60 protein-coding genes (1 of these 60 running past the window's edge) are annotated in these 57,671 nt (G+C 37.8%); 21 read left to right on the forward strand and 39 right to left on the reverse strand.

What is annotated here, in order from left to right; translation table 11 throughout:
• The first annotated feature begins 163 nt into the window (after positions 1–163).
• The 7 genes from PGR74_RS10580 to PGR74_RS10610 all read left to right on the forward strand — a co-directional run bounded on the left by PGR74_RS10580 (position 164) and on the right by PGR74_RS10610 (position 5,287).
• Positions 164–784, forward strand: a complete 621-nt coding sequence (locus tag PGR74_RS10580; protein WP_041502455.1) for an RNA polymerase sigma factor — start codon at positions 164–166, stop codon at positions 782–784.
• Entirely contained in the window at positions 771–1,451 is a 681-nt protein-coding gene (locus tag PGR74_RS10585; RefSeq protein ID WP_041502454.1) for a hypothetical protein, read from the forward strand. The genes PGR74_RS10580 and PGR74_RS10585 overlap by 14 nt, the downstream gene beginning before the upstream one ends.
• A gap of 90 nt (positions 1,452–1,541) precedes the next feature.
• Positions 1,542–2,135, forward strand: coding sequence for an OmpH family outer membrane protein (locus tag PGR74_RS10590; protein ID WP_041504759.1), 594 nt, complete (start codon positions 1,542–1,544; stop codon positions 2,133–2,135).
• A 64-nt stretch (positions 2,136–2,199) separates the two neighbouring features.
• The gene (locus PGR74_RS10595; protein ID WP_041502512.1) at positions 2,200–2,580 is read left to right on the forward strand and encodes an SRPBCC domain-containing protein; all 381 of its coding nucleotides are present in this window, start codon (positions 2,200–2,202) and stop codon (positions 2,578–2,580) included.
• Between the two features lie 81 nt (positions 2,581–2,661).
• Complete coding sequence (locus PGR74_RS10600) at positions 2,662–3,915, forward strand: YeiH family protein (RefSeq protein WP_041504760.1); 1,254 nt, start codon at positions 2,662–2,664, stop codon at positions 3,913–3,915.
• 95 nt (positions 3,916–4,010) lie between these two features.
• A complete protein-coding gene (gene fsa / locus PGR74_RS10605; RefSeq protein WP_041502451.1) occupies positions 4,011–4,667 on the forward strand; it encodes a fructose-6-phosphate aldolase in 657 nt (218 codons plus the stop codon).
• An 11-nt stretch (positions 4,668–4,678) separates the two neighbouring features.
• Positions 4,679–5,287 carry an L-threonylcarbamoyladenylate synthase gene (locus PGR74_RS10610; protein ID WP_041502450.1) on the forward strand — a complete coding sequence of 203 codons (609 nt, stop codon included), beginning with the start codon at positions 4,679–4,681 and terminating at the stop codon, positions 5,285–5,287.
• Positions 5,288–5,358: 71 nt separating this feature from the next.
• On the opposite strand, the gene PGR74_RS10615 is transcribed toward PGR74_RS10610, so the two are convergent.
• Entirely contained in the window at positions 5,359–6,807 is a 1,449-nt protein-coding gene (locus PGR74_RS10615; protein ID WP_041504761.1) for a TrkH family potassium uptake protein, read from the reverse strand.
• 74 nt (positions 6,808–6,881) lie between these two features.
• On the opposite strand from PGR74_RS10615, the gene PGR74_RS10620 reads away from it, so the two are divergent.
• Positions 6,882–8,591 (forward strand): recombinase family protein, encoded by a 1,710-nt coding sequence (locus PGR74_RS10620; RefSeq protein WP_270517115.1) that lies wholly within the window; start codon positions 6,882–6,884, stop codon positions 8,589–8,591.
• A 65-nt stretch (positions 8,592–8,656) separates the two neighbouring features.
• Here the strand turns inward: PGR74_RS10620 and PGR74_RS10625 are convergent, their stop codons facing one another.
• From PGR74_RS10625 to PGR74_RS10740, 24 genes are all read right to left on the reverse strand, one after another.
• A complete protein-coding gene (locus PGR74_RS10625; protein WP_270430128.1) occupies positions 8,657–9,244 on the reverse strand; it encodes a tyrosine-type recombinase/integrase in 588 nt (195 codons plus the stop codon).
• A gap of 241 nt (positions 9,245–9,485) precedes the next feature.
• The gene (locus PGR74_RS10630; RefSeq protein ID WP_270430127.1) at positions 9,486–9,908 is read right to left on the reverse strand and encodes a hypothetical protein; all 423 of its coding nucleotides are present in this window, start codon (positions 9,906–9,908) and stop codon (positions 9,486–9,488) included.
• 8 nt (positions 9,909–9,916) lie between these two features.
• On the reverse strand, positions 9,917–11,722 hold the full coding sequence (locus PGR74_RS10635; protein WP_270430126.1) for an ATP-binding protein: 1,806 nt from the start codon (positions 11,720–11,722) through the stop codon (positions 9,917–9,919).
• Between the two features lie 360 nt (positions 11,723–12,082).
• Positions 12,083–12,295: a hypothetical protein gene (locus tag PGR74_RS10640; protein ID WP_270517117.1), complete on the reverse strand. Its 213-nt coding sequence runs from the start codon at positions 12,293–12,295 to the stop codon at positions 12,083–12,085.
• 21 nt (positions 12,296–12,316) lie between these two features.
• Positions 12,317–12,523 carry a hypothetical protein gene (locus PGR74_RS10645; protein WP_270429496.1) on the reverse strand — a complete coding sequence of 69 codons (207 nt, stop codon included), beginning with the start codon at positions 12,521–12,523 and terminating at the stop codon, positions 12,317–12,319.
• Entirely contained in the window at positions 12,510–12,875 is a 366-nt protein-coding gene (locus PGR74_RS10650) for a hypothetical protein (RefSeq protein WP_270429495.1), read from the reverse strand. Before PGR74_RS10650 ends, PGR74_RS10645 begins: the two co-directional genes overlap by 14 nt.
• 27 nt (positions 12,876–12,902) lie before the next feature.
• On the reverse strand, positions 12,903–13,121 hold the full coding sequence (locus PGR74_RS10655) for a hypothetical protein (RefSeq protein ID WP_270429494.1): 219 nt from the start codon (positions 13,119–13,121) through the stop codon (positions 12,903–12,905).
• A gap of 35 nt (positions 13,122–13,156) precedes the next feature.
• Complete coding sequence (locus PGR74_RS10660) at positions 13,157–13,411, reverse strand: hypothetical protein (RefSeq protein ID WP_270429493.1); 255 nt, start codon at positions 13,409–13,411, stop codon at positions 13,157–13,159.
• A 33-nt stretch (positions 13,412–13,444) separates the two neighbouring features.
• Positions 13,445–13,600, reverse strand: coding sequence for a hypothetical protein (locus tag PGR74_RS10665; protein WP_270429492.1), 156 nt, complete (start codon positions 13,598–13,600; stop codon positions 13,445–13,447).
• Positions 13,601–13,628: 28 nt separating this feature from the next.
• Entirely contained in the window at positions 13,629–13,865 is a 237-nt protein-coding gene (locus tag PGR74_RS10670; protein ID WP_270429491.1) for a hypothetical protein, read from the reverse strand.
• An 85-nt stretch (positions 13,866–13,950) separates the two neighbouring features.
• Positions 13,951–14,268 carry a hypothetical protein gene (locus tag PGR74_RS10675; protein WP_270429490.1) on the reverse strand — a complete coding sequence of 106 codons (318 nt, stop codon included), beginning with the start codon at positions 14,266–14,268 and terminating at the stop codon, positions 13,951–13,953.
• Positions 14,269–14,577: 309 nt separating this feature from the next.
• Positions 14,578–14,835, reverse strand: coding sequence for a hypothetical protein (locus tag PGR74_RS10680; protein ID WP_270429489.1), 258 nt, complete (start codon positions 14,833–14,835; stop codon positions 14,578–14,580).
• 14 nt (positions 14,836–14,849) lie between these two features.
• Complete coding sequence (locus PGR74_RS10685; RefSeq protein WP_270429487.1) at positions 14,850–15,062, reverse strand: hypothetical protein; 213 nt, start codon at positions 15,060–15,062, stop codon at positions 14,850–14,852.
• A gap of 353 nt (positions 15,063–15,415) precedes the next feature.
• Positions 15,416–15,688, reverse strand: a complete 273-nt coding sequence (locus tag PGR74_RS10690; RefSeq protein WP_270517118.1) for a hypothetical protein — start codon at positions 15,686–15,688, stop codon at positions 15,416–15,418.
• A gap of 332 nt (positions 15,689–16,020) precedes the next feature.
• Positions 16,021–16,695 (reverse strand): hypothetical protein, encoded by a 675-nt coding sequence (locus PGR74_RS10695; protein ID WP_270517119.1) that lies wholly within the window; start codon positions 16,693–16,695, stop codon positions 16,021–16,023.
• A gap of 2 nt (positions 16,696–16,697) precedes the next feature.
• Positions 16,698–18,446, reverse strand: coding sequence for a WG repeat-containing protein (locus PGR74_RS10700; protein ID WP_270517120.1), 1,749 nt, complete (start codon positions 18,444–18,446; stop codon positions 16,698–16,700).
• Positions 18,447–19,082: 636 nt separating this feature from the next.
• Positions 19,083–19,769 (reverse strand): hypothetical protein, encoded by a 687-nt coding sequence (locus tag PGR74_RS10705; RefSeq protein WP_270517122.1) that lies wholly within the window; start codon positions 19,767–19,769, stop codon positions 19,083–19,085.
• Between the two features lie 195 nt (positions 19,770–19,964).
• Positions 19,965–20,222, reverse strand: coding sequence for a hypothetical protein (locus PGR74_RS10710; RefSeq protein ID WP_270517124.1), 258 nt, complete (start codon positions 20,220–20,222; stop codon positions 19,965–19,967).
• Between the two features lie 39 nt (positions 20,223–20,261).
• Positions 20,262–21,398 carry a His-Xaa-Ser system radical SAM maturase HxsC gene (gene hxsC, locus PGR74_RS10715; RefSeq protein WP_270517125.1) on the reverse strand — a complete coding sequence of 379 codons (1,137 nt, stop codon included), beginning with the start codon at positions 21,396–21,398 and terminating at the stop codon, positions 20,262–20,264.
• Positions 21,399–21,405: 7 nt separating this feature from the next.
• Positions 21,406–22,830, reverse strand: coding sequence for a His-Xaa-Ser system radical SAM maturase HxsB (hxsB, locus tag PGR74_RS10720; RefSeq protein ID WP_270517126.1), 1,425 nt, complete (start codon positions 22,828–22,830; stop codon positions 21,406–21,408).
• Positions 22,831–22,836: 6 nt separating this feature from the next.
• Complete coding sequence (hxsD, locus tag PGR74_RS10725) at positions 22,837–23,169, reverse strand: His-Xaa-Ser system protein HxsD (protein ID WP_270517127.1); 333 nt, start codon at positions 23,167–23,169, stop codon at positions 22,837–22,839.
• Positions 23,170–23,584: 415 nt separating this feature from the next.
• Positions 23,585–24,637, reverse strand: a complete 1,053-nt coding sequence (locus PGR74_RS10730) for a DUF3871 family protein (RefSeq protein WP_270429478.1) — start codon at positions 24,635–24,637, stop codon at positions 23,585–23,587.
• A gap of 252 nt (positions 24,638–24,889) precedes the next feature.
• Positions 24,890–25,342: a JAB domain-containing protein gene (locus PGR74_RS10735; protein WP_270429477.1), complete on the reverse strand. Its 453-nt coding sequence runs from the start codon at positions 25,340–25,342 to the stop codon at positions 24,890–24,892.
• A 196-nt stretch (positions 25,343–25,538) separates the two neighbouring features.
• The gene (locus tag PGR74_RS10740) at positions 25,539–26,018 is read right to left on the reverse strand and encodes a hypothetical protein (RefSeq protein WP_018339015.1); all 480 of its coding nucleotides are present in this window, start codon (positions 26,016–26,018) and stop codon (positions 25,539–25,541) included.
• Positions 26,019–26,311: 293 nt separating this feature from the next.
• Here PGR74_RS10740 and PGR74_RS10745 point away from each other — a divergent pair, with 293 nt between their 5' ends.
• A complete protein-coding gene (locus tag PGR74_RS10745; RefSeq protein ID WP_270429475.1) occupies positions 26,312–27,460 on the forward strand; it encodes a phospholipase D family protein in 1,149 nt (382 codons plus the stop codon).
• On the opposite strand, the gene PGR74_RS10750 is transcribed toward PGR74_RS10745, so the two are convergent.
• Positions 27,457–28,395: a hypothetical protein gene (locus tag PGR74_RS10750; RefSeq protein ID WP_270429474.1), complete on the reverse strand. Its 939-nt coding sequence runs from the start codon at positions 28,393–28,395 to the stop codon at positions 27,457–27,459. The two genes, PGR74_RS10745 and PGR74_RS10750, sit on opposite strands and share 4 nt — an antisense overlap.
• A gap of 791 nt (positions 28,396–29,186) precedes the next feature.
• On the opposite strand from PGR74_RS10750, the gene PGR74_RS10755 reads away from it, so the two are divergent.
• The 4 genes from PGR74_RS10755 to PGR74_RS10770 all read left to right on the forward strand — a co-directional run bounded on the left by PGR74_RS10755 (position 29,187) and on the right by PGR74_RS10770 (position 32,155).
• Positions 29,187–30,062 carry a hypothetical protein gene (locus PGR74_RS10755; RefSeq protein WP_270517128.1) on the forward strand — a complete coding sequence of 292 codons (876 nt, stop codon included), beginning with the start codon at positions 29,187–29,189 and terminating at the stop codon, positions 30,060–30,062.
• Between the two features lie 275 nt (positions 30,063–30,337).
• Positions 30,338–31,252, forward strand: a complete 915-nt coding sequence (locus PGR74_RS10760; protein ID WP_270517129.1) for a hypothetical protein — start codon at positions 30,338–30,340, stop codon at positions 31,250–31,252.
• 77 nt (positions 31,253–31,329) lie between these two features.
• Entirely contained in the window at positions 31,330–31,668 is a 339-nt protein-coding gene (locus PGR74_RS10765) for a hypothetical protein (RefSeq protein WP_270517130.1), read from the forward strand.
• 55 nt (positions 31,669–31,723) lie between these two features.
• Positions 31,724–32,155 carry a hypothetical protein gene (locus PGR74_RS10770; RefSeq protein ID WP_270517132.1) on the forward strand — a complete coding sequence of 144 codons (432 nt, stop codon included), beginning with the start codon at positions 31,724–31,726 and terminating at the stop codon, positions 32,153–32,155.
• Positions 32,156–32,458: 303 nt separating this feature from the next.
• Here the strand turns inward: PGR74_RS10770 and trkA are convergent, their stop codons facing one another.
• The 8 genes from trkA to PGR74_RS14145 all read right to left on the reverse strand — a co-directional run bounded on the left by trkA (position 32,459) and on the right by PGR74_RS14145 (position 39,193).
• A complete protein-coding gene (gene trkA / locus PGR74_RS10775; RefSeq protein WP_041502448.1) occupies positions 32,459–33,802 on the reverse strand; it encodes a Trk system potassium transporter TrkA in 1,344 nt (447 codons plus the stop codon).
• 86 nt (positions 33,803–33,888) lie between these two features.
• Positions 33,889–35,835, reverse strand: a complete 1,947-nt coding sequence (locus PGR74_RS10780; protein ID WP_041502447.1) for a ComEC/Rec2 family competence protein — start codon at positions 35,833–35,835, stop codon at positions 33,889–33,891.
• 53 nt (positions 35,836–35,888) lie between these two features.
• Positions 35,889–36,443, reverse strand: a complete 555-nt coding sequence (gene def / locus PGR74_RS10785) for a peptide deformylase (RefSeq protein WP_041502446.1) — start codon at positions 36,441–36,443, stop codon at positions 35,889–35,891.
• A gap of 2 nt (positions 36,444–36,445) precedes the next feature.
• Positions 36,446–36,871 carry a Holliday junction resolvase RuvX gene (ruvX, locus tag PGR74_RS10790; protein WP_041502445.1) on the reverse strand — a complete coding sequence of 142 codons (426 nt, stop codon included), beginning with the start codon at positions 36,869–36,871 and terminating at the stop codon, positions 36,446–36,448.
• Positions 36,872–36,876: 5 nt separating this feature from the next.
• A complete protein-coding gene (locus PGR74_RS10795; protein WP_041502444.1) occupies positions 36,877–37,188 on the reverse strand; it encodes an FtsB family cell division protein in 312 nt (103 codons plus the stop codon).
• Entirely contained in the window at positions 37,178–38,371 is a 1,194-nt protein-coding gene (locus PGR74_RS10800) for a hypothetical protein (protein ID WP_270517133.1), read from the reverse strand. The genes PGR74_RS10795 and PGR74_RS10800 overlap by 11 nt, the downstream gene beginning before the upstream one ends.
• Positions 38,322–38,732: a hypothetical protein gene (locus PGR74_RS10805; RefSeq protein ID WP_041502442.1), complete on the reverse strand. Its 411-nt coding sequence runs from the start codon at positions 38,730–38,732 to the stop codon at positions 38,322–38,324. The genes PGR74_RS10800 and PGR74_RS10805 overlap by 50 nt, the downstream gene beginning before the upstream one ends.
• A gap of 260 nt (positions 38,733–38,992) precedes the next feature.
• Positions 38,993–39,193 (reverse strand): fibronectin type III domain-containing protein, encoded by a 201-nt coding sequence (locus PGR74_RS14145; RefSeq protein WP_181416509.1) that lies wholly within the window; start codon positions 39,191–39,193, stop codon positions 38,993–38,995.
• 948 nt (positions 39,194–40,141) lie between these two features.
• Here PGR74_RS14145 and PGR74_RS10810 point away from each other — a divergent pair.
• Together PGR74_RS10810 and PGR74_RS10815 are read left to right on the forward strand one after the other, a co-directional pair.
• Positions 40,142–41,110 carry a carbamate kinase gene (locus PGR74_RS10810; RefSeq protein WP_041502440.1) on the forward strand — a complete coding sequence of 323 codons (969 nt, stop codon included), beginning with the start codon at positions 40,142–40,144 and terminating at the stop codon, positions 41,108–41,110.
• 115 nt (positions 41,111–41,225) lie between these two features.
• Complete coding sequence (locus PGR74_RS10815) at positions 41,226–42,227, forward strand: ornithine carbamoyltransferase (RefSeq protein WP_041502439.1); 1,002 nt, start codon at positions 41,226–41,228, stop codon at positions 42,225–42,227.
• Positions 42,228–42,276: 49 nt separating this feature from the next.
• On the opposite strand, the gene PGR74_RS10820 is transcribed toward PGR74_RS10815, so the two are convergent.
• Positions 42,277–42,615, reverse strand: a complete 339-nt coding sequence (locus tag PGR74_RS10820) for an STAS domain-containing protein (RefSeq protein WP_041502438.1) — start codon at positions 42,613–42,615, stop codon at positions 42,277–42,279.
• 251 nt (positions 42,616–42,866) lie between these two features.
• On the opposite strand from PGR74_RS10820, the gene gcvT reads away from it, so the two are divergent.
• The 4 genes from gcvT (at position 42,867) to PGR74_RS10840 (ending at position 47,728) form a co-directional block, all read left to right on the forward strand.
• The gene (gene gcvT, locus PGR74_RS10825) at positions 42,867–43,964 is read left to right on the forward strand and encodes a glycine cleavage system aminomethyltransferase GcvT (RefSeq protein WP_041502511.1); all 1,098 of its coding nucleotides are present in this window, start codon (positions 42,867–42,869) and stop codon (positions 43,962–43,964) included.
• A gap of 239 nt (positions 43,965–44,203) precedes the next feature.
• Positions 44,204–45,277 (forward strand): 3-phosphoserine/phosphohydroxythreonine transaminase, encoded by a 1,074-nt coding sequence (gene serC / locus PGR74_RS10830; RefSeq protein WP_041502437.1) that lies wholly within the window; start codon positions 44,204–44,206, stop codon positions 45,275–45,277.
• Between the two features lie 144 nt (positions 45,278–45,421).
• Entirely contained in the window at positions 45,422–46,342 is a 921-nt protein-coding gene (locus tag PGR74_RS10835; protein WP_041502436.1) for a 3-phosphoglycerate dehydrogenase, read from the forward strand.
• A 135-nt stretch (positions 46,343–46,477) separates the two neighbouring features.
• A complete protein-coding gene (locus PGR74_RS10840; protein ID WP_041504763.1) occupies positions 46,478–47,728 on the forward strand; it encodes a DUF1015 domain-containing protein in 1,251 nt (416 codons plus the stop codon).
• Between the two features lie 429 nt (positions 47,729–48,157).
• On the opposite strand, the gene PGR74_RS10845 is transcribed toward PGR74_RS10840, so the two are convergent.
• From PGR74_RS10845 to PGR74_RS10860, 4 genes are read right to left on the reverse strand one after another with little or no spacing between them, the layout of a single operon-like run.
• Positions 48,158–49,492, reverse strand: coding sequence for an ABC transporter permease (locus PGR74_RS10845; protein ID WP_041502434.1), 1,335 nt, complete (start codon positions 49,490–49,492; stop codon positions 48,158–48,160).
• A gap of 12 nt (positions 49,493–49,504) precedes the next feature.
• Entirely contained in the window at positions 49,505–50,422 is a 918-nt protein-coding gene (locus tag PGR74_RS10850) for an ABC transporter ATP-binding protein (RefSeq protein WP_041504764.1), read from the reverse strand.
• Between the two features lie 43 nt (positions 50,423–50,465).
• Complete coding sequence (locus PGR74_RS10855) at positions 50,466–50,780, reverse strand: acetyl-CoA carboxylase biotin carboxyl carrier protein subunit (RefSeq protein WP_041502432.1); 315 nt, start codon at positions 50,778–50,780, stop codon at positions 50,466–50,468.
• Between the two features lie 17 nt (positions 50,781–50,797).
• On the reverse strand, positions 50,798–52,342 hold the full coding sequence (locus PGR74_RS10860) for an acyl-CoA carboxylase subunit beta (protein WP_041502431.1): 1,545 nt from the start codon (positions 52,340–52,342) through the stop codon (positions 50,798–50,800).
• A gap of 355 nt (positions 52,343–52,697) precedes the next feature.
• Here PGR74_RS10860 and PGR74_RS10865 point away from each other — a divergent pair, with 355 nt between their 5' ends.
• The gene (locus tag PGR74_RS10865) at positions 52,698–57,446 is read left to right on the forward strand and encodes a translocation/assembly module TamB domain-containing protein (protein ID WP_270517135.1); all 4,749 of its coding nucleotides are present in this window, start codon (positions 52,698–52,700) and stop codon (positions 57,444–57,446) included.
• Position 57,447: 1 nt separating this feature from the next.
• Positions 57,448–57,671, forward strand: partial view of a translocation and assembly module lipoprotein TamL gene (gene tamL / locus PGR74_RS10870; RefSeq protein WP_082027438.1) — the 5' end (the start) only. 2,158 nt of this gene lie beyond the right edge of the window; 224 of the gene's 2,382 nt are visible here — the first part of the coding sequence; the start codon lies at positions 57,448–57,450; its stop codon lies off the right edge, out of view.

The raw sequence follows: 57,671 nt of genomic DNA on the forward strand, positions 1-57,671 counted from the left end.
TAATATACTAAAAATATTAGGTGTGTTTGCGGAGAATCAGATTAAATATTTACTCTAAGCATCTAAAACAAAGAAAATTATTCCTAACTTCGTTAGTCGTAAGTACAGTGGGTTTTGCCTATCGATGGTACTGGAATGGATATTCATTTTTTAACAGAAAGAAATGGAGATAACGAATAATTTATCAGAAAAAGCGCTTTATGATTATAAAATTGTAAAGCGAGCGATTGGGGGTGACGAAAAAGCTTATGCAGAGTTGTTTAAAAGGTATAAAGATTCCGTCTATTTCATGATATTGAAGATGGTGAATAACCGTACCGATGCGGAAGATTTGATGTTCGAAGCATTTGAAAAGGCTTTTGCGAGTTTAAATTATTATTCACCTCAATTTGCTTTCAGTACGTGGTTATTTAAGATCGCATCGAATAATACCATTGATTTTATACGAAAGAAAAAAGCTTTAACCGTTTCTTTAGATAAAGATGATATCAATCCGGACGACCGGGGATATATCAATAGTGTTCCGGCGGATGTATTAAGCCCGGAAGAAGAGACAATTCGCAATCAACGCGCAGAATTCATGCGTGAAAAAGTGGCGATGTTGAAAGGACGTTATCGGAAATTGATCGAATTACGTTACTTTGACGAATTTTCTTATGAAGAGATTGCTCAGGAGTTGGCGATTCCCTTAGGAACTGTTAAAGCTCAGTTGTTTCGGGCAAGGGAGCTATTGCTGAATATTTTGCAGAATAGTGAAATTGCTCGGGAGAATGAGAGGATTTAAGTTTTTCCTGTTATTTTTTTTCTTTTATGGCATATATAGTGTTAACGGACAGGTTGAGAAGCAGGATAATCTGTTCGTTACGGGAGTAGTGTGCGATCGGGATAGTATTTTTCCGCTCCGGAACGCTCTCTGCCGATTGGATAGTACTTACCGGGGAGTAGACGAGGACGGGCGTTTCGCTTTTGAGGTAAAGATGGGGGATACGTTGGTCTTTTCTCACGTGGGGTATGTGCCCGTGAAAATAGTCGTTAGCGATACGCTTACTCAAAGAGATTATCTGTTAGGGATTTTTATGACTCGGGATACTGTATTATTGGCGGAGGTTGTGGTCATCCCCCGTTATGTATTGGAAGATTATAAGCCGGACCGCAGTATGGAGAATGCCTTATATAATGAAAAAGGGATTGTTGCCGGGGCTTTTTCTCCGGTAACGAAAATGGACCGGGAGATGAATCGGAAAATGCAGATAGAAAAATTTGCTCATACGGTAGAGAACAAGGGACATGTGGATGTTGGATTTGGAGTGGGGGTCCAATCGATAAGGACGATTCGTAAGCTTTATATGTCTCGGAAATTATATGAACGGTTTCGCCCGATTCGACAGGATGAAGTGGACCTGTTAAAGAAAATTTTTTATGTAGAAAAAAGGGAAAAACGAGCCAACTAAAAGAAGAAAGACTATCTTTGTAACTGAAACTATTTCCACCGGGAAGTCCGTTTCCAGTTAATCGATTTATTAATAACAAAGTTATATTTTATGAAAAATTTTTCGATAGGATTAAATGTGTTATTGTTAGTTGCCGTGGTCGTGTTGTATATTTTGCATTTTGCAGGAAGTAATAAAGCAGGCAATGAATCGGAAGGAGTAAAAGTTGTTAATCCTGAGGCTAAAATCGTCTATATCAATATGGATACCTTATTGAGTAATTACACTCAGTCGAGAGAATTGAATGAGGCTTTTTTGAAAAAGATAGAGAAGTATAAGACGGACATGAACGTGAAAATGAAATCCCTGGTAAAGAGACAAGACGAATATCAACGTAAGTTGGAGAATAACGGGTTCGTGACCCGGGAGAGTGCCAATCAGGAGTATTACGATATCGTACTCGAAAGTCAGAATATGGAGCGTTTGAAACAGGAAACTCAAGAGAGTATACTGCGTGAGCAGAACGAAATCAATAAAAAGTTGTATGATGTTATTATTGCTTTTTTGAAAGAATACAACAAGGAAAAAGGTTATAATTTAATTTTGAGTACAACCTTGGGTGGAACTGTTTTTTATGCAGAAGACGGATTTGATATAACGCAAGACATATTGAAACAGTTGAATGCACAATATAAGAAGAAATAAATAGGATAGATAATAAAGAGAAAAGGCTGAATAAATCAGCCTTTTCTTTTATATGAAAAAGTTTATGGATTTTAAGTATACGATTGAAATAGTTGCCGATCCGGAAGAGGTGTTTGCAGCTTTGACCAATCCTTTTCAAATCGAGCTTTGGAGCGGTTATCCGGCACAAATGAAGGCTGAGAAGGGGTTTGTTTTTTCTCTTTGGGAAGGAGATATCTGTGGTGTGAACTTAGAGATAGAGCCTTACAAGAGGGTGGTGCAGGAGTGGTTTTTCGGAGAAACAGAAAACCCTTCGGTAGTAACGATCGAATTGAAGAAGAAAAAAGAGACGACTCGCGTGGAGTTATTGCATACTCATATTCCGGACGAGGTGTATGATGAAATCGTGGAAGGCTGGAAAGAGTATTACTGGGGGGCGATAAAGGGGATGTTGGAAATGTATTGATATAAAATCAGTAAAAATGCGGATGTATTGAAAAAAAATGTATCTTATTTTTGTCGCTGAATAAATTTAAGAATTAGTCAGATGAGTAAATGTAAGATTTCCGAAGATTGGACCTCAGCAATAGTGGGGTGGTTTATTATTTTATTGATAATTTTTCAGTTGAAACCGCAGTGGCCTTCCTTTAGCTGGCCGGATGCAGATGTCTTGATTAATAAGGTATTTGCTTTAGATAACGTGGGGCATGCTCTTTTGGTTTTTGGGTTTATGTTTATTATGGCGTTGATTGCCGGAAGAATGAACGGCCGTAGTTTTAGATCCGTTATCTATAGTTTCCCTGTCGTGTTCTTTTTGACGCTTTTGGCTATGGTGGTCGGCGGGAATAAATTTTTAAAGGATTGGGGATTGGAGACGGTGATATTCAGTTTATTAATCGGCCTTTTCATCAGCAATGTTTTTTCTATTCCCAAGTGGTTGAAAGAGTCCCTTTCTTCGGAGCTTTTTGTGAAAATCGGATTGGTGTTATTAGGAACGACCGTATTGTTCGGAGACTTGCTGAAGTCCGGTTCGCTGGGGTTGATACAGTCTTGTATCGTTGTCTTCGTGGTGTGGAATTTTTGTTTCTGGTTATGCAAGAGAATGGGTATTGATAAAGAGATGGCTTTAATGTTATCCAGTGCTGTTTCCATCTGTGGCGTATCGGCAGCCGTGGCCACGGCTGGAGCAATCAAAGGGGATAAAACCAAATTGTCCTATGTCGTTTCGTTGGTTTTGGTAGTAGCGGTTCCGATGATCATACTTATGCCGGCCCTGGCTAAATTGCTCGATTTGCCGGAAGATATGGCCGGAGCATGGATCGGGGGAACTATCGATACTACCGGGGCGGTGGCCGCAACAGGCGCTATATACGGGGAAGTCGCTTTACAGACCAGTACCATTGTGAAATTTTCTCAGAACGTATTGTTGGGTATTGCCGCTTTTTTAATCAGCATATATTGGTCCTATACCAAAAAGGAGGTAGAGGGCGTAGAGGAAAAACCGACTTTAAAAGTGATATGGACCCGTTTCCCGAAGTTCGTGTTGGGTTTTGTAGCTGCTTCTTTGGTATTTTCTTTTCTGATAGACCCTTCCGTTGTGAGTGAGGCAAAACCGATTCTGAAAAATATTCAGGGTCTCTGGTTTGCCCTTGCGTTTACTTCAATCGGTTTGGAAACGGATTTCAGGAGTTTGATTACCTCCGAAAACAGACGTTCGACTTATGCTTTTCTGGGAGCCCAGGTATTTAATGTGTTTTTTACCTTATTGATAGCTTGGCTGTTATTTGGTGTATTGAGTTGAGAATGATATTTTTAATTCTTCATTTTTAATAATATTCGGATATTGTTTATATTTTTGTGTGCAGTTCATGATGTTAAACCTAAAAATGATATTATATGAAGTTTTTTATTGACACCGCAAATTTGGACCAGATTAGGGAAGCTAATGATTTGGGGGTATTGGACGGAGTGACGACAAATCCTTCGTTGATGGCCAAAGAAGGAATAAAGGGAGTAGAAAATTGCAAAAAACACTATATCGAAATATGCAATATTGTAGATGGTGATGTAAGTGCGGAAGTGATCGCTACGGATTATGAAGGAATGATAAGAGAAGGAGAGGAATTAGCTGCTTTACATCCCAATATCGTGGTGAAGGTACCTTGCATCGCGGATGGAATTAAAGCGATAAAATATTTCTCTGGAAAAGGAATTCGTACGAATTGTACTTTGGTTTTTTCACCGGGGCAAGCTTTATTGGCTGCTAAAGCTGGTGCTACTTACGTCTCTCCTTTTGTTGGTAGATTGGATGATATCAGTAGTGACGGTATTGAATTAGTGGAAAAAATTGTTGATATGTATGCTTATTACGGATACAATACTCAGGTGTTAGCCGCTTCGATTCGTCATACGCAACATATTATTCAATGTATAGAGGCCGGAGCCGATGTAGCGACCTGTCCGTTGAATGCTATCAAGGGGTTATTGAAACATCCGTTGACGGATAGTGGTTTAGCCGCATTTCTGGCTGATTACAAGAAGGTGAACTCGTAAATCAGCGGGTTATGTTTGTACGCTTATTCGAGGATAATCCCAATGAAAGGGAGATTCGAAAGATTGTGGATTTGTTACACGACGGAGGCGTGATTATTTATCCTACCGATACGATCTATGCTATCGGATGCGATATTAATAACGTGAAAGCGGTGCAACGGGTATCGGCCATCCGCGGCGTGAAAGCGGAAAAGGCGAATTTCTCGATGATATGTAAAGATTTGAGTAACATATCCATTTATGCAAAAGTGAATAATGAGGTGTTCCGGACGATGAAGCAGTATATACCGGGCCCTTACACTTTCGTGTTGCCTGCCACGAATAAATTACCGAATGTGTTGATGAATAAGCGGAAAACGATAGGGATTCGCATTCCAAATAATTTTATAGTGCAGGCCATTGTAAAAGAGTTGGACGGGCCTTTGCTGACGACTTCCGTAAAGGGAGGTCCCGATGAAGAGGTCGAATACATTACGGATCCGGAATTGATTCATGAAAAATATGAAAAATTGGTAGATCTGGTCATTGACGGAGGGTACGGTAAAAATGTTCCTTCTACCGTATTGGATTGTACGGGAGATGAAATAGCCGTGATCCGTCAGGGATTAGGGGAATTATAAGACCGCTTTTATGCTATAACGGCGCTTTCTTTTAAGATGGCGCCGTTTTTTATTGTTTGTTCCGAACGCAATTATTTTTTCCAGAAAGTTCTGCTAAATAAAACGAGTACGGTGAATACCTCCAGACGACCGACTAACATTAGGATTGCCAGGAATATTTTTGCAATACCGGGAAGGATGGAAAAGTTACCCATCGGGCCGATCTCTCCAAATCCCGGTCCCACGTTACTCAGGGAGGTAATAACGGCGCTACAGGCTGTCGCGATATCTTTCGTGAAAAAAGACATGATAACGCTGGAGATGCCGAATATGAAGATGTATAGAATGGCGAATCCCATCACTCCGCTCATGATGTTCGGATGCACGCTTTTGTTATTGTATTTCACGTTAATGATGCCGTTGGGGTGAATGATTCGCTTCATCTCGATGAACGAATTTTTAAACAACAGGCTTATGCGAACGCATTTTAGTCCACCGGAGGTGGAACCCGCCGAGGCTCCGACAAACATCAAGACGAAAATAATTATACCCAAGAGAGGAGGCCACAGAAGGTAATCGGTCGTCGCGTAGCCGGTGGTCGTTTGTATGGTAACGACTTGGAACAGGGCATCGCGAATGCTTTTCTCTAAATCGGAATATCCGTTAAAATAGAGCCCTAAAGCGATGATCGTACTGGATACGACGACAATAAGAAAATAGAGTTTGAATTCTTCATCCCGGAAAGGATTGCGTATCTTTTTTAAGATTACGGAGTACATGAGTCCGAAATTGGTTCCTGCCAAAAACATGAAGATAATAAATACATATTGAATATAGGCTGAGTCCCAGTAAGCGATGCTATTTTGTTTCGTTGAATACCCTCCGGTCGCCATGGTGGTGAATGAATGACAGATGGAATCGAAAAGATCCATCCCGCCTAAAAGAAGGAAAACCGTTTGCAGAAGGGTCAAGGACAAGTATAGAGTCCACATGCGCTGGGCCGTTGAGGTGAAGGTGGCCGTGAATTTATCGTGGGTCGGGCCTGTTACTTCCGCCACGAACATATCCCGTCCTTCAATTCCGAAACCGGGTAAGATGGCCAGCAGCAATACGATGATACCGATACCTCCCATCCATTGGGTCAGGGAGCGCCAGAATAAAGTCGCGTGCGGTAGGGCTTCGACATTGTTAATAATGGAAGAGCCCGTCGTGGTGAATCCGGACATCGTTTCGAAGACGGCATCGACAATAGAGGGGATGGTATTGCCAAACAAGTAAGGTAGACAACCGAATACGGTAAAAATGACCCAGGTAGAGGTTACGATAAAATATCCGTCTTTCTTTGCTAAAACCCGGTCCTTTACTTTTACCGTAAATGCCATAAGCGATCCGGCTGTCAAGGTGATTACGGCGGAGTAGATGAATGCCAGTAAATCGTTTTCCCCGTAAATTAAAGCGACAACGATACAAAGCACGAGAAAGGCACTTTCTACTAATAAAAGTTTTCCTATGATGTTTACGATAAATCGGAAGTTGATCATTTCTGGAAATGAATAAGTTTGTAACTTTTTCTATTTTACTTATATTTGAAGGCAAATATAAGAAATAAATTCGAATGAGTAACGCAGCAATCTATTTAAGAGTTTCTACTGATTTACAGGATTATACTAGGCAGAAACGAGAACTTTTAGCATTTGCGAAAGCAATGGGGTATGATAATCCTCTTGTTTTTGAAGAGAAAGCCTCTGCGGTTGAAGATATGTCTACAAGAGAGCAACTTTCTTTAATGAGAAAATTGACAAAAGACGATGTTGAAAAAATATTTATTTGGGATGTATCTCGATTAAGTCGAAACAGTAAAAATTTCATAGACCTAATTCATGAGTTTACTAATAAAGGCATATGTTTACATTTTAAAGAAAGAAATATAGTAACCTTGGATAGAAATGGAGAGTTGGATGGAATGACTAAATTATTCCTGTACATTCTTGGTATGTTTGCAGAAATGGATGCAGAGAATAGAAAAGCAATGATGAAGTCAGGTAAAAAGAACGCTCTCGCTAGTGGTAAAAGTTATACCCCTCAGGCACCATTTGGTTATTATATAAGAGATAAATACTTGTATATAGAGGAAGAATTAGAAGCTCCTTTAGTACGTGACGCTTTTAGACTTTATAAAGAAGGGAAAAGTTTTAGGTATATAGCTGATTACTTTAATACAATAAAGTTTAAACCTAAGGAAGGTGGTTGGAGAAAGTTAGATAAAGTTTGGGAGGTTGCAGATATATGGCGATTGGTATCTAATACTGTTTACTATGGAGAGGGGCGTCGTTATGAATGTACTAAGGCAGCGGTAAGGGATTCAAACGGGAGAATAATAGAGCCTGCCCAATATGTTGAGCAAGTATATGCAGCCCCTGCTATTGTTGATAAAACTTTGTGGTTAGAAGTAAATGATTTGCGCCCTAAAAGACCTAAAGATACAGATAAGACGAAAGCAGAGGATACAATATTAAGTGGTTTATTGAAATGTGGATATTGTGGTTGTTCTTATTATCGTAAACAAGATGTTGGTAGTATTAGAATAACGTATGCAGATGGTACACAAAATAGAAAGAAAACAGGTTGCAAAAACAAACCAATAGAAACAAAAATTGCAGATTCCCTTGTATGGAAGTCCGTGAAATCAATATACGATCAGGAACAAAGTAGAGTAAAGTTTGAGGAAGAGAAAATTAGTAATTTACAAAAAATAGAGGATAATAAAAATCTAATCAATGGTTTATATAAAACATTGGATGTCTTGGAGCGAGATATGAAAAGGGCTAATAATGGATATATTAAAGGGATTCTTGATGACGAAACATATTTGGATGCCAAGCATGATATAAACAAAGAAGTGGAACGTATAAATAAGAATATATCAGACATTACAAATGAAAATATCTTGTTATCTAATAAAATAGATGCCAGTGATAATTACGAAAAATATATATCAACGATAGATGATTCTGATTACTTTCAAAAGAAAAGTATATGTGCAGAATTGATAGATAAAGTATTTATTTATCTGATAGAGAAACCTTATCAATTACTTACAATTAGGTATAAAATGGGTTTGGAGCTTAATATATTGATGAATATAAAAGAGATGATTTATTTGATGTTTGGTAATGATGTGATTCGTTATAATAAAGATAATAGAACATTTATAATCAAAACTATTCCCTCTGGCAAGGCTTTTTCCTTTGAAACCGTAGATAAAGAAATCACCGTTCAGGATTTGATTGCATCTATGTCAGAGCAAGTATTACCTATAATATAAAGGTTCTTGTATTATTGATAAAATTAAAGCCTATCCCCTCTAAATTGAAGGAATAGGCTTTTTTACTAGAATGACAAAGATTCATAAGTCTGGGCTACTTCTTCCTGCCTTAATCCAATGTATCGCCTTGTGATAGCCAATGAGGAATGGTTAAACATATCCATGAGCATAACTAAAGCCCTTTCCGCATTCTCTGGATTCTGGTTGTAAACCTGCCTTCCAAAAGTCTTGCGTAGACTATGACAGGAGAAGTTTTTGACGTTTACCCTGTACTTAGCCTTTACCTGCTTTAGAATCCTGTTTAGCTGTTGGGTGGAGTAAACGGTTTTCTTCTGGCTTAGAAAGACAGGAGAATTGAGGCAAACGGGGTTAATGTGGTTGTAACAATCCGTGATAAACTTCTTTAGTTGTGGAGAAATGGGAATAGTCCTTTTCTTCTCCGTTTTGTGTTCCGTGATGGTGATTTCATCCTTATCCAGAATCAACAACCAAGTGAGTTGCTTCATGTCATACACACGTAATCCCCAGAAAGAACCTAGCGTGATAAACAAAGCGATTTTATAATTCCCGTCCTGTATTAGTTTTCTAGTTAGATTAAGCATATCAGCCCAATCCAGACGGTCTGCCGTGGTGTTAGAATACTTCAAACTCATAATGTTCAAATTTGTAAGATTAAATATATAAGTGAATATTTTATGGAACCAGAAAATAGCCCCAAATTGTAAGTGATTGATACAGAGAGAAACGTTCACTAATTGTAGAAGTGAACATTCCACAAATAAAAAGGGCTTGCTTCTGGTGAAGTAAACCCTGTATACAGAGAATGTAATTTAAACTGTATTAGCAAAATTAATTATTTGCTTCTTTGCTGACACAGTTTAAATTATATTCTCATTAATTTTTGATATATGCAATCCAAATATTTATTGCTGTAAGTATCAATGATATTACTGAAATTACAATGGCAATCCAACTTTTCTTGGCGTTCTTGAGAGTCTGTATTTTCAAATCCTCTTCTATTTTCTTGTTTGAATGTTTTCTTGTGTAACCTCCATTTTGGATATACTTTATTCCCAAATCTGTTATTTCTGGCAAATATAAATCTTCTTTCCTTTTAAATTCAATTAGTCCATCTGATAATAATCTTCTTTGTAGAAATTCGGTTTCCCAATCTTCATGCCCTCCTTTTTTAAATAATGTTTTGCAAATGAAGTCCATTGTTAATCTTTTGTCATCTTCTCCATTATTTCCAATCTTGGTAGAGATACGAGATAATAAACCATATAAGATTTTATCTAATTTTTCATCATGCGTCATAATCACTCTTATTCATATAGCTCACTTATTTTTTCAAACCAGCCTTTTATTTCTTCAAAAGCATCTAGTTGTACCAGCATTTCTTTTGTTAATCGTTTTGCTAAACATCCATTTACAATAGACTTAACTTCTCCTTGTTTTAATCCTGTTTTGGAAGCAAAGAATGTAGGTAGATCTTCGTTATCCCAATCTGAAATGGAATTACAATCTACTGTTTTGAAATATTCATTATAGATTTCTTTTGGAATGTAGTTCTCAAGTTCTCTTTTTTTTGTTAATACGGCAAAAGATTTATCTGGACGGCTATTAATCTTCTCTGCTTGTTCTTTGTATTGTTCAGTGTTCCTTCCTGAGCTTGAATCTCTATCATAGATATGGAACTCTATGACATTTGAATCTTTTAGATAATATCTTTCTACCCAATTTTTTAGATTACCTCCTATCATGGGAATAATGCTTATCTGTTTTTCTTCTAAATCAATAATAGACTTTAATTCTGGAATATTTTGATTAATATTCTTCAAGAATCTAATATCATACTCTCCTTCTACGCATATAACGAGTTTTGTTAAGTATGGCATTATTCCTAACGTTTCACGTATATCAGTCAATTTATTATTTTCTTCAGAAACGATATTAGGCTTCCCCAATGAATCTTTTTTGATGAGAATAAGGCTCTCATTTTCTGCTATTTTTGCAATCTCTGGGCTGTGAGTGGTAATAATCACTTGTCGATTTTCGTCATTAGCGAGTTTAATTAGCGAATCTATTAATATTTTCTGATATTCTGGATGCTGAGAGGTTTCAGGCTCTTCAAGAGCATATATGACCCCTTTTGAACTTCCAGCTCTTTCTTCTGCCTCTGCTCTAAAATAGTTTAGTAATATTAATCTTCTAACGCCACTTCCTCTTTTGTTCATTGGAATTCCTTCATCACCAGTAAATGAGAAGCTAAAAAGAGTATCCCAATTTTTGTTTTTAACGTTAGGATAGAGCGTTTTGGCTATTTCGGGATTCATTTCAGACAGTTTTTCTATTGTTCGCTTTCCTTTTTCAATGGCTCTCCGTTCTATTTCCTCAACTACGGATTTTAATTGAACTTCAACCTCTGCAATAGCTTGTTTGGTTATAACTTTTAAGGGATCTTGAACTTCTTTATCTGAATCTTTATTTTGTCTATCTGATTGAAATATGGCAAAATAAGGAAATTCAGAACTTATGCTATCATATATTCTTTTTATATCTTCTTTGTCTATTGGAATAAGAGTTAATTGTTTTTCTTTATTTTGAATAGAGTTATATATCGCTTTTCTGAAATCTGATAGAACTCTTTTATCTGGAACGTCTGCATCAAGCCCCTTTGCTGTACATATTTTCTTTAAATCTGTTATTTTCAATGCAACAAGAGGTTCTTCTGAAAATTCTTTTAAATAATTGGCAACGATATAACTCGTTAAACTTTTTGCTGTTAATGACTTCGTGCAATCCCATATTTTTCTTATTTCGAGTAAACCATCTTCATTCAATAAGTATTCCGCTTCCAATGATGTTTTTCTTTCTGGGTCTATAAGATATTCTTTACTCTTATCAATTTGAAATGCTACACCAATAACAATTTGCGGAGCTGCCCCAACCCTTAAATCTTCTATTTCAATTTTCACTGTTTCATTATTGAAAAAAATTTCAAGAGCCTCTAATATCGTTGATTTACCAACATCATTTTTTCCAATAATAACATTTAGATTATTGTTAAATGGAATTGTTATTTTTTCGTATCCACGAAAGTTCTCAAGATATAGTTTCTTTAGAATCATAATATTATTCTTTTGATTGGTGTTTCTGTATGGGAAAATGATATAGCAAAAGTAACTCTATTTCTGGAAGTTTCAAACGATTATGGACTTTCTTAATTTGGAAGGTCTGTTTAGATGCTGAATTTTGTCATTTGCTTTCGATTAGCAGGGCTTTTGTCTTCAAAACGAAAAGTGTCATTCTGGTAGGAAGAATGTCGTAGAAGGTATGGAGTGGGGCAAAAACAGAGAGATGTCAAAATTTAGAAAATGAATCAAATTCATAAAACGAGCCATCTTTGGGCTTTACTTTACTTCTTCATACTTACTTATAGCCAATTCATATATATATATCATAACTTGCCTCCATTTTTAAGTGATAAACTATTCATCAAGTTTAATAGTTTCTACTATTTCAAGTGTATCCCATTCATGTACATCTATATGGTCTTTATATACAGCATAGCTATAACTCTCATTATGCCCAGTTCTATATGGTTCTCCTTCCTCTGGCTTTTTACCAAACACTGGACGATATTCCATATAACCATACTTACTAAATATCCTTTTTAATTCTTCTCTTAATTTCTCCTCCATGTTTCAATGATGTTTTATTCATTAATACTTCCACTCTATAACTTCATATTCATCTTCTTGTAAACCATATTGTTTAGCAAATTCATGGAGATTATCTTCATTTTTAAAATATATCTGTTTCAACTCTTCATTTTTCTCTCCACTTAGTAAACCAATTTGAAGATAATATTTTAAATAAGCATATTTCTCATCTGATTCATATTCTATTCCATTATCATATACTTTCATGGCTGTTTTCATTATCTGACCAAATAGTTTCTACTAACTCATTCGTACTTATCTTATATACTTCAATTCTGTCTGAATATCCATATATACGATAATTTTCATTTATTGCTATATAATTATGACTTCCTTCTTGTCCATAATGAATATGATATTCTAATTTACCATACTTCTCTTCTATCCCGCCTACAGCTTCATCCCATACTTCAACTAAATTACCTTCCTTGTCACGTATTTCTGTATGTCCATCTGCATATCTACACATAGTAATACAATCATTAATCATTACAAATATAGGGTCACCTTCTTCTGGTGGTGGTCCTAATTTAGGTCTTGTAAATTCACCATAATCCATATAACTTACCTCTGTTTTTAAGTGACATTATACATACCAGAAAGCAATCTCATATTCATCTTCTTTTAAACCATTCTCTTTAGCAAAAGCAATAGCTTCTTCTTTGGTTTTAAACATTGGACATTCTAAAGGATCAGCTACTTCTATTTTCTCTATTTCTCCTACTTCTAATTTAGGTTTGTTTAGTAATCGTATTCCGTATGGTCTATATTCAAATTTATGACCTTCTCTCTCATATATAGACATAATTATTCATTTTTATTTTACCAGATTATTTCTACCTAATATAACCATTCTCCAATTTTATACTCATCTTCTTTCAATCCATGTTGTTTAGCGTAGTTACGTGCCTCTTCTTTTGTTTTGAATACTTCACTTTCAATAGAATATTTAATTGTATTCTTTGTACCTCTCATTATCTTACCTCCAACTACAACTTCTACTGGCACGGTTCCTCTATCTACATTAAGTAAGTAGATTGTATAAGGCTTTCTATCCGTTTTATCCTTTATCGTTCCATCATTAAAATAAGCCATAATTATTTTATTTATTTAGCCAAATAGTTTCTACTATATCCGTGTAAAGTTATCCCACACTTTTTCATCTGGAAGTTCTGATTCATCTATAGATTCGTCTATGTCTTCATAACCTTCTAATATATGTGGATCATATCCTAATTGTGAAATGTCTATAGGGAAAGATTCATCTTCTGGTATTTTACTCATAGTTACTTATCATTTAAATTATTAATACCTACTTCCTTATAATATGCTGAACTTTCCACTCACCTATGCAATATTCATTCTCCTTTAGCCCATGGTCTTTAGCATATTTATGTGCATCTTCCTCTGTTCTGAAATATAAACCATCATATTCAGGATTACTAATATCTTCTCCAAATTCATCAATAAGAGCTATAGTCTTGGTGAATCCTTCCCATCCCCAATATGGTTCTTCTCTAATTACTCCATTATCATATACCTTGCTCATTTTTATTACTATTATTTAATATTGTTGCTCCTGTAGCAATAGGAACAAATACATATCTGCCTGTCATTGCATCCCTATACTTATTTCAATCATAATCTCTTTTGTCGTATAACAACACAGGTGTTTTAGTATTATATTCTCTACTAATCCATGCTCTATGGTTTGAATCATGATCAAGTCCTTTTAACTCACCTTCTGTAACCTCTCCAATAACTTCTACCAATTCATACTTTTTATATGCTTTAATTTCAAATATTGCGTATCCATTGGGAAAGCTATACATCAAGTAAAATCTATTTCCACAAAATCTTAATCCATTAGGAAACTCTTCTATAGCATACTGGTTGATTGTACCTCCATATTCCAGCATTATTCTATCAAGTTCTTCATCAGTTATTTCCATATTAATATATTGAATATAAAGCAATAATTCCAACAGCAGAAAGTACTATCCAAATTCCCATAGAAAGAAATAATTCTCTATACATTTTAGTTTTTAAATAGTATAATGTAAATCCTAACCAGATAATTGTTTGTATTAACAACTCACAATATATGGTATATAGAGTTCTTCTATACCATACAAATGTCATTAGTTTTGAATGAAGAATACCATCACGTCCAATTAATGTAGTTAATACTATAACACATAATAGAATTACTTCAATTCTTGTAAATCTCTTTAGCACTTTCTTATTCGTATTACATACCTTCATAGTTTATCTCCGTTCTCTTCGATACTCTCGTTATCTAACCAAATAGTTTCTACTAATTCTCCTGCTTTTTCTTCTGTAAATCTAGTGGCTATCTCAATACGATCGCTATAATCAGCTCTTATGTATTTGTCATTACAAGCCATATAAATTGGTCCATCCTCTGTTGGCATAAATATATGGATAGGACTCATAACTCCATATTTTACTAATCTGTCCCATTGTTCATTTGTTAATTCCATATAATTTCCCTCCATTCTTTAATGACAAACTATTCATCAATTCTGATAGTTTCTACTATTTCAAGTGTATCCCATTCATGTACATCTATATGGTCTTTATATACAGCATAGCTATAACTCTCATTATGCCCAGTTCTATATGGTTCTCCTTCCTCTGGCTTTTTACCAAACACTGGACGATATTCCATATAACCATACTTACTAAATATCTTTTCTAATTCTTCTCTTAATTTCTCCTCCATGTTTCAATGATGATTTATTCATCTATTAATTCCTAAATGATATAGTAAAGAGTACCAAAAACTTGTATTTATGTTCCATAATGCCAACGGACTTAACCATACTAATAGTAAGAATCCCACATTTAACCATTTCTTTTTATAAAGTTGATAGAATAAAGGTGGGATGATGTATGTAAATGGTAGAATGAAAGGTATATAATATATTGTAGGGACATTATGTCCGTAATGGTGCGTGAAGAAATTTCGTCCTCCAATTAGTACAATTATTAACCAGAATCCCCACCATGTAAATAAACTCATCAAGATGGGTATTCTTGAATCTTCCATATATTTGATTAAATATTTCTTCATAGTCATTTTACAAAAACATTAGCGATTAAAGGGAATGGGAACAAACAGAAATATAATAAAGCATCTATCCAACGTCTTTTACAAATATGATAACATCCTGCAATGGTTGTTATTATACCTAATAAACCCCAATATACAAGGAAAGGGATTCCTGTAAGTATATATGCCTGTCCAAATATCCTAAGAACCACATAAACAACATAGCTGATAGCCCAAAATGTATAGACAAACTTCCAGTTTAAAATGGCTTGTATTAGTTTTTCTCTTCTCATCATATAAATTTATCCAATAGTAAACCAACAATCATGGTAATCGCTAAAGGGCTCAACCAAAGCAATAATATTAATCCTATATCTTTCTTGTTCTTCTTTCTAACGCATAAAACAAGTGTCGCTAATAGAAATAATATCATTATTATGAAGAGTAGTAGAAAACAATATAAATTTAGATCATAAAGGGATATATGCCATTTATTCAGATAAGTTTGTAGACTATAACTTTCCCATTTACGACATACGATTAGTCCTGCAATGAATGTAAAGATACAATTACATAAAAGTAATATCAGGACATACACACGTAAATCTTTCCAATATTTCATATATCATCATCTTAAAAAGTGTCCGTGCATCAATAATTCTTTTACCAACCTTCCCAATTTAAAGGTGAGCATGGGAAACAGGAATAAACAGAAATATAGAAGTCCATTAATCCACTGTTTTTTATATATGAGATATACCCCTAACAAGGTTGTAATTAGTCCTAAAGTCCACCAGTATATTTGGCATATCGCTAATATATCCATATTTATAAATGTAATGAACAAGACGAGAAAGACTATAAAACTGATAGCCCAGAATAAATAGATTGCCCGCCAGTTCAAATAATAATGAATAATCTTGCTTGTTATTGGTTCATACTTGACACAAAAAAGACAGTAGAATGTCATATAATATAAAACGGTAAGAGTGAAATCAACTCCACTGTTTTCTATTACTATTAAAGGTTGAATAAATATCCCGTATATAACTAACGGAATGGTTATAAACAAGAAATAGGCTATAACTCCTTTTGCTTTTTCCTTATCCCAGAAGTAATACAGGCAAAATAGATAATAGCATCCAGTAAAGAAAAGCATGAGCATCCCGTTTATAATTCCTAGTGTAGCGTTACTACCACCACTATACAGGAAACAGGCAATAGAGTTTACCATTGCAGGAACAAGGAAGCCCCAGTAAGAGGCTTCTTTTGATAGCATTATTGATTCTAATTTTTCTTTCATGATTACCTATTCATTAACGTATCTTTAATCTCAATATTTGGCATTGGTAATTGTAGCCATGAATCAATAACAGTACTCCTAAAATTATTCTGGTATTCGCTCATGTAATTTGTCACGTCAAGATAGAATTGCCGCATATGTTCCATTTGAAGTAGAAGCAAATCCCTTGTTTCATTGTTTAGTAACCGTTTAAGTTTTAGCATGTAACCTCCTTTGTTGATATTGTTTAATATATTAAACCTGTACTCGATTAGTTGCTCCCATTTGTGCCTTTCATTATTGATATGGCGAATTGCTATGGGGCTCAAACCTTGTACTTGTACAAGATCATTGTAACAAGCGATAATGGAATCATTCCAACTGAAAAATTCAACTTGTTTATTTATTGTTGTTACATCAAAGTTAGTTTCTTCATTAAAAAGTAGGAGATAAGAATAAACCAAGCGTAAGATTTTTTGCAAGTTTAATTCTTCAATAGTATTGTAGTATGTTTCTGAGTTTTGTAATTTATGAATGGTTGAGAAGGTATGTTTATGAAATTTCCACCACTCGTTATACAATTTGTTCTCTATTTGAAAATCAACACTTAAAAAATTATTAGAATCTTGTGAAAATTGATCTCTCCAATGATTGCTTGTATTCATGTATGAATCTCCCCAATGGTCATAGTACAAGTAATCACTTATAATTTGAAATTTGGATAAGGTATCTTGTTCATTTATTATAATTTCTCTTATCGTATTTACATTTTGTTTCAAAGAAAACATGATTGTATCTATTAGTGTTGTGTCCTCCCCATATCGAAGTTGCTCCAGTTTATGCCATTCAAATGGAAGCTTTGTTCTAGTAGGTAGAAGCAGTAAAGAATCCTTACCATTTTTGGTAAACACGCAAGAATCCTCGGTTCTATTCCAGTAATATATTTTAGAACAATCACTTAACAAGATTGATAAAATTGAATCACAGAACAAACCATGTTGCATATCCTTCTCTAGCCAGTAGTAATTGTTCATGCCCTCAGGATCAGGCGAGATTTCATCATATTCAAATGGTAAAATCTCTCTTCCACTAGTATCAATAATCCCGTAAAAAGAATCCCTACATACCGCTACACCATAATTGTTAAATGAAGATGCGGATTGAAATACCTTGGGAGTAACAAGTTTCCCTAAAGTATCAATGTAGACATATGAAGTTCCCTTGTAATCGCATTGGTTCGTATCAGGAATAATTGTTATATCATTACCCGATATGCTAACATCCCAATTATTATCAATCTCCACAACAGCTCTATCATGCCTAAAACGAATAGGACGTTTAGAATATATCCTAGACACAACCTGTTTATCACGATCTAACAATAACCAACCTAATTTGTCTTTTTTAGTGCGAGGTTCAAGATGCTTCCCTATATTCATTTTGTAGTCCACCAAGTCATAAGAAATAGATGTTCCACGTATAAACATGGGAATACAAAACGCAGCAAGTAACATTCCCACATCCTTCCACTTTTTTTTGTACAAGCAATATATGAAGGGTAAAATTATCCATATACCTAGACATGGATAATATAATCCTCCATTTATATATAATTGCCCCAACTCAAAATCTCCAAATTTAATGACAGGTTTGAAATTAAGCCAGTAACACCCGTCTGGACGAATCCAAGAATCAAGTAAAAAGAAAATCGTAAATACCCAGATGATTGGTATTCTAATATCGTTCAGATAAGCAAAGCGTAACCGTTTCATAATTTGTAAATTAAAGAAATTATCTCTTTAAAACAGATTGGAATAAAAAACATCACAGCATTTAACCACTGCTTTTTTCGTAACCAATAGCATCCAGATATAGCAAAGACGCAACAACCAATAATCTTTATAATGAATAATACTTCTATTATAGAGAAGAATAAATTCCCGTTATTTCGTAGTGTTCCTATTACAAGTAGATAGATGAACCATATTATATACATGGTCTTCCAGTCCAAACAAACCTGTATTAATCTTTCTTTATCAATTAGTTTCTTTATCATTTCTCTTGCAAGTACTAAAAATGGGACAAAAATGATTGATAAACGCAGCATCATCCCAAATGTTGATTCGTTAATTCTTGGGAAGATTGCAGGGATTAATATTGATAACACGTACAAGCATCCTAAATAATATAGCTGTTTATTACCTTTGGGGATGAACTCGTAAGCGATACAATAACAGGAATGGATAAATACTAACACCATAAAAGAGTTGATATTACTTACATATCCTACTCTATTTTTAATCGTCCATAAATGATGATCCCAGTAAATAGCCAATTCAAATAGCAAGTAACCTATTGTAATGATTATCAACGTCAGTATAAACGCTATTCCTATGCCTTTAAATATTTTAATCATATTCACTATTTTTTGAGTCGAATGTTTCATTATTAGATAATTGTTCATGTAGGAGATGTAATGGTATCGCCACGTGCAAGTAAAGTGAATCATCTTTTGCCGTGTAACCATCAATGAAAAGCGTATTTCTCTGTAATAACATTTCTTGATTGTAAGGTTTCAAACGACTGAGGAAACAACCTCGTTCCAAGGGCATAGGGCTTGAACTGTATATATCCTTAACACTATCTATTTCCCAGTTAGCCAGTGTCAGGTAAATACTATCCACTTCTTCTGGAACCCAAATCTTCATTACCGCAATACTATCTGTTTCATCACTACCCATGTATTGAATATTTACTTGTTCCACCACTTTACTTTCATCTGTAATGAAAGTTGTTTTGAAGAATGTATTATTATCATGTTTGTACCATATTGATTCGGCTTGATCCAGTTTCGTGGCTAGATAATCTTTATCTTTACTTGATAATAAACTATCTTTAAGAATATCATATAAAATAAAAGATTCTGCAATCCTGTGTTGTGCATTTTTATAGACTTCAATATCCTTACTATCATATCCTGCAATGATACTGTCTATCACTTGTTCTTGGTGGCGTAAACGTGGATTTACTGGTTTGTTTGAACAAGATTCCAAATAGGACACCATTAAGGCTAGTAAAAGTAGTATGTATTTCATATTAATACCGTTCAAATCAATTTATTAATACAGGTGAGTTTTTATACTGATGAGCATATAATACCCATGCAATATTACGATCTCTTCATTTGTAATTAATCTTTCTACTTATTCTCGAAGTCTTTAATATTACTAAATTGGGAGCTAAAGAGATGCTCTATATTTTTAGAGCATCTTCTTAACATTAACCTTAAGTTACCAACTCGAATAGTGAGAACTATGTGAGCTATGAGAACTATGTGAGCTATGAGAACTATGAGAACGATGTGAACTATGAGAGTAATGATCAGCTAACAAATTAAATTGTGCAGATGATTGCTCTAAAATCAATCCTTGTTCTTGTTGTTGGATTTGATTATTGTTTGTTTTGGCAATAATCTTTTCCCCAACAGAAGTGCAATAGCTCGCTCCTGCTAAAATTGCAGAAATCGCAAAAAATAAAAGTTTCTTCATAAAACCTCCTTTTTTTGTTTAACAATTTATTAATTAACACTATATATCACAAGATATATCCTCAATTTTTTGAATATATTTACTATGATACGTCTTGTTTGCCGCAAAAAATCCAGCACATTTACCTTTCAATGAACACCCGTCACATTCTGGTAGATAAATATCTTTCCAATTTGAAATTGATTGTAATGCAAAACGACGTATATCTTCTGGCAATATACACAATTGTGCATTATAGATATACGGGTTCATTTTTCTATTTGCTAGTAATAAAACAGCTTCTCGTAATTGATCATTATAATCATATGGGTCTATCCACAATTCATTAAAGTTCTCCTTTGCCAAGCCTGTTGTTTCCATTTGCATAAATGCCACCTGCGATACAAAAGGAAAATTGTGATAGATAAAATCCGCAAATTGGGGCAATCGTTTATATGTTTGTTTATGAATTACAATTCTAAGTCCTATCCGCTGGCGAAAGAGAGCGAGATTGTATAAACCGTCTATTGTCTTGTAAAATGTTTTGGCTCCTACTATATGGTTGTGTTCTTCCGCTATATCTGAGAATAACGGTATATCTATTTGCAAATCTTGGTGTCTGCATTTAGCTAACTTTATGACATATTCCTTATCTGCGAATTTTACGCCATTAGACAAAATACTGATAGCTGTTCCAGGTAATTTTTTCTTGATATGGGTTATTAATGTAAAAAGGTTATCACCGATAAGTGTAGGTTCTCCTCCCGTAATACCTATCTCCTGTGTGTTCTTGTCAAACAAGGAAATAAGTTTGAGGTTAAAAGGAGTTTTGTCTTTCTCTTGCAAGATGGGAGGTTGGGGACACATGATACAACGATGATTGCAACGTTCTGTTGCCATCAATGCATTGTGATGAGAATTTATCTCGTACACAAAGATGATTTCTCCTTTTTTGTTAATAACAACTATATCTCCCTCTTTAAAGTCGACAATACTATCTACCGTGCAATAAGGCTTTTCTTTACTTACAAAAGTTACATTTTCAGTAATAGTTGCCAAATAGCCGAAAGCAGGTTTGCCTGCATCTTTGCAAACCAGTATCTCATTGGAACGACCAAACAATTTTTTCTTACCAAAAGTTATACGTCCAACTACGTCATCTTTGATGTTATATGAAGTTCCTTGAATCTGTTTCATAACGCAATCAATTTAACCAAGACCAAAATATTCTGTTTATCTCGGGATCATGTTTTTGTAACAATTCAAACAAATAGTGTATAATGGCTTTTGTCTTTTTACACATTTCGTTTGTAGGTCTAAAACCAACCATATCACCTTGTTCTGACATGTTTCGGACAGGATCTGCACCACAATAAGGTTGAAATACACATTCAGAACACATTGGCAAGCATTCCGTGCAAGCTGACGAAATAATATGATGAAGCAACTCTCCATTGAACATTTCTTGATAGCTGTTTTCGTTTACATTACCTAACTTGAAATAATAATTCTTGAAACGTGCCATCATACGTGCTTCATCTGAAACATACACATTGCCGTCATAATCGTAAATTGCTCCTGCAATTCCTACTCCTGCGGGAGATTGTAAATCTACGAATCCAGTGGCAAAAGGTGTTAGTATGCGTTTCAAAAGGAGTGCGGCAAAGCCCTCCACGAAAAATATTCCTTGTTTATTCAATTCTATGATATAATCAAGTCCTTCTTTATAATTTATGATAAAATCTTCCACAGGATAAGCTATCTTATCCTTGTATTGTTTGGCAAATCCATAAGGATTAAGAGAACGTAAAAATATATTATTGAATCCCAATCTAATATATTCGTCAATAATATCCTTGAAACGTCCTAAACTATGCTTTGAGGTTGTCATTAGTGCTGAAACGCAATCACTGTCACCCCATATACGCCGTATCATAGCAAGGTTCTTTTCAAAAATGGCATGGTGATTTAAATCCTTATTTTGTAGTGGACGGTTCATGTCATGTAAATCTTTAGGACCATCAAGAGAAGTAGAAATCATACATTTGTGCTTTTTTAAATATTTCACCATATCCTCGTTAAGCAATGTAAGGTTAGTGCAAATAACAAAATCCAAATTCCTTTTCTTGAACAAATTTTGCCACTCAGCTTCTTCAATGATATATTTTACCATATTGAAGTCTGTTGATGGGTCTCCTCCTTGAAACTCGATCTTGATAAAAGGTGATGGAGATTGGAATATAGTTTTTACCACATTCTTTGCCGTTCTTTTTGTCATATCGGCAGAATGGTCATCCAAGTTTTTACGAGCAACTTGGCAATAGATACAACTAGAATTACATCGTAAAGTTGGTACAATCATATGTAGAGAAGTAAAATCTCTAAGAATACTTTTTTTGGTTCGAAATTTTGTGGCAAGCATTGGGATTACATCTTCAACATTATCTGTTGTAGCAATTTGTTTAGATGCAATATCATAAAATAAGTCACAATGTTCGTCTAATTCTCCACTTACAAAATAATGAAAGTCTTTATTTTGCAAGAAAATGTATTCTCCAACTTCATTGCTAAGTAGATATTCATTTTCATTAAAGCGTTCAAAGCGAAATGGTAATAATTGATAAGCCATAATTCATTATTTTGAAGTTATAGGTTTAAAAGCTTCATTTACAATCATATCACGTATATGACCGAATTGAGCATTTGTATTGAATCTAACTTGTTGGTCTATAAGTTCATTACAAAATTGTTTTGGTATATCTTCTGTTATCAAGTTATGGTCTTTTGACTCAAAAATGATATTTATAAGATTTGAATTATTGGTGTCTGTCTGTTGATGAATATAAAAAAGATGAGAGAATTTGTAAATCACGACCGTTATAACCTCGGTTTTATACAAGTTTACATCTACTACCACTTGGAATTTATCTTGTTCAAATTTTGTAACTGGAAATTTTATATTTGCCATACTGAATTATTTACTACCCTCAATCCCCAGAAAGGCATTATTTAAAAAAAAGAAGCGTGGGAATTGTCAGTTTATTCACTTTGAGGGTCTGGACTCCCTTTCATACAAATAAACAGCTACCCCACGCTAAACCAGTATATATAATTGGATTGTATATATGGCAAGCATGAGCGTTTGTACTGTTTATCCCTGTATGATTGAAATTGTCCAGATTCCAAAGTGAGGATAAAACTAAACGCTTCTATTATCTAACATGTTACCAAACAGGTTTTACCCTGCCCAGTGTCATACAAAGGTAGATAATTTTTAGCATCCTACAAACGCCACTACGGGGTAGCCGTGTAACAAATTTATGAATTAATCATCGCCCGCAGCCAGACAACGGGTATTCTATTGTAATTTAGAATTAGATTAATTACTCTATAAACCATTTATAGGTGTTATCACCATGCAAAGCTCTATCTATCCCTTCTGTTAATTGCGTGGCGTTTAATGACCTATCGAGGAAATTATCTATGTAAGAAGATTTATTCGCACCTGTAAGCATGTTATAGAATTTCCATAAATTTATTTCATTCTCTCCATGCTCCCTCTTGAAATTGTCATCGTTGTAATAAGCTTTAGCCACCATGTTAATCTGGCTATCCGTCAACTCCATGCATGGTAAACGTTTCTTCTCTCTGGCAGGTAAACATTGATACAACCTGCTTTTACCCAAGAATTGCGCGAATTGATGTTCAGTGAGGTAAGAACCCGTGAAGCTCTTCATCAACCTTAAATGCTTTTCCGCATCATACTGTTGGAATAGCTTCATCACCCCTCTAAAGAGATCATGGTAACTCATCGCTCTTAAATCAGTTTGGAATCCATCAGTAAATGTACACAGGTTACAGCATACCTTGTTCTGGAATCCAATAGCAACACTAAACCTCTCTGATGTCTTTTTTGAATAGAGGTTTTCCCTGTTATACGCCCTAACGCCAGTAACACATAGATTGACCCTGTTACCGTTTATAGATTCATAGATAGTTGGAATCTCGAAAGCGAACGCCATTCTTTCATAATAGATAGTCTTGTCACTTTCTAGCAGTTCTGCCACTGGTTTATGTATGGCTTCTGGAATCCTACCTTTTATAACATGGCTAACCATTATATCAGGTTCATCTATGCTTTCCCCTCTAAACAATTCACTAGCCACCTTGTGTACTGTTTCAATAAATGCTGGATGGGATATAGTCATCTCGTTATCCTTGCTGAACACTGGCACGATACAATCATTCTTTAAATGTTGCATATCTATGGGCGAAGTGTTAGCCTCTATAAAATGTTTCCTCCTTTCCTTCTTGGTAGGTTCATTTACCACTTCATAAGGAGTGTAGGTGGGTTCTTCTTGCTTGACGTTATTACTGCCAAATAAAACTGGCAACAACCCTTCATTTTGACTTGGAATTAATATTGCTGTACTCATAATCTAGTCTATTTAACGGTGGTGGAAATATTTGAAATTTCAGTTTATATATACAATTCATAAATTCTCCACCAACCTTGATTTATAATGTTCATTATCACGTTCACTTGATTTATTCATTCTCTAGCGTTATGCCAGTAAAAAAAATAGAACTGGAAATACATTTATAGTTTAATAGTCAATGGTGGTGAGAATTATTGTCCTTATTGGCTATATATACCAATCCAGACAAAAATTCACCAACCTAAATTTTCATATCCTACCGTTAGCTGAATAACTGTAATAACCCTCTTCATAGTAAAGAACGTGATCTAGCAAGTCTACATCTATGTATGAAAGTGCTATTTTTATTTGCTGTACCAGTTCATCATCTTGTTTAGTTGGTTCAATATCACCAGAAGGCTGGTTTACACAAACTATTAAGCTTTTACAATTAGAGAGTGCTGCCAGTTGTACTATAAACCTAATATCCGTGATGTTGTAAGATAACGCTCCTTCATTGATTGTGGATATACCCAGTACTTGATTCCTCCCATTTAACAGGATAACTCTAGTTGAGATATGGTGTTCAATGGTATCTTTAAACGGGGAAACCAGTAACTCGTGGACATCTTTAGCGGTTACTATTTTATACCTTTTAGAAGGTTTGGTATTATTCCTGTACACCAGTTCCACCACTGGCACTTTTATCAATTCTTCATTCATGTCTTTATTTTATTTGATTTTTAATTTGAACACGTTAATGGTAATGAAATTTAGAGAGTTGTAAGTTTATCAGGTTTGGCAATGGAGAGGAAAGATTTTTGTTTATACTACTTGCTTAGAAAGTCAATGTTCTCTTCACTTTGGTACAACAATATCTTTCCCCTTCCCACTGCGCTCCCTGTCCCTGTATCTTTAACTACTCTTCCAAGTAGGCGAATTTTTTAATCTGCATCTTTGTTTTGGTTCCAGCGTAAACGGCAGGAGTTTCAACCTGACCGCATAGCACTATGGTTTTGCCTTTAAGCGCTAGGATAAGCTGGTCTAGCATCATGTTCTTGGCGAAAGAGTAAATGAAACGTAACTTGTCACCATGTTTCTGTTCTATGGCAGGATCACAGGGAATATCATCTGGCGTGATGTCCCCTTTCTGGCTTGCACGGACTAGTTGAGTGTATTTGATCTCTTTCACCTCTTCCTCTCCCAAGGCGCAAACCAGTTGTAATTGTTGAGGGTTTTCCCCTTTAAAGTCAATAACGGTCATTTCATCACCCACCTTAACGGGAGTGGGTAATACCGCCACCTGATTTTTAAACTTTTCAATCAACTCTGGATTGAGTTCAAGGGAATTGTTAGGTTGGGCAACCTCCAAATTTTGGTAGTAAGTTTTCAAGTTCATAATTGATAAGATTTTGATTAATTAATTTGATTTTCTTCACTCTTGGGGTGGGGGTATAAATGTTTACACTACCCTAGCGTGGAATACTCTTTATATATAATGCCAACCTGAAATTGAAGGGGAGGGGGTGTTTTATAGAGGATGAGCTATGTGTTATTTGGATATTCTTATGGAAACTTTTGCAGGTATAAGAGAGGTCTTTAATATTTGAAAAGAAAAAAATATGGGGATTACTTTACTTTAATGAATACATTGTCTATTTTTACAAAAGTTACAATTTAAAGATTGTTATTATGATTTTGCATGAAAAACAAATTGGAAAAGCTTTATTATCTGCGATGAATTCTGCCAAAAAAAGGATATGGATAGCAGTTCCGTTTATCGGTACATTAAACGGAATAGAACGTATCATTGGTAATACGTGGCAAGTTAATCCAAATATAGATTTTAAAATATTAACTGACATAGACTTTGGGTTTATAAAACTAGATACTTATAATGCTTTTAAATTGGCAACAGACAATATCCGTTCACTAAAAGGTTTACATGCAAAAATTTATATTGTAGACGATTATGTAATAATTTCTTCTGCAAACCTGACGCAAACTGCTTTTTCTAAAAGATATGAAATAGCTTATGCGTTTAACGGTAATGAAGAGGTTTGTGCTATATTTGAAAAATGGTGGAATTTGGGGCGAAATATTCCAGAAAATTGGCTTCCTTCAAATGAAAGTGATGACTATGAAGAGCAAACTAGTAAATCGCTTCACAAATTATTTGATTTACCTTACCAAGCAATTAAAATTAAAGAATTCAAATTATTACCAGAGATACTGAATGCGTATAATCATTTCTCTAAATTGTACCAAAACAACGTTAAGAGAGTATGTCCCAAATTGACATTGCTACAAGAGATTGATGTATTTTTTAATTATTTATATCATGAGCATGACAAAAGACCGACAAAAAATATTCTTGAAGTCATTAGTAATAACAACAAAGATAAAATTCAATTATTAAAGAAATATCATCCAAGCTTTGTAAAATATTTATCAAAAAGTGACCATGCAAACAAGCGTTTAGCAGATATTAAGTTTATACATAATTGCCTAAATCAAAAAAGCATTAACCACATTTTATTAGAAGATGTTGAAAACGTAATTCGTTGCTTTAATTGTATGAATAGCCGTCCCTCGCATATACATGGTTTTATTCGAGAAAATTCCCTTGAAATGATCAAAATTGAATGGGAACATCTACTTTTTGATGAAGATACACCACTCGTGGATAGAATGCAAAGATGCAAGAATAATTTAAGACATTTTGGAAAGTCTTCAATTCAAGAATTTTTATCCTTGTACAATCCAGAACAATTCCCTATGATAAACACAAATTCTAATAGTGGAATGCGTTTTTTTGGTTATAACATCCCCGTATATTAAATATATAATAGTTTAATTTCCTTTATTTCTTCTTGGCTAGAGGCTCTCTCTTTATAGCATTTAGTATTTATCAGGGAAGTAAGAAAGTATTCTAAACTATGTATCTGGGGTGGCAGGTTGGGACACAATTTAGGCAGGTTATATTTCAATGAATAATAGTTGTAATGCTTCTTGGCGTTTCTATCTCCATTTCTAACTGCCGTTTCCAGTACCTCTTCTGGTTGATCGTACCTGTGAATACATAACACTTCCATTAGCTTGAAATCGTATGGAGGTGGGATAACATTCTTCTCTATACAATAGTTATATATAATATCATATTTCTCTCTAGCTAACTTGTCAAAAGTTCTCAGTCCAAAATTACTTTTAGCATGTGGGGTATCCAGTATAATATTACTATCCGTGATAAGGAAGAAATTATTAACTTCCACCAGTTTATGATGCTTTATTGCCAAATCTATATATTTCTTTACGGTTTTGGGAGATAAATTTAATCGCCTTGATATTTCTGTCTTGTTATAGTAAGTAATATTGGTATTATTGATACATAAACATTTAAGTAGTACTAGGAAGGCTTTCAATTCATCAGGAATATCTTCCAGTAATAAATCTTTCTTGAACCTGATCCAGTTACTCTTTGGAATGTCTACATGATACGTAACAGGTGTGGTTAACTGTCCTTCATTGTTCCTGTAATTATACTCTTTACGCAGGAAGCCTAAATCTTCAAATTTGGCAGTGTACTTGGAAATGGTATCCACATCTTTAATGCCAGTAACCTCACGAAGTGTTTCCCTCAGTACATGGGATTCTCCTGTTTCATAATCTGATTTAAAAAGTAACCATGTAAATGTATAAGTTTCATCTAGGTTCAGTTTACCTGCAATATCTCTAGTTATGATTCTATAATCCTTCTTTTCTTCTTCATTTGCCATTATTAATTCCAGTTTGAAACAACCATCTAAAAATGATCTATGGATTCACTGGTTCTGCTTTTATTTAGTGGGATAGGCTGGCAAGCCTGTAACACCAATACTAGTTATTAGTTAAATAGTTAATAGTATGTACCCTGTCAATTCCCCAAAAGCATACCCCGTCAAATCCCTAACTTTTAAATATTAATCTTTATGGAGGGATAATCTCTCTATTTCAGGTTGGAATCTCTGGTTACATGAAATACAGTTATATCATGTAGCTTTATAGATTAATCTTTAGAAGGTGGTAGTATCTGGATTCTAGTATTCTCATCTGGGACGTAGTATATTTTCCTTACTTTATCTACCTGTTTTTTGATCTTTTTCAGTCCTTTAGACTTTATCCAGAATCCTATGGATACCTTATTATCAGGGATGCCAGATTGTACGGCGAATAGCCTTAATCGCTCGTAAGTGTACATGATTTAATAGTTTGATTGATTAGTACGGTGTATCTAGTTTAGTGCCACTTGAAGACCAAAAATTACTCCTTACAGGTTGACGTGCAAGGAGTAACAGGAATCTTTTATATAATTGTTTCAAATGGTATGCCTTGATTATTAAGATGGTATAAAGATACTAACTATCTGGCATACCGACAAATAGATTGTAATCATTCTTTAAAAATCGAGTTGAGATATGTATAAAGTGAGAATTTTAAGGTTATAACTTAATCAGGTATTAAATTTCGTATGATAGGTTATATTTTTCCAGAAATAGTTACTAGCTTTAAAGGTCTAAATAGTAAGTGTATGGCAGCGTTTGAACCTATAGAACGATTTGAAGATATAGATTTTGAACTCACTAACGAGAAAGAGAACGAGTTACTGGAATATGTTATAATGGTTGCGAATCATTTTTTCCCAGATTATGATATAGAATATGATACTGAATGTAAAAGCCCGTTACCTTCATTATACACACGAGAGTTTAAAGGCTATTACAATCAAAAAGACGGTTTAGTTTATCCCGTTACTGTTAAGGAATATGTTGATAATGAAAGTATTCAAAGATGGATAGCAAAATACAGTATAGATACAGAAAAATTCTGGTATCTTTTGTTATTCGTTTACAATCATTGTTATTACACTTATAAAGTTGGCTATCCTTTGGATAAGAGTAGTGCAAGAGAGGAATTTGAAAAGGCAATGAACTACTTGAAGGAAAACTTCTGCTATCCCAGTAAAAAAATACGGCTTGAAGATTATAAAGCTAGAAAACACAGGGATGTTTCTATCACGATTAAAAAGGAAGGAAAAGAAGCCATCACGATAAGCCATGAAGACGCAATATCAAAACTTATAAACTGGGATGCTATTATAGAAGGGGGGAATCACGTGGTGGCTACCAGTAAAGAACCTGTTGATAGTGGGAACCGTATTTTTGCTTATTACTTTGACAAATATATAAATTGGTTTCTTGGTAGGGATGAGTATAATCATGGTAGAGGAGATGTGAAGAATAAAATATATTTTATTGAAGACCTTTTGCTCCTCATGAAGGTGATTACAGAAGAAGAAATAAACCCTCCAACGAGATACAAGTACTATGACAGGTTTGAATGGTTGAGAGATCTCAGGAGTAAAACGAAGGGTGTAACCAGAACAATAAGTTCTAAATTTATCTAGGAATCATCTTTTCTTGTTTATTAATTGGTACATGAAGAATCCGTATTTTCATGTAAAGGGATATTTACGGGTATCCGTGTGGTTCTCATTTTGCTATTATAGATATATTAGTATTTGGTTGCACAAGTTAAATGTAAGGTTTTGCCGACACGACATTACATCATAACAAATTATAAATCAGATATTTACATCTTGTATCTTCATTTATTTCCCATACTTTTGTCTCTGTAAAAAAATAATAAACCATCCCGCAAGGGACACAAAATTAAAAGAAAATGGAGAATCATTTACAAATTAAAGCCCAGATTATAACTCTGGCAATGCTGAGAGCAGAAGGTGTACGGGTTGCTTTTATTAAAGGTAACCGTCAGGTACAAGAGAGAAACGTGAATGCCAAATGGGCATCACTGAGGGACTACGGGCAATGTACCCCTGCCGTTATTGTAGACGGTGAAGAGGTGAAAGCTACTAATTTGGAAATCGTGGATGCAGAAACGGGGAAACCTGTCGCACCAGAAGACTACTACAAATATGTAGTTATACTGGACGGGCAGCACAGGTACACCGCCTACACCAGAAATGAAAAGAGTAAGGGCGAGAACATGGGTGAATTTTACTTCATGTACCCCCTGAATGAAAGGGTATCTCCACAAGAGTTCTTGGCAGAGGCTAACTGCCAAATGAAACCGTGGGATGCAGCCTCGTACAGTAAAGGATTGATATTACTGAATCCTGACAAAAAGCTTCCCGTCGTGGAAATGATGAATGAATTAATGGATTTAGGAGTAGACTTATCGACAGCTAGACGGTATGCCTACTTGAAAAATGAATCTAAAGTTGATTCTTCAATGTTGGCAAGAGGGATTAAAGGTGATGTTGACCCGTTACTGAAAAAGGAAGATAATTTAGAAAAAGGGCGTAAGCTTTGGAAGGCTTCTTTAAACAAGTTCAGTATATCTCTGTTGAAACACCGTTACTTCGTGGATTTCTTTATTGGAAAATATGAATGTGCTGAAAATAGAGAGGGATTGTGTGACCGCTTTGTTGAATTTATTGAAAGTATGAGCAAGAAGGACGTGGAAGCGATAGAGAAAGCCAAAGGTAAAAAGGGAGTGATAAGTAAAGAGGAGTTGGTGGTGATGAAGTTGAATGAACTGTATAACGTCAAATACGGTGAAGAGAATAACTAAATTGAAAAAAGGTTCTGGTTTTGGTCTGCAAAGGCTAAAGCCAGAAACCTTGTAATATTAATCATAAATTTCTTATCATGAGAAAGGACAGGTTTAAAAACTCCCCTAAATATAGCGTGGGAGAGATTGCAGGCTATATCACTGCAAGGTGTACTAATGCTGAGATGTTGGCTATAGCGTTTGAAGTAAATCACAGGATGCAGAAACGGGTTGAAAGTATAAGTGAGCAATGTTATTATACAACTAACGAGGGAACTCCTGACGAAGATTATGAATTGGACGAAGAAAAGTACAATTCAGAACTCGCTAAATTACAACTGGAAGCCAAAGAGATTCTGGTTAATGAACTGGAATGGGGAATTAGTAAAAACGGTTGGAATCCAGATTTATTTGAAGAATTAAGAATTGAAAGATAGAACAATTAATAGTAGATAGAATTATGACGTTATTTATAATATTAAAATTACTAATATGGAAAAAGTAGAAAAAATGGCTTTAGAAAACCCAATTTTAGACAGAGGTGATGAAAACTCTGACACCACAGAGTCAATGGAAATAAATCGATTGTTTTGCAAAAAAATACACAATGGTTACACTTCTAACTGCATATCAATATACCAATTTAAAGAATCTAATAAGTCAAGTGATATAATATACAATAAATGTGGGTGTGTCAAGTTAGGCGATGGAGAAGTTCTACCCGATGATTTTATGGAGCAATTCAATGAATCCATAGCCCCGTTTGTGAAAAAAGAACTGGAATTAAAACATCCAGATATTAATTTCAAATATGTTCGCACTCTAATCTATCCAGAGAATGAAATAGAATGTGGAGATGTTTTTCCCACGGGAAGATATGATGTTGCTATCATGGCATATGTTACACGAAAGAATCGTAAATAAAATTAAAGGGTAAAATAGTTTTAAGCCAGTTGCTCGTTGCGGGTAGCTGGCTTTTTTGATTATTTTCTCTCCAAATCCTACCGACGCTAAAAATGCCTGTTTTTGATATTTAAGTTGTTGTATATTAGTGTATATTGGCGTAGAATGTATGATGCTGTTGCATAATTTAGTATGTATTTACATTTATTATGATGCAAGGATTAAATAGTTTGTTGTATGTAAGATAATTTATTATTTTTAGTTGTAAATTTGATGTGTAATGTGCTTGTAATTAAAGTGTTAAAATAAAAGTTACAAACTTTCTTATTTTTGAAAGAGCTTAATTACTTTTTTTACGGCATTGGGCAAAGCGAAAATAACCACGTTGTCTCCGGCTGCAATTTGCACGTCTCCTTTGGCGATAATGGCTTCGCCATCCCGGATGACCCCTCCGACTGTGGCGTTGAGGGGAAAGTTTATATCTGCCAATGTTTTTTTGGTAATCTTGGAGCCTGCTTCTGCTGTCAATTCGAAAACCTCCGCCTCGGAAAACGTCAGGAACTTCAGGTGTTTTACATCTACATTCATGGTATAGCGATAGATGTGTGAAGCGGCGATTAATTTCGTATTGACTAATGTTCCGATACCTATATTTTCGGCGAGATCGATATAATCGATATTTTCTACCTCCGCCACGCTTTTTTTCACTCCTAATTTCTTGGCTAATAGGCAAGACAATATATTTGTTTCGGAGGAGTGCGTAACGCTGATGAATGCATCCGTATTCTTTATTCCCTCTTCCCGGAGGAGTGCGAGATCTCTTCCGTCACCATTGATAACCAAAGTCGATTTTAATTTGTCGGCCAAGAGGATACATTTTTCCCGGTCTTTCTCGATAATTTTTACATTGTAATTTTTTTCCAGCAAGGAGGCTGCTTTCACTCCGATGCGGGAACCTCCCACGATAACGACATTTTTAATTTCGTATTGTGATTTTCCGCAGAGGGCAAAGATATTGGGTACATAAAACGGCTTTGTCACAATAAAGACCAAATCCCCGTACATGAATGAATCTAATCCTCTGGGAATAATGGTCCTGTCTGCCCTTTTGATAGCGACGACCCGAAAGTTCTGTGCTCCATAGCGTTCTGCCATTTTGATCAGGGTCAGGTTCAAAACCGGGGCATTTTCCCATAGCTTAATACCCAGCAGCTGAAGCCTCCCGTCGGAAAATTCATGTAATTGTCTTGACCCGCTTTGCTTTAAAGAGGCGACAATCTCTTCTGCCGCCAAACGTTCTGGATAGATCAAAGAGTCGATCCCGATCATTTTCAAATACTCTTTGTTCTCATTTTCTAAGTATTCGCTGTTATTTACTCTGGCGATCGTTTGTTTTGCCCCTAATTTTTTGGCCAATATGGCTGAGTTGATATTCTGGTCTTCTAAATGATTTACCGCAATGAAGAGATCGCATTTGTTTACACCGGCATCTTTTAAGGCTCCGATAGAGGTACACGACCCCACGATAGACAACACGTCCAGTTGGTTTTCGAGTAATTCGAGTTTTTCCTGATCGCTGTCTATCAACATGATGTTATGCTCTTGCTTGCTGAGCATATTCGCGAGATGTGTTCCGACTTCTCCTGCTCCCGCTATAACGATATTCATTTTAGTTAGGTGTTATTTAAGCCAGCAAAATAAAGAATTATAATTTTAATACCATAATTTTGCCGAATGAAATTGCAATAAAAGAGCTATTTTAGTTTGAGTTGTAGCGATCCGTTTTCATTAGTGGTCTGCAAGGGAAGTCCTTTTTCTTTTGCCCATATCCTCCAGGCTTCAATGCTACGACTGCGATTGGAGCCGTCGAGGATGATTTTTTTCAATTGGCTTTCGGAAAGACAGGAGAGCTGGTGCGGAAAAATATTGCCGGTGATAACGAGGTAGTCGGTAGGAGGAATGTTCCGGGTTGAAGAGTCGGCAATATATAATGAAAAGGAGGGAGAGATAAGCCGATTATGCAAACGTTGTATCTCGTCCGCAATGAAGCTGTGATGAGGAGGGATGGCTTTCAGACGGTTCGCTTCGATATAGGGAAGATGCCGTGAATGGGGATAGGTATTCTTTAAAAAGGTATAATATCCCTTGTAATTCAAAAGAATCATAGAGCTGTTATAGCGGTGATAGATAACGACCTCTTGATTGCTTTGTTTTTCGTATCGGGAGATACCGTTGAAGAGGAGCAAAGAGAGAGAGACGAGGTATATGATATGTCGGATGTATGATTTGCGATTGGTTGTGTAGGCCCGAAAAGACAAGAGGAGGAGGTAAATTAAAACGAGTTGTACGGGGGTAGGGTAAAGATTATCCTGCACGAGAGAAAAGCGGTCAAAAATATGTAGTAGGAATAAAAGAGATCGTTCTATACCTACGATAAAAGGAGAGACAAGCAAGCCGATACATCCCGGCAATGCAAGTATTAAAATACCCCCGTATAATAGAGCCGTGGCCAAGGGAATGGCCGCGATATTAATGATAACGCTGTTTAACGTCAAAGAATGAAAATAGTAAGCTGTCAGGGGGAGGACGGCGATCTGTGCCGCTAAACTGAGAAAAAAAAGCGAACATATTTTTTGAATAACGACGGGCCGGCGGTTGGATTTTACCCGAAAAACGGGATAAAGCAGTACGATTCCCGTGTATGCCGCGTAGGACATCTGGAAGCTTACGGAATAAAGTAGCGCCGGTTTTATCAACAGGGTGAAAAAAGCGGAGGCCCCGACGGCATTTAAAGGGGTATGGTCTTTATGTAATAATTTACTTATGACAATAAAGCTTAAGATCGAGGCAGCCCTGCATGCCGACGGAGAGAGTCCCGATACGAAAGCGAACAGCCATAATAAAGGAATAAGCAGCCATTCTCCCTTTTTTAGATGAAGTACAGATAAAACAGACGTTAATAACAGATAGATGGCTCCCATATGCAGACCGGAGATCGCTAATAAATGGACTGTTCCGGTGGATTGAAATACTTTTCGATAATCCGGGGGGATATTGTATTTGTAGCCGAGACAAAGTGCTTGTAAGAGAGAGCGTGTCGTCGTATCTTTTACCGTGTGATTTAATTTTTCAAGTAACGCTTTCCGGATTTTTTGCGAAAGTCCCCAAAAAGAAGATCGGTGTTTGACGGGAGTCAGCGGAGAGAGTGCGATCCCTTGTAGATGAATTCCCTGTTGTCGGAGATAATCGTTGTAATCGAATTCATAAATGTTGGAACGGGAGGAGAGGGGAAATAACCTGGCCTGGAAATAGAAACAATCCCCGATTTCCGGGCAGAGAGAATCCTTAACCTGTAAACGTATGCATAACGCTTTGTTTTTTATGATGTAGTGATCGGGGGAGAATTGACCGGTGTATTCTCCTGTTATGGCATAGTTTTTCCCGTTCAGGGGAATAGGAACTTCAGGGGAATAATTTCTATACGCGGCGAGGAAAAAGAGGAACAGGACAAGGGATAGATTTTGAAATAGAAAATTTCGGGATAGTAGGAAAGTGTATGCAATCGACGCGAGCGAGAGAAGTATACCTACCGTGTATCCTTGGAGCGTGAAGGCCGTTATATGGCTGCTCCATAAAATCCCGCCTGTTACCGGAAAGGATAGCAGTATAAAAGGATATTTATGTTTGAATAAGGCAAACATACGCGATTCGTTTATAATGAATAAACTACGGCGTATGTTTTTGGACGGCCGGATTATTTCGGCAATACGACCCTGTAGTCTATTTTAAATTTACCGGCGCTAATATTGTTTAACTTGCTCTTTAATAGTCTTTTTTTCAATACGGAAAGATGATCCGTGAATACTATCCCGTCCAAATGATCGTATTCGTGTTGTATGATACGGGCACGCATCCCCTCGAATTCTTCCACGTGATCTTCCCAATTTTCGTCTTTATAGGCAATTTTTATCTTGTCTTTTCTGAGAACATCTTCGTGGATCCCGGGGATACTGAGACATCCTTCGTTTTGTAATACATTCTCTCCTGTCCGTTCTATGATGTGCGCGTTGATAAAGGTCTTTTTAAAATCTTTACACCGGGGATCGTATTCTTCAAACGGAGTTCCGTCTATCACGAAGATACGGATGTTTTTTCCAATTTGGGGTGCGGCGAGTCCTACGCCATCCGATTCGTACATGGTTTGCCACATATCTTCCAATAATTTGGGTAGTCCTTCGTAATCGGGTGTGATATCTTCCGATATTTTTCGAAGGATCGGATGTCCGTAGATATAAATAGGTAAAAGCATAGTTAAATGTTTAAATTCCGTTGTTTTTCCATATAAGACTGTAGGATGATAGTTGCGCTGATCGTGTCGACGATCGCTTTATTCTGCCTTTGTTTTTTTTTAGCTCCTCCTTCCAACAGGGCCTTATGAGCTAATACGGAGGTAAAACGTTCATCGTACATTTCCACGGGAATGGTCGGAAATTTTCGTTTTAGTGCCGTGAGGAAAGGTTTAATATAAACCATACTCTCGGAATCCGTGTTATTCAATTGCTTCGGGTAGCCCACGACAAACAGATCAACCGTTTCTTTAGAAGTATAAACTTCCAAAAATTGTAAAATTTCATGTGATCCGACCGTTGCGATACCGTTGGCAATAATACGACAAGGATCTGTTGCGGCAACTCCCACCCGTTTTTTCCCGTAATCGATAGCAACAATTCTTCCCAATACGTTTACTTTTTTATCACAATGAAAATATCTTCATTTTCATTTTTCATTAAATACTGCTCTCTCGCGAATTTTTCGAGATTATCCCGGTTACTCAATAACTCCTCTTTTTTCCGGTTGTCTTCTTCAATCTTTTTCTTGTAATACCGCTTTTCGTTTTCCAGTTTGAGAATTTTGGATTGTAATTGGATCTTGTCGATAAAACTGTATTTATCGAATAAAACGATCCAAATAACAAATACCAGAGTAACAAACGTGTACTTGTTTGCGAATCGTTGAAAAAAGTACCGGATAGGTTGTTTTTTTTCACCTTGCATATGACAAAGATACGAAGAATTCGCGGAAAATATGCAAAACCTGGACGAAAATAGCTAAGTAATTGGTTGAAAATCTCAAAAGCGTGCAGGCGTGGACACAGAGAAGAACACGCTTATGAACTACCGTTCTACCTATGTGCATGGTCGAGACGGTCATCTCGCCCGGTTTTTTAACACGAAGGGTATAGGCTGTGAAATTAACCTCTTTGGATGCCTGCATTTCGACCGGTGGAACCGCTGTCGGGTACCACATCACTTCCGGTACAAGCAACGTGAATTTATCTGAAACGAAAGCCGAGCGTTTACCGTAATTTTCATGGAAGGAGGTGTAGACGACGGGTGCGAAGAAATCCTCGTCGGGGATATTTACCTGATAAATATCCTCGTCGATACTTCCCCCGTATTCGATCTCCAGTTCGATCTTCTCGCCGGGAGCCAGGGAATGTTCGATGACGACAATCTGGCGATCCCTGTGAAAGGGAAGGTTTTGCCCGTCGGATTCAATCTTGTCGATCTCGAGTCCCGGGTTTAAAAAGAGTAAGAGCCGGTCCATTTTTACTTTTTTCTGGTTTTGGACCTTCATCCGGCTTGTTGCCGAAAACTGACTCCCTTTGGGTTGATACGTGATGTCGTGGGTGAGCATGCGTGAGGTGGGGTATTTATTGTATTCGAGAAACGCTTCGCGATAGGCGATTCTATTCTTCAAGCGGGTTTGAAACTTCTCGACGTAAATGTACCCCAGGCACGAGGAAAATACCAGAAGCAGGGAGGCGGAAACTATAAAATAAGGCTTTTGTCCGGGGACTCCGGGTAATCTCTTCGCGAGTGGAACGGCAAAACAAAGAAAACTGGTTCCTAACAATAAAAAAGCGATGCGCTGGAGCAGGTAATCCTCGAGATGCATAAAGCCGGCTATCGTGGAAAAAGAGTCTGGCAACCAATTGCTGCGGAAATCCAGTATCCCGTGAAGGGGTGTTGTCAGGTAAGCGTACGCCAAGTAGAGAAAAACGGTCAGGATAAGCCAATTTAAAAAAGGGCGTTTGACCAACCTGTTGACAAGCAAGGATAACCCGGTGATGAAAACGAGCGAGGGCAGTATGCGCGTGAGAAGGTAAAATAGATTTATCAAGGGGTTAACCGGTGAATCCGGCACGAATATATTGATAAACACGCAAGCAATCATGAAAATGACATCTACTGCAAGGAACGGAAGAAGAACACCTGAAAATTCCCATAAATAGGATTGCCCGTTGCCGACAGGTCGCGTGGAAAGCACTTCCCGGGTATCCGCTTTTTTTTTGCTTTCTCCGGGTGTCGCAAACGATGAAAGTAATGATTAACGATTGAAACAGGTTCAAAAAGTAAATCCCGCGTAAGGGAATGGATGACGCGAATGCGATATTCGACCCTAGAACGCGATTCGTATCCGGCGGGATCAATACACCTATCGTGTATCCCAGTATCCCGAGAATAAAGAAGTAAAACAACCAGTTTCTTCTTACCAGTTTGCTCACGTAAAAGGTTGCGGTTTTTAGGGCCGTCATGTTATTTCAATCATTGTTCGTTTAACTCCCGGGCAATTCATATCATGATTTCCCGGGAGTTTTCATTTTTAGTATGTTGCGTATGGATCCATAAATGTGATAGGATCGCTAACTAATGATGGCTTACTCGGTCCTGCTGCATTAAAAGCATACACTCGAAATTCCACCTGAGTTCCTTCAACCATATTTGTGGCGGTATATGTAATAGCAGTAATAGGCGGATCAGCTTCGAATCTTTTCCACCTACTCTCCGACGTTACCTATCTATACTCCACCTGATAGTGTGTCACTGGTGCCCCCCCGTCATATCGGGGTGGTGTCCATGTTATAGTACATCCATGTCTGTTTATATCAGTAATAACGGGCCGTCCCGGAGGACCAAGAGCATCAATATGTAGGTTTGCACTCGTAAATACAAGTGTCGTGATCAAGCCCAAACTGACAAACAAGAATAGTTTCAAAATGTTCTTTTTAATAGTTTTCTTAATTTTGATGTTTATAGTGTAATTAAGTTTTAAAAAAAATAATATGATCTAATATTGAAAATAATTATCATTATTCTTTTAATAAAATTTATTCATGAAGAGAAATTTTAGCTTTTATTGCTATTGATCCGTATTTCTTTTTTCAATAGCTGCGGTGCTGATAAGAGTTCAATTATCCCTATCTCAAATAGGGATGAGGTTTTCCTGTTACCGAAAAATTGGAGTTTAAGCCTTTTAATTAGTAGGACATTCTTGTAAAGGGGGCGGTATTCCGCAAGAGGGGAACGTGGTTTTGAGGCCAGCTGTAACTTGCGAGTATAACAAGAATATTTTTGCGTCGTATAAAACTGATTTAAATGTTTAAACAAAGACGAGATTGCAAATTTGCAGGGTTTGACTAAGAATATATCCCCTGATGGAATGCCAGTATTTCACTTTTGGGAAGATTAAAAGAATGTGTCCGAAAAACTTGGACAGCCCTTTGTATTTTTGGTTTGCGCGACTATCGGCGAAAAGTCAGAAGGGGATTGAAAATTCTCTTAAATGGAGTAGAATGTAGTTCAGGTATTTGAGTCGTTTAATGGTGTAAATCAAAGTGTATCTAATGCTTTGTTGTAGCCTTCTTTCTCGATAAACTCTTGTAAGCTTATTGTAGTCAAACAAATATCTGCCAACGACATCCGATATGCAAAAAAGAGAAAGTTAAACGAAAGTTCTGGTGGAAATTTTTTACGGGAAAAGATCGATTTTGCGCTGCATATTTATAAAAACGAAGGGAATATTTATACATATAACTTATAATCAGTGATTTATGTAAATATAAAAATGGAATTTACCTATTTTTCATATGACTTATTTCGTTAGCTTTGTGGACGAAAATGAAACATTGAAAAGAGTTAGAAAAATAATTATAAAAGTTGTTGTATGGAAAAGAAACTGGCTGTGGTTGCCTTGGGAGGTAACGCTTTGCTGAGAGGAAATCAAAAAGGAACAATCGAGGAGCAAAATGCGAATACGGTTGATACTTTGGAAAATTTGGTCTTTTTATTGAAAGACGGATATAATCTGATCATTTCTCACGGGAATGGTCCGCAGGTGGGAAATGTTTTGATGGATAATGCTGCCGGTGTGGAGAAATTCGGAAATGCGGCAATGCCTTTAGATGTTTGTGTCGCTTATACTCAGGGACAAATCGGGTATATGATTGAACGGAATCTGCGTAATATTCTGAAAAAGCATGGAATTAAACGGAATGTAATCTCTATGGTTTCTCAGGTAATCGTGGATAAGAATGATCCCGCCATGAGCAATCCGACGAAACGTGTCGGAAAGATATACATGAAAGAGGAGGCCGACCGCTTGGCAAAAGAGAAGGGATGGGTATTTAAGGAGGAGATAAAAGTGGAAGGAGGTTGGAGACGGGTTGTCCCTTCTCCCGAGCCTATTGATTTTATGAATGCCGAGTTGGTAGAACGCTTGGCCCGGGAAGGCAATATCGTTATTACCACGGGGGGGGGAGGAATTCCCGTGTATCTGGACGAACAAGGAGAAATTAAACCGCTGGAAGGTGTAATCGATAAGGATTTAGCTTCTTCCATGGTGGGTAGTCGGGTGAAAGCGGACGAATTTTATATATTGACGGACGTACCTTATATCTATAAGGATTATAAAAAACCGACTCAAAAGGTGTTGGAGTTTTTGGATTATGCCGATACGGTAAAATATTTGGAGGATGGTACGTTTGCGGAAGGGAGTATGGCACCTAAAATCAGGGCCTGTCTGCGCTTTGTAAAGAATGGGGGGCAAAAAGCCGTGATTACGGAGGCCACGAAGTTGGAAGATAAAAAATACGGTTCGAAAATCACCATGGAGTACGAGGACGACAGAAGATGATTTTTCACTTTCTATTCTCGCTTCTATATTGTAAATTTGACGGAATTTTATAACGGAAAGAATATTGTCCTTTTCAATATGAAATAGGGAATCATAAATTTAAAATTATATTAGTATGGCTTTTAATTTAAGAAACAGGAATTTTTTGAAGTTATTGGACTTCACTCCGAAAGAGATTAAATACATGTTGGATTTGGCTGCTGATTTGAAAAAAGCGAAGTATGCCGGAACAGAACAACCTCGTTTGAAAGGGAAAAATATCGCTTTGATATTCGAGAAAACATCTACTCGTACGCGTTGTGCTTTTGAGGTAGCCGCTTATGATCAAGGAGCTCACGTGACTTATCTCGGTCCTTCCGGATCTCAGATCGGCGTGAAGGAGTCGATGAAGGATACGGCTCGTGTTCTGGGACGCATGTACGACGGAATAGAGTATCGCGGATTTGCTCAGAAAACAGTTGAAGAGTTGGCCGAGTATGCTGGTGTACCCGTGTGGAACGGATTGACGAACGAGTTTCATCCGACCCAAATCCTGGCTGACTTCCTGACAATGATGGAGCATTCGGACAAACCGTTGAATCAGGTTACTTTTGCTTATCTCGGGGATGCTCGTTTTAACATGGGCAATTCGTTGATGGTCGGTGGTGCTAAGATGGGAATGGACGTACGTATTGTTGCACCGAAGGGATTGCAGCCCGATGCGGAATTAGTAGCCACATGTCAGGAGATCGCCAAGGAAACCGGAGCCAAAGTTACGATTACGGATAATGTTGAAGCTGGAGTGAAGGGGTGCGATTTCTTGTACACGGACGTATGGGTGTCTATGGGCGAGCCTGCAGAGGTTTGGGCGGAGAGAATCAAACTTTTGACCCCGTATCAGGTGAATAAGAAAGTGATGGAGATGACAGGAAACAAGAATTGTAAATTTATGCATTGTTTACCGGCATATCACAATCTGGAAACTCAGGTAGGGCGTGACGTGAACAAACAATTCGGGATGGATGGAATCGAAGTGACCGAAGAGGTATTCGAATCTGAAAATTCAATCGTATTCGATGAAGCCGAAAACCGTATGCATACGATCAAAGCTGTTATGGTTGCTACTTTAGGTGACTAATGCAAGATACAATAACAAGAAAAGCGGGTTTCAACCCGCTTTTTTTTATTTACATCGATTGTAAACAAGTTTCTCTGGTTCCGGTAATATCGAAGATTACTTGCAAGTGCAGTAATTTGAAAATCTCTAATACCTCTGGGGTAAGATTGCATAATTTCAAAGTAGATCCGATACTTTTAGCAGTCTTGAATAGAGCAATGATACAACCGATACCACTACTATCGATAAAATCAATTCCATGGAGATCGAAAACCATTTTACACTCCTTGTTGTTTAAAAGTGGTCTGAGTTGTTGTTTTACTTCGTCGGCGATGGATAATGTAAATCGGGTTACATCCACAAACTCGACAAGAGTAATTCCGTTTTGTTCTGTTACATTGAGAATCATTGTTAATTGGTTTATTAAGGATTAATATTTATCGTAGTTTATGTTTTTTCATTCGAAAAGGTATTGTTTTTTCCCTTTATCCGGGTACTATGTTACAAAAGTAATCATTTTTTATTGGAATAAAAAGCAGAATAATTCCGAAAGATAATATTTTTACAGAAAGGATGGCAAGGATAAATAAAAATTTTAACTTTGCGGAACGTTTGACACAACGTGCGGAAAATAATATAAATATAAAAATAACAGATAAAATGAAAACTACCGTTTTTACACATTTTCATGAAGCGCTTGGAGCGAGAATGGCTCCGTTTGCCGGTTATAACATGCCGATAGAATATACTGGCATCAAGGAAGAACACAATACGGTTCGGGAAAAGATCGGGGTATTTGATGTTTCCCATATGGGCGAATTTTGGGTGAAGGGCCCCAAGGCTTTTGAATTGGTTCAGAAATTAACGTCCAATGATGTAGCCGCGCTAACGGACGGAAAAGTTCAATATAGTTGCTTCCCCAACGAGACGGGTGGAATAGTGGATGATCTTTTGGTATATCGTTTCAGCACGGAAAAGTATTTGTTGGTGGTAAATGCCGCCAATATCGACAAGGATTGGGAGTGGTGCACAAAGTGGGCCAAAGAGTTGGGAATGAATGTCGATACGGATTTGGAAAATGCATCGGATAATATTTGTCAGTTAGCAGTTCAGGGACCTTTGGCATTGAAAGCGATGCAAAAATTGACTACGGCAAATGTTGAGGATATGGAGTATTATACGTTCCAGGAAATTCCTTTTGCAGGAGTGGACAAAGTGATATTTTCCACCACGGGTTATACCGGGGCGGGAGGATGTGAAATTTATGCTTATAATAAAGATGCCGATAAGATTTGGAACGCTGTATTCGAAGCCGGGGCCGAATTCGGAATAAAGCCGGCAGGATTGGGAGCCCGGGATACTTTACGTTTAGAGGCGGGCTTCTGTTTATACGGACATGAAATTGACGATACTCATTCTCCGATAGAAGCAGGCTTGGGTTGGATTACCAAATTTGTTCCGGGAAATGATTTTATCAACCGGGCTTATCACGAGAAGTTGAAAGCGGATAAACCTTCCCGTTATATGAAACCGTTCGAATTATTGGATAAAGGTATCGCTCGTCAGGGATATGTGATCGAAGATGCCGAAGGAAACGAGATCGGAGTCGTTTGTTCCGGGACTGTTTCCCCTTGGACTGGAAAATCTATCGGAACCGGATACGTGAAGAGCGGTTTCCATAAATTGGATACTGAGATTTATATTCGGGTAAGAAATAAAGCTCTTAAGGCAAAGATTGTAAAGACGCCGTTCTTTTAATCGGATGCACGGAGTCGTATAATCAGAGAGGCATCCGGAGACGGATGCTTCCTCTTTTTTTTAAATACAAAGTAGGTCTGTAAAGGACTTTGGTAAGGAGGCAAGTTGTTTGATTTTCAGTTAATAAGAAAAACGAATAAAAAAACGGTAAAAAGGTTTTTTATACAGACTTATTTCGCATATTTGTAGTGTTTTTATAAATAAGATTTTCGTATTAAATCTATTAAATAATTTTAGTGATGAGAAAACATATTTTTAATGCCGGTCCTTGTAAATTACCGGATTCTACATTGGAAAATGTATCAAAGGCTGTTCTTGAGTTCGGAAACACGGGGCAATCTATTATGGAGGTATCTCACCGTTCTGCAGATTTTCAAGCTGTTTACGATGAAGCCGTTGCCTTGTTCAAAGAGGTGTTGAACATTCCGGAAGGTTATTCTGTACTTTTCTTGGGAGGTGGAGCCAGCATGCAGTTTTGTATGATTCCGTACAACTTTTTAAACAAAAAAGCTGCTTACGTGAATACCGGAACTTGGTCTACGGCTGCCATTAAGGAGGCTAAAATGTGGGGTGAGGTGGAAATCGTGGCTTCTTCTGAAGCTGACGGATTTACTTACTATCCGAAATTTACTATCCCTTCTGACGTGGATTATATGCACATTACCTCAAACAATACCATTCGCGGTACTGAAATTTTTGAAGATCCGACTTCTCCGGTACCTTTGATTGCCGACATGTCTTCTGATATCTGCAGTCGTCCGGTTGATGTGGCTAAATATGCAATGATCTATGGCGGTTGCCAAAAGAATCTCGGACCTGCCGGTGTTACTTTCGTGATCATTAAGAATGACTTTTTGAATAACGTGGTAAAAGACAGAATGATTCCGACGATGTTGAGATATCAGACTCATGTAGACAAAGAATCGATGTACAATACACCTCCTTGTATCAACATCTTTGGCGTAAAAGAGACGTTGAAATGGGTTAAAGCGATGGGTGGAGTGAAAGCCATGGAGAAGTTGGCTATCGAAAGAGCCGATATGGTTTACGCTGAATTGGAGAGAAGTAAAGTTTTCCGTCCGGTCGTTAAAGAAGGTTCTCGCTCCAGAATGAACATTCCGTTCTTGTTGAGAGAAGGATACGAGTCTTTGGAGAAAGAATTCCTTGATTTCGCAAAATCCAAGAATTTGGTAGGTCTTAAAGGTCACCGTTCAGTAGGTGGTTTCCGTGCTTCTACTTATAACGCATGTACGATTGAAGATGTAAAAGCTTTGGTCGCCGCTATGCAAGAATTTGAAGCAAAACACATTTAACGATTATAGGTTTACGATTTCAGATCTACATTCGGTTTGCTTGGGGCGGGCCGACTGTGATCCGGAATCGTAAATCTTTTTTTTATTATTTAAAACATACGATGTATTCCGATTCAGGAGACTCGTGATTTAAAATTTATCGAGATGGCAAAGAAAGTTTTAGTCGCAACAGAAAAACCGTTTGCTGCTGTTGCAGTGAAAGGAATTAAAGAGATTGTTGAAGCTCAGGGATATGAGTTCGTCCTATTAGAAAAATATACTTCACAGGCCGAGTTGCTTGCAGCTGTTGCTGATGTGGATGCTATGATTATCCGTTCTGATAAAGCAACCAAGGAAGTGATCGATGCTGCCAAGAATTTGAAAGTAATCGTTCGTGCGGGAGCCGGATACGACAATATCGATTTGGCCGCTTGTACTGCACGTGGCATTGTTGCCATGAATACCCCGGGACAAAATTCAAATGCCGTTGCCGAATTAGCTTTCGGTATGATGATTTACATGGCCCGTAATTTCTATAACGGAAAATCGGGTTCCGAGTTGAAAGACAAGACGATCGGTATTCATGCTTATGGAAATGTAGGGCAGAATGTTGGACGTATCGCCCGGGGATTCGGTATGGAAGTATACGCTTTTGACCCTTTCATGACGGACGAGCAGATCAAAGCTGCTGGTGCTACTCCGTTGCACTCTGCTGAGGAGATGTATAAAAAATGTCAATACATCTCGTTGCATATCCCGGCAACGGAACAAACTAAAAAATCGATCAATTACAATTTGTTGAAAGACATGCCGAAGGGAGCCGTTCTGGTAAATACAGCCCGTCAGGAAGTAATCGACGAAGAAGGGTTGGCTAAATTGATGGAAGAGAGAAACGATTTCCACTATATTACCGATATTGCTCCGGTATGTGATTGTTTCAGTAAATTCGAAGGTCGCTTCTTTGCCACTCCTAAAAAAATGGGAGCTCAGACAGAAGAGGCTAACGTGAATGCAGGTTTGGCTGCAGCGCATCAAATTGTTAATTTCTTCGAGAAAGGCGATCAAAAATTTAAAGTAAACAAATAAATTGTAAATTTTGGGTTTACGATGAAGAGGATTCGGGAAATAGGTGATTCGAAGGTTGAATATAGAGTTTAGATAATCGCCCAATTACTAATTTTTCGTATAGTTAAGTCGTAAACTGCTAAATCAAAATGAAATATGGCTATAGTAAAACCATTTAAAGGATTACGTCCACCAACCCAAGAGGTTTGCGAAGAGTTGGCGTGTCTGCCTTATGATGTGATGAATTCGGAGGAAGCCGCTCAGATGGCTGCCGGAAAGCCTCGTTCTTTATTGCATGTTACCCGTGCGGAGATCGATTGTGCTCCGGGTACGGATATTCATTCGGAAACCGTTTATAACAAGAGTGTAGAGAACTTTAAAATGTTTCAGGACAAAGGTTGGTTAATACAGGATGCCGAACCTAAGTTTTATATTTACGCTCAGACGATGGAGGGAAGAACTCAATACGGTATCGTGGGTTGTGCCGCTTGCGAAGACTACATGAACGGAATCATTAAGAAACATGAATTGACTCGTCCGGATAAGGAAGAGGATCGTATGATCTTAACCCGTTACGTGAAGGCCAATCTGGAACCCGTATTTTTTGCCTATAAGGCTGTTCCTGAGATTGACGCTATCGTGGATGATATCGTGAAAAACCGGAAAGCCGATTATGATTTTGTGGCCGAAGACGGTTTCGGACATCATTTTTGGGCTATCAACTGTCCGGAAACCAATAAACGTTTGGAAGAGTTGTTCGCGACAAAAGTTCCTTATACTTATGTAGCCGACGGACACCACAGAACAGCTGCTGCTGCCCGTATCGGAGCCGAGTTCAAATCTAAGAATCCGGACCATAACGGAACAGAGGAGTACAATTTCTTCATGGCCGTGCATTTCCCGGATACTCAGTTGAAAATTATCGATTACAACCGGGTTGTGAGGGATTTGAACGGGTTGACGGAGGAGGAGTTATTGGCTAAATTAGCCGATCATTTTACCGTGGAGTGTATGGGAACTGAAATATACCATCCGGCTAAATTGCATGAATTCAGCATGTATTTGGGTGGCAAGTGGTATAAACTGACAGCTAAAGCGGGAAGCTACGATGATAATGATCCTATCGGAGTATTGGATGTGACGATCCTGTCCAATCATGTGTTGGCGGATATTCTTGATATCCAGGATTTGCGTCGTTCTACTCGTATAGATTTTGTCGGTGGAATCCGCGGTTTGGGTGAGTTAAAACGTCGTGTCGATAACGGTGAAATGAAAGTGGCTTTTGCCCTTTATCCCGTTTCTATGGAGCAATTGATTAACATTGCAGATACGGGTAATATTATGCCGCCGAAGACTACTTGGTTTGAACCGAAGCTTCGTTCCGGAATGGTAATTCATAAAATCTGATTATAGCGGCCTTCGGGCCGCTTTTTTTATGTCTTGAAGCTTTATTAATTTAGACAATTTTGTACCTTTGTTTTGCCAAAGTATATTTATCGGGTAAATACCGCAGTAGATGGTGTCCGTCTTATTATATAAGAGCAGGGAATTCCTCGCACGTGTATTTATCCGTGTATACTTTGGCAAAGTGAGGAACCCTGCTCTTTTTTTGTACGAGCAAAAGTAACAGAAACAGATAGGATATACAAAATAAGAACTGGTTTTAGTTCGAAAAAAGATCGCTTAGAGTATACGTGATATGTAGCATAGGGTTACCGGGAGGCAGGAAAGACTACATTTCTCTATAGGAATTTAAAGATGCGGTTGAGAGATAAGTGTTCATGTTGGTGACAGAGGTGGTGTTGTTGACCGGGTAGTGACCCTACCCGGTTTCGTTTAATATTTTAACCATTTGTACAATTCTTTCCAGGTGACCTTTTTGCCGTACATTAGAATTCCGATGCGGTAGATCTTGCCGGATAACCAGGTGAAGAACAGGAAGGCGGCCACCAACAAGAGCATGGAGGTTATAATTTCCCACGTGGGAACTCCGAAAGGAATTCGGACAAGCATGACAACGGGAGAGGTAAACGGAATCAACGAACCCCAGAATGCGATCGACGAGTCCGGATTTTTCATGGCAGCGATACCAATATAGAAAGCAACGACTAAGATAATGGACAGAGGCGTCATAAATTGTTGAGAGTCCGTTTCGTTATCGACGGCGGCGCCTATGGCTGCAAACAGAGAAGCGTATAATAGGTATCCTCCCATGAAATAGAAAAGAAAGGCTCCGATGAATTTGAGGATAAATGACGGGTCTATCGTCTTCACGAGGCTTTGAATAACGGCAAGTTGCTGCGGGTTGAAGGTTGAGTCTTGGGCCATTATTCCTAAATCGGTCGCATTCTTCAGAGCTTCTATATCTATATTAGGCATGAAAACGATCTGTACGATAATGATTACGAGCAAGCATATTACGATCCAGATCAGGAACTGCAAAAGACCGACAGCGGCAACCCCGATGATCTTACCCAGGAGAAATTGGAAAGGTTTTACGGAAGAGACGAGCACTTCTATAATCCGGTTCGTTTTTTCTTCAATAACACCTTTTAAAACTTGGGAGGCATACATGAAAATAAAGAAGTAGATGATTATGCCCGGAACAAGTCCTATGATCGAGGCAATTTCGGAGGAACTTTCTTTGGCGTCACCTTTTTCCGATACGACCATCGTGCGAACCAATACCGGTGTTCGCGTGTTTTGTAATTTTTCTTCTAAATCGGGAATTTGGCTTTCCGCGATGACTCGAGAACGTTTGATATTTTCAATTTTCTGACGCAATTGGGCCGAAAACTCGTTCTTTAGCTCCATGGGGACCTGTGAGAAAGAGTAAATAGAAAATTCGCCGTCACGCATGACCTCTTTCGGAATGATTGTGATGGCGTAAAAATTGTTTTGTTTCAAATATCGGGCGAAATCACTTTCCGGAATATCCTGGTCCAAATAGGTGAAACTGGTATTGTTAATCTGCTCGAACGGTTGTTCGATAGAAGAGTGGTTGATGACGGCGACGTCTCGTTTTTGCTGGTCGTTTCTTAATAACATCCACATTAAGAAGGCGTAAAATAAAGCAAAAAGAATCGGAACGAAGATGGTGACGATCAGGAATGTTTTTTTACGAACTCTTGTCGTGAACTCCCGGTTGATAATAATTAAAATCTTGTTCATAATAGTTTGATCTTATTGCTCTTTTACCAATTTAATAAAAATATCATTCATTCCGGGAATGATTTTTTGGAATGAAATGACTTCTGTTTCGGGTAATACTCTGTTTAATAAGATATTCGAAGTACAAGGCCGGGTTTGTTGCAGGACGATTTCCTGGATGTCTCCTTCTACCCGTTGAGATATGATTTCAAATTCGTTTCCGAGGATTTGTTCCGGAAAAAATGAAGGATTGTACCTACAGGTTAATTTATAGGTGTTGTTCGCGTATTTTTCCCGGATTCGGTTAATGGGCCCCTCTATAATCTTCCGGGATTTGTTAATCAAAGCGATATGGCTGCAAATTTCTTCGACAGACGCCATATTATGAGTAGAGAAAATGATGGTTGTCCCTTTACGTCGTAACTCCAGGATTTCTTTTTTCAATAGCTCTACATTGATGGGGTCAAATCCGCTGAAAGGTTCGTCGAAGATTAACAATTCCGGTTCGTGGAGGACTGTGGTGATGAATTGAACCTTCTGTGCCATGCCTTTTGATAATTCTTCCACTTTTTTATCCCACCAATTTCCGATTTCAAATTTTTCAAACCACATTTTTAATCGGTCTATCGCTTCTTTTTTGCTTATTCCCTTAAGGCGAGCAAGGTATACGGCTTGTTCCCCGACTTTCATTTTTTTGTACAATCCCCGTTCTTCCGGCAAATAACCGATATGGTTGACGTCTGACCGTTGTAGGGGATTACCTTTGAATAACAATTCTCCGGAATCAGGAGCGGTGATTTGGTTGATGATTCGGATTAAAGAGGTTTTTCCTGCTCCATTGGGACCTAACAGACCGTAAATTGAACCTTCCGGAATGTCAATGGAAACATGGTCTAAAGCTACGTGTTGGGTATAAGTTTTAATGATGTCTATCGCTTTAAAGAAACTCATGATGTAAGGTTGGTTTAAAGCCGCCCCGAAGGGCGGCTTTTCGTTATTCTATCTCGAACATTGACGTGTTTTTAGGAAGTTTGTCTCCTTTTTTCACATGGATTTTTTTCACATGTCCGGAAATCGGAGCAAGCACTTTATTGTGCATCTTCATGGCTTCCAGCAGGCATAACAAATCACCTGCTTCGACCTCTTGCCCCTCTTGAACGTAGATATCAATAATAGATCCCGGAATGTAAGTTGTAACATTTCCCGGATTTGGCTTTTCCCATTTCTGGCGATTCGTGAATTTTGTCGTCAGATGGGTCTTGTATTTTAACCCGTCGATTTCCAGGCTATCGTATTTACAATTACTCATCGTGGTATGTTTTAAAATTAAAATGGAGGAATCCCGTGTTTTTTAGCAGGAGTCATTACCGATTTATTGCTGGATACCTCGATGGAGTGTTTTAATATTTTCCTGGTTTCTTCCGGTTCGATAACAGAGTCTATGTATCCTTTAGATGCGGCAACATAAGGATTTGCAAATTTTTCCCGGTATTCGGCTACCTTGATTTTGCGCATCTCTTCCGGATTCTCGGCCGACATGATCTCTTTTCTAAAAATAATGTTGGCAGCACCTTCAGGACCCATTACCGCAATTTCTGCCGTTGGCCAAGCGAACATGAAGTCTGCTTTCAAATGGCGCGAGTTCATGGCAATGTAACCTCCACCATAGGCTTTTCTCAAGATAACGGTTACTTTGGGTACGGTAGCTTCGCTATAGGCATATAAAACTTTTGCCCCATGACGAATAACTCCCATGTGTTCTTGTTCGGTCCCCGGTAAATATCCCGGCATATCTTCGAAAGTTACCAATGGAATATTGAAAGCGTCGCAGAAACGGATAAATCTTCCGGCTTTATCAGAGGAATCGCAGTCCAGTACACCTGCCAATACACAAGGCTGGTTGGCGACGAAACCGATTGTTTCTCCGTCGATACGACCGAAACCTACAACGATATTCTGTGCAAATTCTTGTTGAACTTCCAAGAAATCCGAGTCATCGGCAACAGCCCTGATGACGTCTCTCACGTCATAAGGTTGAGTCGGATCTGATGGAACTATTTTTTCGATTTTATATTCCGGTTTTGGAGGTTTAGGAGGGAATGGCTTTGCTTTCGCCTGATTACTCCACGGAATGAAGGTTAATAGCTTTTTGATTTGCTCAAAACATTCGTGCTCGGTTGATGCGAAGAAATGGGCGTTTCCACTGACCTGGCTATGTACTTTTGCACCGCCTAACTCTTCCATGGAAATCTCTTCTCCCAAAACTGTTTTCACGACTTCGGGTCCAGTAATAAACATTTTAGAGATATTATCTACCACGAAAACGAAGTCTGTCAAAGCTGGAGAATAAACAGCTCCTCCTGCACAAGGACCTAAAATAACAGATAGTTGGGGGATTACTCCGGATGCTTGGGTATTACGGAAAAAAATTTCTCCGTATCCGGCTAAAGAGTCGACTCCTTCTTGAATACGCGCTCCACCGGAATCATTGATACCGATTAAAGGCATACGCATTTTTAAGGCATGGTCCATGATTTTGGTGATTTTGCGGGCGTGCATAAGTCCTAAGGAACCTCCTGCTACCGTAAAATCTTGTGCATAAATACATACAGGTTCACCATAAATGGTACCGGTACCGATGATTACACCGTCCCCGTGAAGAACCTTTTTATCCATGTCAAAATCTTTTGCCTGATGCTCTACGAACATGTCGTATTCGTGGAAAGAATCTTTGTCGAGAATGGCTTCAATTCGTTCGCGAGCTGTCAGTTTTCCCATGGCAACTTGCTTCTTAATCGCCTCTTCGCCACCTCCTTGAAGAACAATCTCTTTTCTCTTTCTTAAATCAAGAACATTTCTTTTAAGTGACATATTTTACATTTTGGTTAATAAATAATGTGTCATTCTTTTTTAGAAAAAACACATCTACCAGCTTGCAAGATTACGAAAAAAAAACGAGGAAAAAAACTGCTTGAATCGAGATTTGATATAATGATTTGATACTTAAATGCTTATTCGCTGTTTTTTGAGAAGAGCAAATGAACGGGTTTTCGTAACTTGTATTTCGGGTTATTCGTTGAAGTAAATCTAAGGATTATTCTTTCTGAACCGAGAACAGGGAGGGTTCTTGCGGGAGTGGCGGCCGAAGAGAGATTTAAGGTGTTGCAGGTAGGGATTTAAAAAGAAATAGTTGTAGTTTTGTTGAGATTTTTGACTGTAAAAGAAAATGAAAGTCTTACGTAAGGTTCTGAAATATATATTGAGAGGCGTATTGTTTTTATGGGGAGTCATCGTACTACTCGTGCTGCTTTTGTATATCCCTGCAGTTCAGGATTATGTAAAGACAAAAGTCGAAAGTTATGCGGCGGTAAATCTCGGAGTGAATTTATCGGTGAAAAGAGTATTGTTGAAGTTTCCCCTGGATCTTTACGTGGAGAAGGTTTATGTCGAGCAGGTAAAGGGAGATACATTACTGGCTGCTGGCCAGATTCAGGTCAATGTTTCTTTGCTAAAGTTGTTGAAAAAAGAGGTCGAGGTTCGTCGATTGCTACTGGAAAAGGTGGTCGTCCGTTTATCCGACAGCTTGTCGGGAATGAAATTAGACGTCGTTTTGGGACAATTGCGTTTGCAGTCGGGTAGAGCCGATTTAAGTCGGCAGGATGCGGAGATAAATTCATTGTCGTTAACGGATGGAAAGGTTGAATTTCGGGCGGGTGAAAGGCTGGCAGATATTGCCGATACGGCTACTACTCCTTTGGCATGGCGATTCTTATTGGATAAAATCTCTTTGGAGAACGTAAATTACGAGATGATGGGATTACCCATGGGAAAGCTTCGGTCAGGAGTGGGAAGTGGGACGTTGGATGCCGGTCTGGTCGATATGGGACGTCAGTCTGTTGCGATCAGGCGATTGGAATTAAAAGGGGCTTATTGTGAACTTCGGACCACTGAACAGGAAGAGAAAACGGGCAATGCGGTTTCTGTCGTCCGGGAGAACGCGGCGGATACAGCGGCTTGGGAAGTAAAAATGGATGAGCTGGATCTGAAGGACGGACGTTTTAAGATGGGGCCTGAGCACGAAAATAGCATGGCATTCCCGGAGGTGATCGATATCAATTCTTTAGCCGTTGCGATGGATAGCATTTATAATCGCGGGACGGAGATAGCCACTGTGATTAAGAGTATCCGGTTGAAAGAAAAGAACGGATTGGATATTCGTAATCTGTCGGGACGCGTGAAAATGGGAGAGCAGGTAATGATAATATCCGATTTGGCCGTAGAAACGCCGTATAGTCATTTTTCTTTACAGGCAAAAGTGGGAAGCGGCTTGTCAGGAGTGAACTCTTCTACTCCGATGGAAGTATTGGCGCGGGGGAGTGTTTCCGGTCGAGATATTGCCTTGTTTGTTCCGGATAGTAATAATCAATTGAAGAATGAATTATACGGTAAATCCATAGATTGGGGCGTAAAGGCGGAGGGAACACGAGAACGGGTCAATTTGGAATATTTGCGGGTACATTCGGATGCTTATTTTTCTGTTGACGGGAACGGAACGGTTGCTTTTTGGAATGATCCGGAACGGTTGACAGGTACATTTGATTTTATCGCGGAAATTGAAGATAGCAGTTTTTTATCTCCTTTTTTGATGAGTGATTCCACCTCCGGGTTTCGACTCCCCAGTCCGATTGAAATGGATGGAGGGGTGGTGGCATCCCATGGGGATATTAGTTTTAAATTGGGAGTAACTCCCGGTAAGGGGGCGGTCGAATTGAACGGTAATTATGGATTGAAAACGGATTCGTACCGGCTTGATGTGAATATCGAACAGGTGGATCTTGCTGAATTCTTTCCTGGAGATTCCTTGGGGATGGTCTCGATGAATTTTTCCGCATCCGGACGAGGATGGGATTGGGAAAGGGCGGTAGCTACTTCAGCCATGGAATTGCAATCGTTGGTTTATCGGGGATATTTGTATGAGAATATTACTCTGAACGCTTCTCTTGAGGCCGGAAAATTAGAAGGCAAACTGCAAAGTCCGGTTGAAGATATGTCTTTGGATTTGAATTTCGGGTTAGATTCTGATCGCGGGGATTATCGTGCCGTTTTAGACGGAGAAGTTCACCGGGTCGATTTGCGGGAATTGCATTTTATGCCGGACGAGTTGGCTTTTGCATCGAGCGTCCATTTGGATGCGTCATTAAAAACGGATGGAGAGTCTTCCCTGCAGCTGCAACTCTCTGAGATCAAATTAAACCAAAAGGGGCGAAAATTGAATCTGGGCAAATTCGATCTGTCCGCTTCCAGTGGAGTAGGCCATACGGATGTGAACATGGAAACGGGTGATTTGAGGTTTTCTTTTAAAAGCTGCGAGGGAAGAGAAGAACTGATCCGTCAATTTACGGCTACGGGCGAGCGAATGGTTCAACAGATAAAAGAGTACGCCTTGGATATGGACTCCATTCGGGGAAGTTTGCCGGATTTCCGATTGTACCTTACTGCCGGAACCGACAATCTGTTGAATCAGTATTTAAAAATGAACGGTATCCTCATTAAAAGTTTAGATGTAGATATGAGGGTTCCTCAGGGAAAAGAGTTGGATATCACAACAGAGGTACGGGGAATCGTTATGGAGAAAATGAGGGCGGACAGCTTATTGGTGCGAGTATGGCAGGAAGGAGCTGTATTGAAATACGGGCTGACTCTTTACAACTCGAAGGATATACAAGCCAATTTTTCCCGGATTTCTTTAAGCGGAGGAGCCGTTTTTGATCAATTGTATGCTCGATTGAAAGGAAATACCTTGTCAGGAAAGACGGCGGTTAACGTGGGAATGAATTTTACGTTGCGCGATAGTGTATTTACCTTTAATATTGCTTCCGATTCTTTGATTTTCGGTTACCTTCCCTGGCAAGTAAACCAGGATAATTATCTTCGTTTATCTCCGGAAAAGAGATTGTCGGCTGATTTGCAATTGACAAGCGGGCAAAAGAGATTTAAGCTGTTGTCCTTTCAGGAACCAGAGAGGTCGGGAGAAACCTTGAGTGTTGATATTCAGGGTATCGAGGTGGGATTGATTTCGGAGATGCTCCCTTTTATTCCGAATATGGCGGGAATCTTTTCTGCCGGCTTGGAGTTGAAAAACCAGGGACGTGTATTGGATGTGACCGGGAATATCCGGCTTGATCAATTTTTTTATGAACACCGGAGGGTCGGCAACCTGGAGTTGGATGCAGGATATCGCTTGACGCGGGAGCAGCTTCATGAAATGGATTTTGCCTTGCATTTGGATGGAGAGAAAACCGTTTTGGCCAAAGGAAAGGTATTGACGGGGAATCAGGATAAGAACATGTCTATAGATATAGATATTCCCAAGTTCCCTTTGCGTGTGGTAAACGCTTTTATTCCTTCCGGTCTTGTCGATCTGCAAGGAGATCTGCGTGGGACGATAGCTTTTCGGGGAGATCCGGAGCATCCCCTGATTAACGGAGGAATATTATTTCAGCAAGGCCGCGTAACAGTTCTACCTGTCGGCACATTATTTCAAATCGATTCGAATCGAATCTCAATTGCAGATAATCGTTTGTCGTTTAATGGTTTCGGTCTGATAGCACCCAATCGCCAACGGATGGAATTGCAGGGAGATGTAAATTTTGCTTCGTTTTCGGATATTCGAATGAATACGACTGTAAACGCTAAAAATTTTCAAGTGATCGAGGTAAACCCGAATGATACAACCATGGTTTACGGTAAAGCTTTTATTGATCTGGACGTTCAGGTTAAAGGAGCTTTGAATGCTTTATTTATAAGGGGTAATGTAGGCCTGTTGGATAATAGCGTAATAAACTATGTTTTGAAATCATCGCCTTTGGAAGTAAATGATAAAAGCTCTAATATCGTGCGTTTTGTTTCTTTCAGGGATACGACCTTGGCGGAATTGGATGATCGTATCGGAACAATACAAAATAGTAGTTTGGATATTTTATTGCTATTGAATATTTCTCCTTTAGTTAATCTGAACGTTTTGCTTTCTGATAACGGACAGAATCGGGTCGTTATTAATGGCGGCGGAGAACTGACTTATTCTTTGAGCCCTTTGAATGAAAGTCGTTTGGTGGGTAAGTACGTTTTGACGGGCGGCTCTGTGAATTATAGTGTCCCCGTAATTGGAGAAAAGGTTTTCACGATTCAGGATGGAAATTTTGTAGAGTGGACCGGGGATATGGCTAATCCGATGTTGAATATCACGGCGGCGGAAAATATCTCGGCTAATGTTTCCGATGATAATCAAAATTCAAGGATGGTAAATTTCAAAGCATTGATACGGATTACCAATACCTTGCAGCATCCGGATATAACGTTTGATTTGTCGGCAACCGGAGATATGACCATACAAAACCAGTTGGCTGCCATGACTCCGGAAGAGCGGTCTAAAGAAGCCATGAATCTGATGATATACGGTTCTTATAACGGTCCGGGGACGGTGGCAAAATCGAATGCGTCCAATAATGCGTTGAACGGATTGATTGAAAAGGAGCTGAACCAATGGTCTCGCAGATACCTGAAAGGGATGGATTTAAGTTTTGGTATAAACACTTATAATCAGACAACAGAGTCGGGGGAAACACAGAAAACGGATTATTCGTATCAGTTTTCTAAACGACTGTTTAACAATAAGGTGCGAGTAAAAGTCGGGGGGCGCATTTCCACGGACAATGATCCGGCGGAGGGAGGTGGTGGCCTTGAAGAGAATTTGATAGACGATATTTCCGTGGAATATTTGTTTGGAAAGAATCCGAATTTTTTCTTAAAAATATTCAGGCATACCGGATATGAAAGCGTATTGGAAGGAGAGGTGACTCAAACCGGTATTGGTGTCGTTTTAAGAAAGAAATTTCAGAAATTCTTAGATTTGTTCCGGAAAAAGAGTGTAAGAGAACTTAGAAACGGAACTTTAAAAACAGAAAAAGAAAAGTAGCATGAGGGAAGAAATTTATTGGCCTGCCGCGAAAGGGAATAAACATAGGTATTACGGAGTAAATCTATTCCGGGAGGTGTTATTCTTTGGTATTTGTGCAGGGGTTCTGTTTTTAGGAGGATGTTCTACTACGAAGAAGCTGACGGAAGGGCAGGTATTGTATACCGGGGTAAAAAAGATGAAAATCGAAACCGAAAAGGGTGTCCGATTGGAAGGTCCGAAAAG

This window comes from Sanguibacteroides sp. AM78-02pH3A, from assembly GCF_027666085.1.
In the GTDB taxonomy this organism is placed as follows: domain Bacteria; phylum Bacteroidota; class Bacteroidia; order Bacteroidales; family Marinifilaceae; genus Gabonibacter; species Gabonibacter massiliensis.

Coding starts and splice junctions, on each gene's coding strand:
- PGR74_RS10795 (WP_041502444.1), bottom strand. CDS start 37,188: ATGCAAGGTGAAAAAAAACAACCTATCCGGTACTTTTTTCAACGATTC.
- PGR74_RS10810 (WP_041502440.1), top strand. CDS start 40,142: ATGGAAAAGAAACTGGCTGTGGTTGCCTTGGGAGGTAACGCTTTGCTG.
- PGR74_RS10845 (WP_041502434.1), bottom strand. CDS start 49,492: ATGAACAAGATTTTAATTATTATCAACCGGGAGTTCACGACAAGAGTT.
- PGR74_RS10615 (WP_041504761.1), bottom strand. CDS start 6,807: ATGATCAACTTCCGATTTATCGTAAACATCATAGGAAAACTTTTATTA.
- PGR74_RS10750 (WP_270429474.1), bottom strand. CDS start 28,395: ATGGCAAATGAAGAAGAAAAGAAGGATTATAGAATCATAACTAGAGAT.
- PGR74_RS10815 (WP_041502439.1), top strand. CDS start 41,226: ATGGCTTTTAATTTAAGAAACAGGAATTTTTTGAAGTTATTGGACTTC.
- PGR74_RS10710 (WP_270517124.1), bottom strand. CDS start 20,222: ATGAAGAAACTTTTATTTTTTGCGATTTCTGCAATTTTAGCAGGAGCG.
- PGR74_RS10620 (WP_270517115.1), top strand. CDS start 6,882: ATGAGTAACGCAGCAATCTATTTAAGAGTTTCTACTGATTTACAGGAT.
- PGR74_RS10820 (WP_041502438.1), bottom strand. CDS start 42,615: ATGATTCTCAATGTAACAGAACAAAACGGAATTACTCTTGTCGAGTTT.
- def (WP_041502446.1), bottom strand. CDS start 36,443: ATGCTTTTACCTATTTATATCTACGGACATCCGATCCTTCGAAAAATA.
- PGR74_RS10755 (WP_270517128.1), top strand. CDS start 29,187: ATGGCAGCGTTTGAACCTATAGAACGATTTGAAGATATAGATTTTGAA.
- PGR74_RS10840 (WP_041504763.1), top strand. CDS start 46,478: ATGGCTATAGTAAAACCATTTAAAGGATTACGTCCACCAACCCAAGAG.
- PGR74_RS10835 (WP_041502436.1), top strand. CDS start 45,422: ATGGCAAAGAAAGTTTTAGTCGCAACAGAAAAACCGTTTGCTGCTGTT.
- PGR74_RS10850 (WP_041504764.1), bottom strand. CDS start 50,422: ATGAGTTTCTTTAAAGCGATAGACATCATTAAAACTTATACCCAACAC.
- PGR74_RS10765 (WP_270517130.1), top strand. CDS start 31,330: ATGAGAAAGGACAGGTTTAAAAACTCCCCTAAATATAGCGTGGGAGAG.
- PGR74_RS10700 (WP_270517120.1), bottom strand. CDS start 18,446: ATGAAACGGTTACGCTTTGCTTATCTGAACGATATTAGAATACCAATC.
- PGR74_RS10770 (WP_270517132.1), top strand. CDS start 31,724: ATGGAAAAAGTAGAAAAAATGGCTTTAGAAAACCCAATTTTAGACAGA.
- PGR74_RS10800 (WP_270517133.1), bottom strand. CDS start 38,371: ATGATTGCTTGCGTGTTTATCAATATATTCGTGCCGGATTCACCGGTT.
- PGR74_RS10600 (WP_041504760.1), top strand. CDS start 2,662: ATGAGTAAATGTAAGATTTCCGAAGATTGGACCTCAGCAATAGTGGGG.
- PGR74_RS10645 (WP_270429496.1), bottom strand. CDS start 12,523: ATGAAAGTATATGATAATGGAATAGAATATGAATCAGATGAGAAATAT.
- PGR74_RS10610 (WP_041502450.1), top strand. CDS start 4,679: ATGTTTGTACGCTTATTCGAGGATAATCCCAATGAAAGGGAGATTCGA.
- gcvT (WP_041502511.1), top strand. CDS start 42,867: ATGAAAACTACCGTTTTTACACATTTTCATGAAGCGCTTGGAGCGAGA.
- PGR74_RS10745 (WP_270429475.1), top strand. CDS start 26,312: ATGATTTTGCATGAAAAACAAATTGGAAAAGCTTTATTATCTGCGATG.
- PGR74_RS10805 (WP_041502442.1), bottom strand. CDS start 38,732: ATGACGGCCCTAAAAACCGCAACCTTTTACGTGAGCAAACTGGTAAGA.
- PGR74_RS10655 (WP_270429494.1), bottom strand. CDS start 13,121: ATGTCTATATATGAGAGAGAAGGTCATAAATTTGAATATAGACCATAC.
- PGR74_RS10670 (WP_270429491.1), bottom strand. CDS start 13,865: ATGAGCAAGGTATATGATAATGGAGTAATTAGAGAAGAACCATATTGG.
- PGR74_RS10675 (WP_270429490.1), bottom strand. CDS start 14,268: ATGGAAATAACTGATGAAGAACTTGATAGAATAATGCTGGAATATGGA.
- PGR74_RS10660 (WP_270429493.1), bottom strand. CDS start 13,411: ATGGCTTATTTTAATGATGGAACGATAAAGGATAAAACGGATAGAAAG.
- hxsC (WP_270517125.1), bottom strand. CDS start 21,398: ATGAAACAGATTCAAGGAACTTCATATAACATCAAAGATGACGTAGTT.
- PGR74_RS10780 (WP_041502447.1), bottom strand. CDS start 35,835: ATGTTTGCCTTATTCAAACATAAATATCCTTTTATACTGCTATCCTTT.
- PGR74_RS10585 (WP_041502454.1), top strand. CDS start 771: ATGAGAGGATTTAAGTTTTTCCTGTTATTTTTTTTCTTTTATGGCATA.
- serC (WP_041502437.1), top strand. CDS start 44,204: ATGAGAAAACATATTTTTAATGCCGGTCCTTGTAAATTACCGGATTCT.
- PGR74_RS10625 (WP_270430128.1), bottom strand. CDS start 9,244: ATGAGTTTGAAGTATTCTAACACCACGGCAGACCGTCTGGATTGGGCT.
- PGR74_RS10595 (WP_041502512.1), top strand. CDS start 2,200: ATGGATTTTAAGTATACGATTGAAATAGTTGCCGATCCGGAAGAGGTG.
- PGR74_RS10590 (WP_041504759.1), top strand. CDS start 1,542: ATGAAAAATTTTTCGATAGGATTAAATGTGTTATTGTTAGTTGCCGTG.
- fsa (WP_041502451.1), top strand. CDS start 4,011: ATGAAGTTTTTTATTGACACCGCAAATTTGGACCAGATTAGGGAAGCT.
- PGR74_RS10730 (WP_270429478.1), bottom strand. CDS start 24,637: ATGAGTACAGCAATATTAATTCCAAGTCAAAATGAAGGGTTGTTGCCA.
- PGR74_RS10685 (WP_270429487.1), bottom strand. CDS start 15,062: ATGGAGGAGAAATTAAGAGAAGAATTAGAAAAGATATTTAGTAAGTAT.
- PGR74_RS10690 (WP_270517118.1), bottom strand. CDS start 15,688: ATGATGAGAAGAGAAAAACTAATACAAGCCATTTTAAACTGGAAGTTT.
- PGR74_RS10855 (WP_041502432.1), bottom strand. CDS start 50,780: ATGAGTAATTGTAAATACGATAGCCTGGAAATCGACGGGTTAAAATAC.
- PGR74_RS10580 (WP_041502455.1), top strand. CDS start 164: ATGGAGATAACGAATAATTTATCAGAAAAAGCGCTTTATGATTATAAA.
- PGR74_RS10860 (WP_041502431.1), bottom strand. CDS start 52,342: ATGTCACTTAAAAGAAATGTTCTTGATTTAAGAAAGAGAAAAGAGATT.
- PGR74_RS10695 (WP_270517119.1), bottom strand. CDS start 16,695: ATGAAAGAAAAATTAGAATCAATAATGCTATCAAAAGAAGCCTCTTAC.
- trkA (WP_041502448.1), bottom strand. CDS start 33,802: ATGAATATCGTTATAGCGGGAGCAGGAGAAGTCGGAACACATCTCGCG.
- PGR74_RS10665 (WP_270429492.1), bottom strand. CDS start 13,600: ATGAGTAAAATACCAGAAGATGAATCTTTCCCTATAGACATTTCACAA.
- PGR74_RS10740 (WP_018339015.1), bottom strand. CDS start 26,018: ATGAACTTGAAAACTTACTACCAAAATTTGGAGGTTGCCCAACCTAAC.
- PGR74_RS10735 (WP_270429477.1), bottom strand. CDS start 25,342: ATGAATGAAGAATTGATAAAAGTGCCAGTGGTGGAACTGGTGTACAGG.
- PGR74_RS10640 (WP_270517117.1), bottom strand. CDS start 12,295: ATGGAGGAGAAATTAAGAGAAGAATTAAAAAGGATATTTAGTAAGTAT.
- PGR74_RS10680 (WP_270429489.1), bottom strand. CDS start 14,835: ATGGAGGGAAATTATATGGAATTAACAAATGAACAATGGGACAGATTA.
- PGR74_RS10705 (WP_270517122.1), bottom strand. CDS start 19,769: ATGAAATACATACTACTTTTACTAGCCTTAATGGTGTCCTATTTGGAA.
- hxsB (WP_270517126.1), bottom strand. CDS start 22,830: ATGGCTTATCAATTATTACCATTTCGCTTTGAACGCTTTAATGAAAAT.
- PGR74_RS10630 (WP_270430127.1), bottom strand. CDS start 9,908: ATGACGCATGATGAAAAATTAGATAAAATCTTATATGGTTTATTATCT.
- PGR74_RS10865 (WP_270517135.1), top strand. CDS start 52,698: ATGAAAGTCTTACGTAAGGTTCTGAAATATATATTGAGAGGCGTATTG.
- PGR74_RS10635 (WP_270430126.1), bottom strand. CDS start 11,722: ATGATTCTAAAGAAACTATATCTTGAGAACTTTCGTGGATACGAAAAA.
- hxsD (WP_270517127.1), bottom strand. CDS start 23,169: ATGGCAAATATAAAATTTCCAGTTACAAAATTTGAACAAGATAAATTC.
- PGR74_RS10650 (WP_270429495.1), bottom strand. CDS start 12,875: ATGGATTATGGTGAATTTACAAGACCTAAATTAGGACCACCACCAGAA.
- PGR74_RS10760 (WP_270517129.1), top strand. CDS start 30,338: ATGGAGAATCATTTACAAATTAAAGCCCAGATTATAACTCTGGCAATG.